Origin of the sequence: Carnobacterium funditum DSM 5970 (genome assembly GCF_000744185.1) — a bacterium.
Lineage (GTDB): Bacteria > Bacillota > Bacilli > Lactobacillales > Carnobacteriaceae > Carnobacterium_A > Carnobacterium_A funditum.
On record NZ_JQLL01000001.1, the window covers coordinates 1,384,115 to 1,441,785 of the forward strand.

A 57,671-nucleotide genomic window follows, 5' to 3' on the forward strand; every position below is an offset into this window, starting at 1 on the left:
CGTCTGCTTGTGTAAATTTTTGACGACCAGTATAGAATGGATGTGAATCAGATGTTGTTTCAACACGGATTAACGGATAAGTGTTGCCATCTTCCCACTCAACTGTTTCACTTGAATGTTTTGTAGAACCAGACAAGAATTTAAATCCTGTAGTAGTATCCATAAATACAACTTCTTTATAAGTTGGATGAATTTCTTTTTTCATGTGCTCTCGCTCCTTTGCCCTGATACATTTGCTGAACCAGAGTTCTTTTTATTTTTATTTAACAGTAGAATATTACCACGTCTATTGCCTTATTGCAATATATTCTCGATACTTTTAATCGTCCATTTCTTATCTACGTATATTGCGATTATTTTTTGGTTGGTTGAAGGTTTTCTCTGAAAAACTTTCGAAGAACTGTTGGTTATTTCCAGAATTACGCAAAGCTTTAATAAATTGATCGGTTAGTTCTAACGAATCACTTATCATTGCATGACGAAGTTTCCATATCTCATCCAGATGAATCTTGTTTAAGAGTAGCTCTTCTTTTCGTGTACTTGATTTCTTAACATCGATAGCTGGGAATATGCGACGTTCTGATAGCTCTCTTGATAAATGTAGTTCTGAATTCCCTGTCCCTTTAAATTCTTCATAGATAATGTCATCCATACGACTACCTGTTTCAACTAAAGCTGTTGCCAGAATGGTTAAACTACCGCCTTCTTCGATGTTTCTTGCTGCTCCAAAAAACTTTTTAGGACGATAGAGAGCTGCGGGATCGATACCACCACTTAAGGTTCTTCCACTTGCAGGAATAACCAGGTTATACGCACGAGCTAAACGAGTAATACTATCCATCAAGATAATAACATCTTGTTTATCTTCCACTAAACGCATGGCTCTTTCCAAAACCAATTCAGCAACACGTACATGATTTTGAGGTTGTTGATCAAAGGTCGATGAAACAACTTCACCTTTTACACTGCGTTCTATATCCGTTACTTCTTCTGGGCGTTCGTCGATTAGTAAAACAATTAGTTCAGCCTCCGGATAGTTTTCAGCAATACCGTTCGCGATTGCTTTTAATAATGTCGTTTTCCCAGCTTTTGGGGGCGCAACAATTAAACCACGCTGTCCAAATCCAACCGGCGCGACAATATCAATCATACGAGTAGAAATTTTAGCTGGCTCTGTTTCTAGCTTAATCTGACGATCAGGATAAAGTGGGGTTAATGCAGGAAAATGTGATCGCTCTTTAGCATCTTCTGGATTGCTCCCATTTACTTTACTTACATGCATCAGACCATAGTACCGTTCAGACGGCTTTGGTGGCCTAGCTTTTCCCGTCACTTTATCGCCATTACGCAATCCAAACCGCTTAATTTGAGAAGCAGAAATATAAATATCTTCTTTACTGGATGTATAATTGATGGGCCTTAAAAATCCAAAGTCTTGTTGTGCCATAACATCTAATACGCCTTCAGCCATAAAAAAGCCTTGCTTTTCTTCTTGTGCTCGTATGACCGACAAAGATAATTCTTTTTTATTCATTTGGCTATAATAAGGAATTTTCAATTCTTTAGCATAGGTATAAATTTCTTTTAACGTTTTTTCTTCTAGTTGTTCAACTGTTAATATTTCACTCATATATTTTCGACCCCTACATTATAGTTTCTTCAACTTCTATCATTTTAACGTCAGCACCCAAATCAGTCAATTTTTCAATAATATGATCATAGCCCCGCAAAATATTTTCTACACCTGTAATTGTGGTTGTTCCTTCAGCCATTAACCCCGCTATCACTAAACATGCTCCCGCTCTTAAGTCACTTGCTTCGACTTCTACCCCTTTTAACTTACAAGGTCCTTCCAGAAGTATCAAATCACCTTCTACACGTGCCCGCGCACCCATTCGAACCAATTCAGGAATGTGTTTTACACGTTTAGCATAAATCGTATCTAATATGGTTGATTCTCCTACTGTTTTCAGTATCAAAGGTGTCAGAGGTTGTTGCAAGTCGGTAGCAAACCCTGGGTAGGGAAGTGTTTTTACGTTAATGGGTTTTAATGGCAGCTGAGCTTCTTTCACGCGAATGCTATCTTCTCCGATTATCATTGGAATTCCCATTTCTTCCATTTTTGCTACTAGTCCTTCTAGATGTTCGACAATAACATTTTGGACAGTAATATCTGTACCGATCGCTCCAGCTAAAGCTAAGTAAGTTCCTGCTTCAATTCTATCGGGTATAACCGTGTGTCTACAGCCATGAAGTTCGCTAACTCCTTCGATACGAAGAGTATCTGTTCCTGCTCCACGTACCTTTGCACCCATATTATTCAACAATGTTGCTACATCAATAATTTCAGGTTCGCGAGCTGCATTCTCAATAATAGTTGTTCCTTTTGCTTTAACAGCAGCAAGCATCACATTGAGCGTTGCTCCAATAGAAACGACATCTAGATAAATACGGCTACCTTCCAAACCTTCTGTAGGCGTTCTAAGATACATGGCTCCCAACTCATTTTCAACGATTGCTCCTAATGCTCGAAATCCTTTTAAATGTTGGTCAATCGGACGAGGCCCCAAAAAACAACCGCCTGGCAAGCCAACGACTCCTTGTCCATATTTAGTTAGTAATGCACCCATGAAATAATAAGATGCCCGTAAACTCTGTATTTTCCCAGTTGGCATTGGGATAGAAATCATTTCTGTTGGGTCTATAACTAGTGTTGAACCATCAAAATCAGTTTTAACATGCATGATGTTTAAAATCTCAATTAGTGAATGCACATCTTGAATATCTGGCACTCCTTCTAAAGTAACTGGAGAATCAGCTAGAATTGAAGCTGGAATTAGAGCAACAGCACTATTTTTAGCCCCGTTGATTGTAACTGTTCCAGCAAGCTTCTTTCCTCCGTTAATAACCATTTTTTTCATTATTATACCCTCACTTTATCATTTTAACGATTTGCTACATTTTAGTTTATTTTAATTGGCACTTATTTTATATGCATACTCCTCTTACCGTTTTCTATGGTAGGGACAATTAACTTATATTCTTAAATAATTTAGATTTATTTTTAAATCTAAATTTTACTCCTGTTGCTACATATACGAAATATCCGATTTGCACCAGTTACTGTCACTATTTAGCTTCGCTATGTCGATAACCAAGTTCTCAAAATAAATTACTTTAATAAGATACAACTTTGTCTTTTTTCTTAGACACTGATTCATGTTACTATACTATTGGCTAATATACAATTATTATTGCATTTTGTAATAATCTACCTATCTAAAAAGCACAATCATTTATTGCGAAATCATAAAAAAAAAGCATACCAACAATCATTAGAGATTGTTGGTGTGCTTTTTTTTTTGACCTATTAAAGATTCAAATTAAGCTTTGTTTGATGAACCAAAGCGTTGCATAGTTGATTTAACTGTAGCAATAATTCTTTCTTTACCTGGTGCAATAACTTTACGAGGATCGTAAACTTTATCGTCAGTAGCTAATTTTTCACGAACACCTGCAGTCCAAACTTGTTGTAGCTCAGTGTTCACGTTAATTTTAGAATGTCCGTTTGCAATAGCTTTTTTGATTTGGAATTCAGGAATTCCAGATCCGCCATGCAATACTAAAGGAGCGTGCGTTAAATCAGAAATTTCTTTCATTTCGTCGAATCCTAAAACAGGTTCACCTTCGTAGTCACCATGAACAGAACCTAAAGCTGCTGCTAAAGCATCTATTTTTGCTTCTTTAACCATACGCAAGCATTCTTGAGGGTCAGCATATTGAACTCCACCAGTAACGCCATCTTCAGTTCCGCCAACTGTTCCTACTTCAGCTTCTACAGAAGCACCTTTTGAATGAGCATATTCAACAACTTTTTTAGTTGCAGTAATATTTTCATCAATTGGGAACGCTGAGTTATCAATCATTACAGATGAATAACCAGCTTCAATAGCTGTTTTACAGTTTTCAAATGAAGAACCGTGGTCTAAGTGTAATGCAACAGGAACAGTAATGTTCATTGTTTCCATTAACGCATTAGTCATTGCAGCAACAACTGATGGGCCACCCATGTATTTTCCAGCGCCTTCAGATACTCCTAAAATTACTGGAGAGTTTTCTGCTTGTGCTGCTTCTAAAACTGCTTGTGTCCACTCAAGGTTGTTGATGTTGAATTGACCTACAGCATATTTACCTTCTAATGCCTTATTTAACATATCTGTCATACTAACTAAACGACTCATATATTTTCCTCCTTAAGGAAAGGTTTTATTTGTCAAGGTCTTCCCTTGACCAACATTTTTATTATAGCAAACAAAATGAACAATTTCTATACTTAAACTACCAATTCTCACTATTAAGTAAGAAAACAAGGTAATCTTAGTGTTGGTTTTTTAATGATGCCTTAATAAATCCTGAAAATAACTTTTGTGGACGATTTGGACGTGAAAGGAATTCTGGATGGAATTGACAAGCCACATAGAATGGGTGGTCAGATAATTCAACAATCTCAACTAAACGATTATCAGGTGAAACTCCAGAGAATACCATACCCTTATCTTCCAATATTGTGCGGTACTCGTTGTTAAACTCATAACGATGACGGTGACGCTCTTGGACAACTTCTACGTTATCATAATTTTGAGCTGCAACAGAACCAGTTTTTAGCTTACAAGGGTACAAACCAAGACGCAATGTGCCCCCCATTTCTACTACATCTTTTTGATCGCTCATTAAGTCAATAATGTTATGTGGCGTTTTCGGATCTGTTTCAGTGGAGTGAGCTTTATCAAGGCCAACTACATTCCGAGCGAACTCAACGCAAGCCAATTGCATCCCTAAACAGATACCAAAGAAAGGGACCGTATTTTCGCGAGCATATTGAATCGCTGCAATTTTACCTTCTAATCCACGATCGCCAAAGCCACCAGGAACTAAAATGCCATCTGCATCTTTCAACAAATCTGCAGCATTTGAAGTGGTTACTTCATCTGCATTGATCCAATCTATTTCAATTTCTGAATCTTCTGCATAACCAGCATGATTTAAAGATTCCACTACCGACAAGTATGCGTCAGGCAATTCAACATATTTACCTACTAATGCAATTTTTGTTTTTTTAGATAAGTTCAATACTTTTTCTTCTAACTTAATCCATTCTGTCATATCAGCAGGAGGTGCATCAATTTTCAAATGATCACATACAATTTGATCCATACCTTGTTTTTGTAAATTCAAAGGAATTGAATACAACGTGTCCACATCTAATGATTCAATAACAGCTTCAGAAGCTACATCACAAAAAGAAGCTAGCTTATTTTTCATACTCTGTGAAACTGGCCGTTCACTACGCACAACCAGAATATTCGGTTGAATACCCAATCCTCTTAATTCTTTAACACTGTGTTGAGTCGGTTTTGTTTTCATTTCACCAGCGGCTCCAAGATAAGGAATTAAGGTTGTATGAATATACATTACGTTATCGGTTCCAACATCTCGCTTCATTTGACGCAAGGCTTCTAAAAAGGGTAAAGATTCAATATCTCCAACTGTTCCACCCACTTCAGTAATCACAATATCAGAATCCGTTGTTTGACCAGCACGCATTATTTTTTCTTTGATTTCATTTGTAATATGTGGGATAACTTGAACTGTTGCCCCTAGGTATTCTCCCTTACGTTCTTTGCGAATAACTTCTGAGTAAACTTTTCCAGTGGTCACATTCGAATAGCGGTTCAAATTAATATCAATAAATCTTTCGTAGTGTCCTAAGTCAAGATCTGTTTCTGCGCCATCATCTGTTACGAAAACTTCTCCATGTTGGTAAGGACTCATTGTTCCTGGATCTACATTAATATAAGGATCAAATTTTTGAATCGTTACTTTTAACCCACGGTTTTTCAACAATCTTCCCAATGAAGCTGCCGCAATGCCTTTACCTATTGAAGAAACCACTCCACCTGTTACAAAAATGTACTTTGTCATTTAATTGAACTCCTTTTTAATGAAATTGGGTAGTCAAACAAATAAAACAAAGCCCCCTATTCCGTTAAGAATAGGGAGCTGATAAATTACTTTTAGTCCTTGTCCCTTAAAAAAACGCCAAGGGAGCCCAATAAACATGATACAGCCTTAAACAATCATCGTCAAGGTTTTTGTAGCTTTTTTTATCTTTTCCAGGCATTCTTTCAAGTCATTCACACATTCTTAATAAAGTCGCTTGGATTAATACTATTTCTCATCATCCGATTCTTCTTCATCATCTTCAATAACCGTCAAATCACCTTCAACACCATCAGGCAACTCGTCTTCTTCATCTTCATCTTTATCTGCACCAATTTCAGTTAGGTCTTTTTTATATTTCCCAATATCTTCTTTGTCTTCAGCTTCAATCACAACGCCTTCGCTATCGACAAGGATTTCTTCTTCCTCTTCTTCGTCATCGTCTTCTGGATCATCGTTGCTGTAGTCAATTTCATCTTCACTTGAAACAAACGCACTTACTTTTTTACGTTTTTTACGTCTTGGCGCTTCATCTTCGTTTCCTTGAGTAACTTCTTCATCAATAAAGTCAATCGGGTACCATGAACGTAATCCCCAACGATTTTCTCCAAGCGAAATAAAGCTGCCGTTAATATTCAAATCCGTATAAAATTGTGACGTATTGCGTTTTAATTTTTCGGCACTAAATCCTAAATAGTCTTTGACTTCTTTTAATAATGTCTCAAAATCTGATATTTCGCCTTTTTGTTCTAAAATGGCATGAGCGACTTCTATCATTGATAATTCGTTTTTATTTTGTCCTTCAAATCTTTCAAATTCCACGAAAGCCACGTCCTTTCAACAGTCTATTCTTTATACTACTATATTTAGACAGTAAAAAGCAATTGTAATTTGTGTTCTCCAAGTTTTTCTTGTCCAAGGTATAAATCGTATTCTAGTTGTAATTCACCTGAAAAAGGTTGTTCTCTATAACTAATCTGTAATTCATGCGTTACTGTTTCCATCGTGATGACCCCTTGTGGAGTTTGATAGCTTGTTTTGTAACGTTCCCCTTGTTCAAATCTCATCCGAGTAGTTGTTTCTCCTCTACGGATAAGCGTGACAGCACCTGTTGCATCCAATTTAAATGTAACCGGAATTTCTATCTCATCATATGTTTCTTGGTAACGGATGTAATACGATCCGTTCATGTAAACAACTTTCCCCATTTCATTAAATACAAAACTTTCAGTAGATCCCCCTTGTGAGACAGTCGTTTTTATTTCTACTTTAGCTGGCATACCTTTACTTAAATCCATTGTCACTAGAATCAACCCTTCTATTCATATATTGATTTTCTTCCCATTCGTTAATTTAATGTCCTTTTATTTATCCATCAATTCATACGCTGCTTTCAAAATATCCTCTTCTTGAGGAATCGCAGCATGTTCCAGATTTTTTTGATAGGGAATAGGTATCGATTTCCCTCCCAGTCGTTTGATAGGTTTTTTTAACGCATAAAAAGCACTACTTTCAACTACAATACTGGCTATCTCACCACCGAACCCACTTCGTTTTACAGCCTCATGAACGATTAGAAGTCTTCCGGTCTTTTGGACAGACTTCAAAATGGTTTCTGTGTCTAAAGGGACCAATGTGCGAGGATCTATAACTTCTAAGAAGATTCCTTCTGATGCTAATTGCTTGGCAACAGCTAAGCTTTTATGAACCATGATTCCTGTTGCAACCACCGTGATATGTTGACCTTCACATTTTATATCTGCCACTCCTAAAGGAATAATATATTTTCCTTTAGGAACCTCACTAGTTGTTTGATAACATAATTTGTGTTCATAAAACATAATAGGATTATTGTCTTCAATCGCAGCATGCAACAATCCTTTAGCATCATAGGCAGTTGAAGGTTGGACAACTTTCAATCCAGGAATGTGAGCTGTCCAATTTTCCAAACTTTGAGAATGTTGAGCCGCGTGCCCGGTTCCCGATCCAGCTGCTGTTCGCATGACTAATGGTACAGAAACTTTTCCCCCATACATATAATGAATCTTTGCTGCTTGGTTTACTAGCTGATCTAAAGCAATCGTGATAAAATCGGAAAATTGAATCTCAATAATTGGCCGCATGCCTGTCATAGCTGATCCAACCGCTGCTCCCGCCAATGCACTTTCTGAAATAGGTGTGTTCCGAATCCGTTCGGCTCCGTATTTTTGGATCAGTCCTTTAGTAGCGCCAAAGCCTCCACCATAAAACGCAATGTCTTCGCCCATCAGAAATATCCGCTCATCTTTTGCCAACGCTTCGTCTAATGCTTCGTTAATTGCTGCTAAATATGTTATTTCTCGCATTTATATCCTCCTTATTCAGCATAGACATTGGTTTCCAAGTCGGCTAACGTCGCATCTTCCATTTTTTCAGCAAGCAGAGTAGCCAATTGAACTTTTTTTCTACTTTCTTCTTTCCATAGATTTAACTCTTTTTTTGAAACTAACTTTGTTGCTAACAATTGTTTTTCTGCTAATAAGATAGGATCTCTTAATTGCCATTGTTTCTCTTCTTCTTTAGAACGGTACTCTCGCTTATCTGATTTCGAATGACCTTTAGAACGATACGTTAACGCTTCAATTAATGTTGGACCTCCTCCGTTCTGTGCTTTTTCAATCGCTGCAGACGTCGCGTTAACGACTTCCAACCAATTATTGCCGTCAATTGTTTTCCCTTCAAAACCATAACTTTCTGCTCGCTTTGACAAAAAAGGGATATTGACCATTTGTTTGATAGGACTGCTCATACCGTATTGGTTATTTTCAATAAAGAAAATAACCGGCAAGCTCCAAATAGAAGCTAAGTTTAAAGACTCATGAAAACTCCCCTCGTTAGTAGAGCCGTCACCTGCATAGCACATCACAACTGCAGATTTTTTTTTCATTTGAGCAGTTAATGCAGCACCAACTGCAATTGGGTAACCCCCACCAACAATCCCATTCGATCCTAGATTTCCCGTGTCGCTATCAGCAATGTGCATACTACCGCCTTTTCCGTGATTTGTACCGCCTTTTTTCCCAAATAGCTCTGCCATCATTGCAGACATATCTGCACCTTTAGCAATCGTATTTGCATGTCCTCTATGGGTTGTCGTCATAAAATCCGTTGCTTGCAATAAATAACCACTTCCAACCGCTGTTGCTTCCTGCCCAATAGACAGATGAGTTGTGCCATGTATTTTCCCTGCTGCGAATAATTCTTCTACCTGTTCATCAAAAAAGCGAATTTGCCACATCAGTCGATACATTTCTTCAAAATCATTCATTGTTAAACCCGCTTGATTAGGTAAGCATGATTCCATTACGTTCACCACTTTTCCCTCTTTATATTTAGCGTTCTTAGTGTGTCTTAGTATAGCCTTTTTGATGCAATTGGGTCAATCCATCCAGATAGTTTCTAATCAGATTTATTTGTTTTACCCTCACTTGCCTTACTTCTATAGGAGTCTCTATTAAATTTTGTTATACTAACAGCATGAACCAATAAGAATCTTAATAAAGGAAGTAATAGAATGACTGCATTGCAAAAAAAAGACTTTTTAACGAACCAAGCTTATGCTATTTATGATGCGGCTACAATGCCTTTTAAAAATCAAACGATTTCTCATTTTGCCTTATCAGATAGTTTAACAACCATTATCGGAAAGCAACAAAAACAAGCAGCTATTCATTTTTGGAGTACGAGTGATATCGTTATTCTGGGTATGATGGATACCAAGTTGCCTCATCTTGCAGACGGATTAGCTGTTCTTAAAGCACAAAAAAAGCCGTACATCGTCCGTAATTCGGGTGGGTTAGCTGTTGCAAGTGATACTGGTGTGCTAAATTTTTCACTCATTTTCCCAGAAGAACTAACGAATCGTATCACGATTAATGAGGGCTACGACTTTATGTTTCGCTTGATTAATGACACGTTTAAAGAACACGAAAAGACAATTGAAGCTTATGAAATCTCAGATTCTTATTGTCCAGGAGACTTTGATTTGAGTATCAATGGTAAAAAAATAGCAGGGATAGCTCAACGACGGTTAAAAAATGGCGTAGCGATTATGATCTATCTAAGCGTGACTGGAGATCAAAAGCAGCGTGCTCGGATGTTACAAGATTTTTATACAGCTGGGTTACAAGAAGAGCAGGTAAAATGGCACTTTCCAAAAATAAATCCTGATGTGATGGGTACGTTAGAAGAATTGCTTGGAGTTCACTTAACTGTTCAAGATGTAAAAGAAAAAATCATTCAAACATTGCGTAATCGTCACTGTACAATTGAACCTGGTGAATACACACCAGAAGTTTTGCGTCTTTATGAAGACAACAAACAGAAAATGATTAACCGTAACTTACAGATGCTAAAAGAATATGCTCAAAAGGAGTTGTTAACATGACCCTTAATTACAATGCTGAAAAAATATTGCCTATTGAACAAGTTTTCCGCGATCCTGTTCATGACTACATCCATATCCAACATCAGCTTATTTTAGATTTAATTGATACACGCGAGTTCCAACGTCTACGTCGGATCAAACAACTAGGAACATCTTCCTTCACTTTCCATGGAGCTGAACATTCTCGCTTTACACACTCGCTAGGTGTTTATGAAATTGCTCGGAGAATTTGCGACAAGTTTGCTCGTAACTATCCTGAAAAAACTCCTGGGGATGGCGGTTGGGATGATTCAGAGCGTCTGGTTGTCTTGTGTGCTGCCTTGCTACATGATATCGGACACGGACCGTATTCTCATACTTTTGAACGTATTTTTAAAACCGATCACGAAGCTATCACCGTTGAGATAATCCTGTCTCCTGAGACCGAAATCAATCAATTATTAAAAGCGGTAGCCAGTGACTTTCCTGCTAAAGTAGCAAGCGTTATCCAAAAAACGTATCCTAACCCACAAGTCGTCCAATTGATCTCTAGTCAAATTGATGCAGATCGAATGGATTATTTGTTACGAGATGCCTATTTTACCGGTGTCAATTACGGGACGTTTGATTTAACTAGAATTTTACGTGTTATCCGCCCTTATAGTCAGGGAATTGCTTTCCAAATGTCGGGTATGCATGCAGTAGAAGACTATATTGTCAGCCGTTATCAGATGTATATGCAAATTTATTTCCATCCCGTTTCTCGAAGCATGGAAGTTATTCTTGATCACTTATTAAAACGCGCTAAGGAATTGTATCAAAATCCAGAAATGCCTGAACATTGCCAAACAGATTTATTAATTCCTTTTTTTAATCAAACCTCTACCTTGGAAGATTATTTAAAGTTGGATGATGGCGTTCTAGGTACTTATTTCACACTATGGAGAGATGAAAAAGATCCCATATTGAGTGATCTAGCTACACGTTTCCTTGACCGTAAGCCATTTAAATCAGTGCATTTCATAGATAAACAAGATCAACCTATTCTAGAAAAATTGACCGCTCTTATTCGAGAAGCTGGTTACGACACAGAGTACTATACAGCTATCAACAATAGTTATGATCTTCCTTATGATTTTTATCGTCCTAACCAACTCACTAACCGAACGCAGATTGAGCTTATGTATCCAGATGGCTCTTTTATCGAACTTTCAAAAGCTAGTGAAATCGTGTCTTCTTTAGCAGGGAAAATGCGCGGTGACGAACGGTTCTATTTTCCAAAAGAATTTTTAAAACCTAAAACCTTTAAAGAAATCACTTTATTTGAGCCTATTTACCAAGAATTCAAACGTTACATCAAAAACGATGCAATCATTCAACCCACAAAAATATTGGAGGAATAATACAAGATGACTATTGAACTAATCGCTATTGATTTAGATGGCACACTATTAACAAATGAAAAAAAAATCAGCTCAAAGGTAAAAGATACTTTAGCTAAAGCTAAAGAAAAAGGAATCAAAGTCGTTATTTGTACTGGCCGACCTTTACCAGGCGTAATGAGCTTTCTAAAAGAATTAAATTTGGAGGAAGTAGGGGATTACGCAATTACTTACAACGGCGCACTTGTCCAAGAAACTTATGACGGTAATGCTATTGCCCATCATACAATGAGTTTTGATGATTTTTTAGAAGTAGAAGCCATGAGCCAAAAAATTGGTGTTCATTGTCAAACATTAGATGAAAAAGCTATTTACACCTCTAATAAAGATATCAGTCCTTATACAGTCCGAGAATCTTCTTTGGTCAATATGCCCATTAAATACCGAAGCGTTGAAGAGATGAATCCTAATTTGGTTATCAGTAAAATGATGATGATTGATGAGCCTGATGTGTTAGATGCTGGAATTGCACAATTCCCTTCCTCTTTTTATGAAAAATACACAGTATTAAAAAGTGAGGCTTTTTATTTAGAAGTACTAAATAAAGCTGCTAGTAAAGGGCAAGCTTTAAAAGATTTATCTGATATTTTATCTATCCCTAAAGAGAACATCTTGGCTATTGGAGATAACGAAAATGATCGAGACATGTTAGTCTTTGCTGGAGTTGGAGTTGCTATGGGTAATGCCGTTGAAGGAATTAAAGCTATCAGCGATTATATCACTGATACAAATGAGTTGGATGGTGTTGCAACAGTTATTGAAAAATTAGTTTTTAATCAATAAAAAAATCCGCTTTGGAGTGTAGTGACACCCGAAGCGGATTTCTGTATTTATTTTTGGCTGAGCAATTCGCCATTTAGTGCATAATTTTCTGGTTGCATTTCATTAAGAATAACGTGTACTCTTTCACTTGGAGCCCCTGTATTTTTCACAACAGCTTCTGTTACCTCTTTGACTAAGTTAATCTTTTGTTCTAATGTGCGTCCTGCAACTAATTCAATATGGACAATTGGCATAACTATTCCTTCTTTCTTTTAAGTTTTTACTTATAACTGCTCTTATAGTAATGGGTTATTGGCTTAAAATCAATCTCTTATTTTTTAGCCAAGCGTTTCATTAGAATTCCATACATTTCTTTTGTATACTAAAATTGTACGAAAGATACTAGAAAGGAGTTTTGTTACATGTCAGAATCAAAAGTTTTGTACCAAACTACTGCTATTAATACCGGCGGACGAAATGGCGAAAGTCATTTACCAGATAAATCCTTCTCGGTTCGCGTATCTACACCCAAGAAAATGGGAGGCCCAGGACAAGGAAGTAACCCTGAACAACTTTTCGCGCTTGGTTACAGTGCGTGTTTTAATTCAGCACTAGAGCACTTTATGAAAAAAGAAAATAGTAGTGAGAAAAGTCAGGTTACTGCAACAATCGAGTTAATTTCTGACCCTACCGATAACGGTTCCAAACTAGCTGCTACTATAGAAGTAGCTATTGAAGGAAAAGAATTAGCTGAAACTAAAGAATTGGCTGATAAAGCTCATGCATTTTGCCCTTACTCAAAAGCAACTAAAGGCAACATAGCTGTTACAGTAACAGCCGTAGAATACAAAGAAGAAATATAAGAAGAACTAACTGATAAAAGAGAGAAGGATTTTAAATCCGACTCTCTTTTTCTTTACACTTTTCCTCTTCATTTCTTAGTTCTAGCAGGTCATTCTTTTCTTTTTTATCTTTTATAAACTGTTCAATCGCCCAACGATGACTGCCTCGCTTTAATTTCTTTAACGCTTCTGGTAGTGTCATCCATTCTATGCCGTTAAAGTCTTCCAAAGGTTCGCTGATCTTTTCCCAAGAATCAATAACATAAAAGTAAGCAGGGTTATGGTAATATTTTTCGCGATGAGTAGAATAAAAGTAATCTTCGCCAGCTCCTACATACTTGCCTACTTCTATCTGAAAGCCTAACTCCTCTACAGATTCTCTTTTAAGGGTCTCTTCATCTGTTTCTTGCTTTTCTTTTTCTCCTCCCGGTAATAAATATGATCCATTTGGTGGTGAAACAACAATTATTTTATCCGTTATACGGTTTAATAAGATACCATATACTCCGATTCGTATATGATAGTGTTCTGTTTTCAGCCTTTTACCAAAAGTATGTGCAATCATATCCATTCCCCCAATTTTTCAACTCTGCTAGTCTCATCTTATTCTCATTATTTTAACCGTTTACACGAAAAGAGTCAATCCTATTTTATACAGGAATAAAGGAGGCTAGAACTAGCCTCCTTTATTCCTCTTGTTCAATTTTTGCTGTTGCGCTTAGACTTCATTCAATTCGTGTTGCCTTACGCAGTGCTTTATTTTGAAGTACTCCATATAGCAAGATACAATTAATAGGTGCTAACACTAGGTTCTGGACTACACGTACTGGGAAAATAGCGTAAATGGCTTTATCTAGTATAATTGTTAGCCATAACGTGTTTAACCCTAAATTAATAAACAAAGTAACCAATAAAATCGCAAAAATAACCCGTTTAAGATTCTTAGGCTTTTTATACAGAATGATCCCATAGATAACCCCACCCAAAAAAGCAGATAAAGTAAATCCCGGAAAATATAGGGCTGCTTTTGGGAATAACATAATCCCCATAAAATCTGTAATCGCAGCAGTTGTCCCTGCAATCCAAGGTCCATAAAGCATGGCAATAATGGCTACTGGTAAAAAGCCAAAACCAATACGGACAATCGGTGTTTCAATAACTATAAACCTTGTCAATACAATATCTAATCCCATTAATAATCCTATGATTGAAATGCTTCTTGCATCAAACTTATTCTTTTCCATTTTGAAGATCTCCCTTTAAGAGCTCCACACATAATAACTATGCAGCGAATGCAGAAACAAAACCGCAAATTGCCTAAGCAATTCTTCGTCTGAGGGCAACATCCCATCCCAACAGCACTTAACGCTTCATTTCCTACTCTGATTATTTGACTAACAAGTTATTCACCTTGTTGCCACCCATGATTATAGCACGATTTCCATTTAGCCGCCAATAAAATAACCGTTTGTCATCCACATCTTTTTATCATCGTTTTATAACATAAATGTTGAATCACTCATTTAATCTGTGTTTATTTAGAACCGAGTTACCACTAAGAAAAGTGCGTTAAGGCATCACTTTTTTAGAGAACCTCACAAAACGCTAAAATAGATTAAGGAAGCCTAGCTGAGAATGGTCTTGGTTTGATATAGGTACTGAAGCACTTTTTTTCTAAGTATCTAGTAGGCACAGCTGTTATCTTGCTACCATCAATTAAAGGAGGATATAAAATGATCTCATTAGAACAAGTAAGCATCCTATCCGAAACGAAAGAACAAGTTATCTATGCAGTAAATGATGTTTCTCTAACCATAAATAAAGAACCATTTTTTAGACTTTTTGGGTATCGCGGAGCTAGTAAAAGTACGTTAGTTCGGACAATTAACTTATTATAAAGACCTACTAGCAGATCTGTAGTAGTAACTAAACAACATTTAATCTGTTTAAAGACAAAAGAGCTTAGACAAAAAATACTCCCATTAGATAGTTTTAACTATCCTTCATTTCCCGAGGCAGCTTTTATCATTTTTGAGTTCATTACATTTTCGTGCCGTTATAGCTCATCATTGTAACGCTCTTTTTGCAAGTTGATCCGCTAATTCATTGAACTCAATGCCTGTATGTGCTTTTTCTTTTTTGAATCTGATTGTAATATCTTTTGCCAAGACGTTAAACTCTTGAATATAATCTTTCGAAACGAGTTTATTGGCTTTCCACATGCCTGTTGCCCATTGTTCAATTCCCAAGTAATCGTAATGAATCAAGATTGACTTATAGTGGCGTGCTTTAGCCCACCGAATAGCTTCTAACGCGCCAATAACTTCGCCAGCAATTTGAAAACTCTCCACATAACGTTCATCACTACCGGCACGGTAAAACGTATCTAAAACCTTGCCCTCTTTTAACATCACCACACCATAGCTGTATTGCTTTTTTTTGCGAGCGAATGATCCATCTACATAAGCTTCAATGCTATCAGTAGCTGTCCAATCCACTACTTTTAACGTAGGTGGATTGATAAAATCTTTCGCTTCTTTTTCAGTCAGAAACGATTTGAATTGAGCACCGCTAAACCCTTTAATATGTGTTTGTGCTTCAGCCCAAGTCCGGTAAACTCCCGGTTTGCGGCCTTTTTTGATTGCATAATATTTACTTGACATTCCTTTACTCCTTTTCAATACGTTCAAAATTTTCTTATTTATTAACTTTAAGCAAGAATGAAAAGAATGTCAACGCAGAAATTAGAAAGACCGTTTAAATTCCCCTAAACATAAAGTCACCCATCAGTTGATTTTATTAACTGAAGTCAACTATAAATCAGTTGTTTTTTTGAAGTCAAGGAAGTACACTTAAAGGGAGGTGAACGATATGAATGGAATAAATATGCACAGACAATTAGTCAAAAAACGCAAAGAAAAGAAAGTGACACAAGCAGAAGTGGCCAAGTTTATGGGCGTATCCAAAGCATCCGTTTCCAAGTGGGAAAAAGGGAACAGTTTACCCGATATAACACTTTTACCTAAACTAGCGACGTATTACAATTTAAGTATCGATGAGTTACTCGGCTATTCTCCGCATCTTACGACACAAGGAGTTCGTGAACGCTACCAACAATTTGCTCATCGTTTTGTCCAAGAGGAATTTCAGGTGGTTTTCTTGGATGTGCAAGCTGAAGCAAAAGAATATTATGCAGATGTTTCCTATTTACTTGCATTGATTCAACTGTTGCTGAACCATGCAGATTTAGCTAGCGAGAAAGAAAGAGAGTGGATTCTTCAAGAATGCCTGCAGCTTACGCAACGTGTTCAAGATGAAGCCATACAATTGAGTCATCTGAAACAAGCAAACACCCTGCAAGCCATTATCTACATGGCACTTAACCAGCCAGACGAAACGCTGGGTTTATTGGAAGAAACGCTAGTTCCGTATGCAGGTGCAGATTTGATATATATCCAAGCATTAATGAGGAAAGGGGAATTGGAGCGTGCCGGAAAACTCACTCAAGTATTTGCATTCCAGTCGGTAATAACATTATTATCACAATTGTTGATGGCGATGCAGCAACTGCACTCTTCTCCTGAGCGTTTTAAGCAGACCTATCAAAAAGCTGATGTCTTAATACACTTGTTTCAAATGGATACTGTTGCGACAAGTAGTGTGGCAGGGATTTACCATACCGCAGCTGCTTATTATGCAGCACAATCCAATTCAACTGCCATGTATACTGCGCTCAATCGCTATGTAGAAGTGGCAATAAACTACCCGAATCCTGTAAAACTCACTGGGAATGATTTCTTTGATCAAGTAGATGAATGGTTAGAAGAATCACTAATTCTCGGACAACAAACACCTCGCGAGGCCAGTTTAGTGCGCAAATCATTCGAAGAAAGTATCACGAAATATCCAGCGTTTCAACCGTTTATACAAAACAAGCAGATGCAAAAATTGCTCCATACATTAAACAATAGAAAGGATTAATTAGTATGCCAGATATGACTATTATTCAAGAAAATTTACCGTTGCTTATCCCTTTGGTTCTCATTCAAATCGTATTGATGATTACTGCACTCCTTCATCTACTCAATCATCCGAACGTGAAACGCGGATCCAAAATAATGTGGATCCTCATTATTGTGTTAATCAACACCATTGGACCAATCGCTTATTTCCTCTTCGGGAGGAGTGAAGAATGACCCCTGCATTGGAAGTATCCCATCTCAAAAAAATGTACGGCAATCAAACTGTCTTAGAAGACGTTAGTTTTACTGTTAAACCAAATACCATTTACGGATTTTTGGGAAAAAATGGATCCGGTAAAACAACAACCATTAAATGTATATTAGGGTTGACGAACCATACGTCAGGAAAAGTCCACATAGATAATCGGCTGATTGAATATGGAAAAGAGCTTCCTTCAGGATTAGTAGGCTTTTTACCTGATGTCCCTGAGTATTATAACTATTTAACTGCGAATGAATACCTACATCTTTGTGGTGAAATAACGAACATGACAAAAAAAGAACGGCAAGCTAAAACTTCAGAATTGCTAAAATTAGTAGGACTTGAAGACGCAAAAAAAAAAATTGGTGGCTACTCAAGAGGAATGAAACAACGCTTAGGCATTGCTCAAGCACTTATTCATGATCCGCTTTTGCTTATTTGTGATGAACCCACTTCTGCATTAGATCCACTGGGACGAAAAGATGTGCTAGCCATTTTAAAAAAAGTCAGTAAGAATACCACCGTTGTATTTTCGACTCACATTTTGGCAGATGTAGAAGCGATTGCGGACGAAGTAGCTATTTTGCATGAAGGAAAAATTGCCCGTACGGGCAGCTTAGCTGAGTTGACAAAAAGCCAAGAGCAATCAACTGTTAGCGTTACTTTTCATTCTAAAGAGGAAGCAGTGGCTTTTAAAGACACACTTATTCAATTAGAAGATGAAGAAGAGATTAAAATATCAGAACGATTGGTTTCAGTAGAAACACTTAGAGGAGAAACCGTAATGTCACAATGGTTAACTTTATTCCCGCAACATCAGTGGATTCCAGAAAAAATTGAATGGCGAAAAGCCACTTTAGAAGATGTTTTTTTAGAGGTGACCAAATGATTGCTTTTGGTGCATTTTTGAAAAAAGAAAGCTTGGAGTTGATGCGTTCATACAAAGGATTTCTATTTCTGGCTTTGTTTACTTTTTTAGGTATTTTGAGCCCAGTATCAGCGGTATTTATGCCCGATTTAATTGCCGAATTTTTACCAGCAAATATTGAATTGGTTTTGCCTGAACCGGCCGCATTAGATTCTTGGGTACAATTCCACCAAAACATTACGCAAATAGGTTACGTTTTCTTAGTCATTGCGTGGAGTAATACGTTTGTGAAGGAAAAAGGGCCACTCGTATTACTTGTAACTAAAGGTTTGAAGCGTCCGGTCGTCTTCTTTTCCAAATATATTATGGCAAGTGCCGTTTGGACAGTGAGCTATCTCATTGGCGCAGCGATTACTGCGGGCTATACGTACTATTATTTTGCAGATACCTGGGAAACAGCGGGTTTATTATGGGGACTAGCTGGAGTTTATCTCTTTGGGTTATGGTTACTTGCCTTCCTCTTTCTCGGTGCTGTATTATTTGACTCCACCTTTGGCGCGCTCGCATGGACAGGAGGAGCAATGGCGATTTTATTCTTTTTAGAATTATTTGTCAAACTGGCCGAATGGAGTCCACTTCAGGTAGTTACAAGTTTCACAGAAACATACCAAGCAGGCGGAATTAATACTGAGTGGAAACAAAGCGCAATCGTTCTTGTAGTCAGCAGCATACTTTTCCTGATTGGAACCCCTTTATTCTATAAAAAGAAAGAACTTTAAACAAATTTTCCTTTTATATCGAAAAGAGTGTATCAAAAGTCGTTTAGCTTTGAAAAGATTTACAAGTTGCATCTATAAACACAGACCTGTCAATGACTAAAACTTTTTGGAGTAGAAATCATTTGCCTTTTGGAGCATGTTTTAGAGAATTTTATTCGGAGTCTGAGACAATTGTCTTAGACTCTCTTTTTTAAGTGTCAGGAAGTTGAAGTGTCATCACGTTACTTTCCTTATTCATTAAAAAACCATCAGACAGTCAGAGGTGATTTTTCAACATACTTTAATCCTAACATTTCACCATATATACTAACAGTACTCGTTTCATTTTGCAGCTTCTTTTCGGGAGTGATTAAGAACCAAATCCTTTCAGCATTTTTTCAAGAAAGGCTTTTTGATTCTTTTGCATTACCGGTTATTCGTTCTTCCTTTTTATCGTCTTCTTCTTTATCAGTCATCCTTTACATCAATAACTAAAACATCGCCAGGCTTAGCTTCTTGAATCGCTTTTAGCGCGACCAAGTTATCTCCTACAGGTATTTTAAGGTGCAAGCTCGTCCTACTATTTTATATTCTTCTTTTAAAGAACGTATGGAAGAATTTATATTGTCAGATCTTTTGTTGCATTAGATATACAACTGGTTGAAATCTCTGCAAATTAATCATTTGTTTTCCTTCTTTTAATTTTTCATTTTTTCTGTTTTTAACTGAAGACACCTGTAATAGAGAGTACAAGCTTTGCACTTAAGTCTAAAAAATAAAATAAACCATCTTATCTAACATATTAACTTGAGATGGATAAATTAATTAATTGTTAAAAATTATTTTTAATACTGTCCTATCTGAAAACTATTTTGCTAACATTTTAATGCTTGTATTGACCTTAACTAGTTTTTCTAATTTTTCTTCAACTACTTTATTTATCTCGCCCATTTTATCAACTGCACTCATATAATTTAAATGTTCCTGCGTATGCATACTTTTTTTAAATTGCATAATATTTTTTTGCATTTCAATTATTTCATTCAATATATCCAAGCTATCTCCATAGGCTTCAATAAAATCTTCCAACTCTGTTTTCACTTCAATTTCAACTTTAGTTTTCTCCACGTTACTCCTCCTATTGCAAATTTATGTTCTTAATTTCGTTTCTTGAATCTACATAAACTATTGTAACCGTATAGTCTTTCGTAAGTAAACTAATATCTTCTTTAATCAGACAAATAAATACTAAAAAACCTTTCCCTTATTATAACGGAAGATTTCTCCTTGAAAAAGCTATTTGTCCTATTCCATACATCACAAAAGCTAGGATGAAAAGAAGAATTGTTAACCAAAGGCTGCTTTCTTTCCCCATGAGGATATTTTCTGGAGAGAATAAAGTTAAGAATGTGAAATACTTTAAGAAATTGTACTGTTCGCCTTGATTAGCCAACATTTGGATTAAAAATGCCAGAACGGGAACACCAATACTCCAAGAATAGGCGGTACGTGCTTCGTTACATAGGCAAGAGATTAAAAAACCAAACCCATTGATAAATAAATGCAACCCCAATAATCCAATGTTTAAATATAAGTAGGATGAGATGTCTAATTCTCCAGGAAATGTCAGTTCTGAATAGATTAATCCAATAGTCGTGGAGGCTATTAATAACAAAATCAAACTACCAATAGCTACTGTCGTTTGAGTTCGTATTATTTTACCTCTTGATGTGGGCGTGGCTAATAGATAGGCCATAGAACCATCATCTACATATTTAACAACTAATTTATTTGATAAAATAATTGAGAATATAAGCGGAAAAACAATTAATATGAAGCCAAATAAATAGGAAGATAAATAAGCTGTTAAACTAGCTTCTGCTGCACCAACCATACCAAATGCTTGCATTATTCCTGGCATGGCTTTTTCAAAATCAGCCATAATATTCCCTAGTTCAGGATCAAACATGGAAATAATAATCGTTTCATACATAGTCAAGATAAGTGTAAATAACAATAGAAGTACCCCTATAGATTTCATTTCTTTTTTAAATAACGGCCAACTAATCATGCTGATCCTCCCCATAGAAGTGCATAAAAGAATTCTCTAAAGTTTGATGTATCATTTCCATATTTGCAATAGTATATTGGGCTAATAACCTAATCAATGGATTAACATCTCCTTGAACCATTACTTTTACTTGTGTTTGATTCAAAACTTTTGCTTGAGGTGATTCTGCTATAAAAGCTTTCAACGTTTCGTGGTTAAAAAATGTTAAAATAAAGGTTTTATTTTGACTTTCTTTTAATATTTGTACGTCTTGTGTTGCCATCAATTTACCATTTTTTATAATAACTACTCGATCACACGTTCGTTCAATTTCTTCAAAAAGATGGGATGACATTAAAATAGTCGTTCCCTTCTTTTTTTCTTCTTGGATAAGTTTAATAAACTTATTCTGCATAAGTGGGTCTAGTCCACTGGTAGGCTCATCAAGAATCAAGATATCACTTTCTTGCATAAACGCACAGATTAGTCCAATTTTTTGTTTCATTCCTTTAGACATCTTTTTTATTTTCATATCAGGATTTAACTCAAAATAAGAGCATAATTCTTTTGCTCGATTAATGTTTTTTAACCCTTTCATTTCGCTAATAAATCGGATGAATTCTAGTCCATTCATATTATTCATAAATACAGGTTCTCCTGGTAAATACCCAATATGCTTTTGAATACTCATCGCCTCTGTCTTAGGATCTTTTCCCAGTATTTTACAAGAGCCTTTATCTGGCGTAGAAAATCCCATCAGTTGTCGAATAGCCGTTGTTTTACCAGCACCATTTGGTCCTAAGAAACCTAAAACTTCTCCCTTTTTCAAATCAAAAGTTAAATCAAATACTCCACGATTACTTCCATAATCAACTGTCAGTTGGTTTACTTCAATAATATTCATAACATTTACTTGCCCCTTATCTATAAGAATACATTTTGTGATTCCATTAACTCTGTTAAAACGCTGGTAATTCATATTATGAATAATTGATTCTCTTGTTTGTATAAAATGGTTAACCCTCTTTTATAAAACGTACTTTTTATTTTTTCACTAGCGAACACAACTGTGCGTGTTTTATGTAAATCAATCTATATACTTTTCGAATAAATCGGAATCATTTATAATCGCTATTTTATCCTCTTTGACTGGCGAACATTTCTTATTCAATCATACTATCATAATTCAAATTAAATTTATATTCTATTTTTTCTTCTATAACAAAGGATGCATTTTTTTGTATTTATCTTTAGTCTTCCTTATGGTACCATGATTCTTTGTAAATGAACTCTAATACTAATAATGATATGCTTTTTAAAAGAAGGAAGGTATTTATGCAAAATTATAAAAATGACTGGTTTGGTAATATCAGAGGTGATATTTTAGCTGGAGTTGTTGTCTGTTTAGCTTTATTCCCTGAAGTTATTGGCTTTATGTTAGTTGCAGGTGTAGAGCCAATTGTTGGTGTCTATGCAACCTTTTTTATTACAGCTATTGCTGCGTTCTTCGGAGGAAGAACAGGGTTGATTTCTGCAGCTGCTGGTTCCGTTGCTTTAGTACTCGCAAATTTGGTTGCAGAACACGGGGTTAACTATCTTTTCGCTGCAACAATTTTAGCTGGACTTATACAAGTAGTTTTAGGCCTATTTAAAGTAGGTATTTTGATGCGGTATATCCCAAAACCTGTTATGCTTGGATTTGTAAATGGTTTAGGTATTATGATGTTTCTATCTCAATTAGACCATTTTAAAGGATCGACAGTTTTAATCCTATTGGGGGTTATTGGAGTTGCTATTATTTTTCTAGCACCCAAATTGACAAAAAGGATTCCCGCACCTATTATTTCAATCGTAGTCATTACGACACTAGTATTAAGTTTAAACTTAGATGTTCAACTGTTGGGTGACCTAGGAAAAATCTCTAGCGAATTACCTCGTTTTGGAATTCCAAAAGTCCCCATGAACTTAGAAACGCTAATAATTATTTTCCCAACTTCTCTTTCAGTTGCTATTGTTGGATTAGTTGAATCTTTATTAACTGCTCAATTAGTCGATGAGTTAACAAAAACACCAAGTGATAAGAATCGCGAATCCTTAAGTCAGGGTTTAGGGAATCTAGCTTCGGGATTTTTTGGCGGAATTGCTGGTTGTGGAATGATCGGTCAAACTATTATTAACACTAGTTATGGTGGAATCGGTCGTTTAGCAACTTTCTTATCTGGTTTCTTTATGTTGATGTCTGTCGTCTTATTCAATAAAATAGTCATCCAAATCCCGATTATTGCCTTGGCGGCTGTGATGGTCGTTGTAGCTTACGAAACTGTTGATTGGAGATCCGTTAAACGATTAACTATCATGCCTAAAAATGAGAGTTTTGTCATGATTATAACTATCGCTATTGTATTGGTTACACACAATCTAGCGTATGGAGTAGTCGCAGGAACTTTAATCAGTGCTATTTTTGCTGCATTTAAAATGACACATATCAGTATAGAAAAAGGTACGGATAACGACGACTATCATTACAAAGCTCACGGTCATCTTTACTTTGCATCAGCTGAAAAATTTACAGATTTTTTCATGAATGATTTTAATCATGAAGGAGAGTTAATTATTGATGTTAGTGCAATGACCTTATGGGATTCCACAGCCGTTGAAGCAATTGATAAATTAATCAGTAAACATAAAGTAACCGGAACTAGTGTAACACTTACCAATGCTAACAAACAAAGTGACGAACTCTTGAAAAAAATATCATCTCACCCCACTAAATAATTATAAAAGCTAATTATAAAAGGACAGAATACTGTAACGATAATCAAAAATTAGATTTCTAAAACCAATTTGGATTATCAGCTCATAACTTCTGGCCTTTTTTCCTCATGAATTTAACTACTCATCTCATTGATAATAGAGAAATAATTTTCAATCTTTTTTTGTTCCTTAAATCCCTTAAACCATCTGTTTTCTCAACAGTTTTCAAATAAATCATAAAAAAAAAGAAACATCAACAGTGATTATACACTATATGTAGTGTATAATCACATATGAAAAGCAATATATAGTGTTTTTAACCAGAAATAATCTAGGAGTGATTAAAATGATGACCAATGTTTCTAAAGATGAAAAAGTAAATACAAAACGATTAAATGAGGATATCCACCTTTTCCCTCAAGTTCACCCAATTACAGAGCAGATGACTTTAACTTATACAGGAGTCTCACGTCTTGTTATGTTAGATCGCTATTCTTTTAAAGATAGTTCCAAAGACACTCTTTCTGTAGGAGACTTAGTTGTTTTAACTGTCAAAAATGATCCTAGTTACCCGACTCGCGGAACAGGATTCATAAAAGAAATTGATTATGAAAATCATACGGCTCAAATTACAATAGAAGAAGAATACCGTGGGGCTATTGAACAAAATTCAGGCATAGTCACTCGCGATTTAGACTCTATTGAAAAACCATTAGAAATTTATTACGAACAAATCGCAAAACGAAATGCAACAGGTTTATCAGCAGTTGAACCCGGAGAAAAGCAAAAAGAAAGTTCTTACCAACTTTTTTATAATGAATTAATGAATTTAAATTTTATTCCTGCCGGTCGAGTTTTATATGGTGCCGGTTCGGATACCGAGGTAACCTATTTTAATTGTTATGTTATGCCTTTTATTCCTGATTCACGTGGTGGCATTTCGGATCACCGCAAAAAAATTATGGAAATCATGAGTCGCGGAGGCGGAGTTGGCACAAATGGTTCTACATTACGCCCTCGTAATACATTGGTTCGAGGTGTAAATGGCAAATCTTCAGGTTCGGTTTCTTGGTTAAATGATATTGCTCAACTGACTCATCTAGTTGAACAAGGTGGCAGCCGCCGTGGTGCTCAAATGATTATGTTGACCGATTGGCATCCCGATATCATTGAGTTTATTATTTCTAAAATGCAAAACCCACGGATACTTCGTTATTTAATTGAACATACAACAGATGCTCAAATCAAGAAAATGGCTTCTGAAAAACTAAAATTTACGCCTTTCACTGAACGTGAATCTGCAATGTACCAAAATATCTTGAATTATAAAAACATCCCTGGTACCGGTGGTTTTGATGCAGCTTCCTTACAAGAAATTGAAAATAAAATCAAAACTGGCGGAACTTATGGTGTTCATGATCCCGACTTTTTATCAGGTGCCAATATTTCTATTTGCTTAACAGATGACTTCATGCAAGCGGTCGATAATGATGAAGATTATGCCTTGCGCTTTCCTGCTGTTGAATCTTATAATCAAACAGAAATGGCAAATTATGATACTCATTGGACAGAGGTTGGGGATGTTCGTGAGTGGGAAGCTAGCGGTCATGCTGTTAGGACTTATCGAACAATCAAAGCACGAGAACTTTGGAAGCTGATTAACATTTGTGCAACTTATTCTGCTGAACCTGGTATCTTCTTTATCGATAATGCTAACGAAATGACAAATGCAAAAGCTTATGGCCAAAAAGTAGTCGCAACGAATCCATGCGGAGAACAGCCATTGGCTCCCTATTCTGTTTGTAATTTAGCTGCCATTAATTTAGCTGAAATGGTAAATAAAGATAGCGGTGCAATCAACTTTAATAAATTAAAACAAACTATTAAAACTGGTGTACGAATGCAAGACAATGTCATTGATGCTACTCCTTATTTTTTAGAAGAGAACGAAAAGCAAGCGTTAGGCGAACGTCGTGTTGGTCTTGGCATTATGGGATTAGCTGATTTACTCATTTACGCTGGCAAAGAATACGGTTCTACTGCTGGAAATAAGTTAGTTAATCAACTATTCGAAACTATTGCTGTTACAGCTTACGAAATGTCCATTGAATTAGCCAAAGAGAAAGGAAGTTTTCCCTTCTTGATTGGTAAAACAAATGAAGAAACCGCTCAATTACGTGAAAACTTCATTAATACCGGTTATATGAAAAAAATGCCCGAATCTATTCGTCAAGCTATTTTAACCTATGGTATCCGTAACTCTCATTTGCTTACAGTTGCTCCAACAGGGTCAACTGGTACGATGGTTGGAGTATCAACCGGTCTAGAGCCTTACTTCTCTTTTAGTTATTTTAGAAGCGGACGGTTAGGAAAATTTATTGAAGTAAAAGCAGATATCGTTCAAGATTATTTAAAGCACCACCCTGAAGCAGATGAAAATCATCTACCTAGCCAATTCATATCCTCTATGGATTTAGAACCTGAGGCGCATGTTGATGTTCAATGCATCATTCAAAGATGGGTAGACAGTTCGATTTCTAAAACAGTTAATGCCCCTCGTGGTTATGGCGTAGAACAAGTCCAAAGTATCTATGAGCGTTTATACAAAAACGGGGCTAAAGGAGGAACTGTTTATGTTGATGGTAGTCGTGATTCCCAAGTATTGACACTACATGCCGAAGAAAATAATCGGGATATTGATACAGATTACTCTGAAAATACTGTTCACTCTACCTCAAGCATATCAGAAACCACTATTGGTAATGAAGTAGGCAACACTTGTCCTATCTGTCGGCAAGGAATTATTGAAAGTTTAGGTGGCTGTAATACTTGCACCAACTGTAATGCTCAATTAAAATGCGGCTTATAAATAGAATAGTAAAAAAATAGCCTCTATTGAAAATAAAAATTTTCTACAGAAAATTTTTATAACGTGGCTAATGATTCCAAAGTGTTAGTTAGTGACTTCTTGATTCAGGCTCCTGATTTACCTACAACGTTTCAAAAAGTAGAGCTTTTGCTATTTCAAGTGCTGTTAAAACTCGAAATGCTCTCGAACACTATAAAGAACTTGTCAGAGAAGATAAAAAAGTATTTTAAATGATACGGTTACTGATTTCAAAAAGATTCAGGAGAACTATCTAGACATCGTAGAAATGCTAAATTAAGTTAATGTCTTCTACAGAAATAACATTCTCCTTCAAAGCATTAATAATGCTTTGGAGGAGAATGTTATTTATCATTCTCTATTTAATATTGAGCGTCCAGCATGGTGATGTATTTTCCTCCAATCGACTAAGCCTTCACCTAGACCACGTAATAAAATCTCTCCTGTTCCCATATTAGTAGCTAAAGGAATTTCATAAACATCACTTAAACGTAGTAGAGCACTGACGTCTGGTTCATGAGGTTGTGCTGTTAATGGATCTCTCAAAAAAATCACCATATCTATTTTATCATCTGAAATATAAGCTCCAATTTGTTGATCTCCACCTAATGGTCCTGACTTAAACCGGTGGACATCTAGATCAGTCGCATCAATAATTCTTTTGCCTGTTGTTCCGGTAGCATAAAGAGAATGTTCTTTTAAAATATCTTGATAAGATGAAATTAGTTTGACCATTTCGTCTTTTTTCTTATCGTGAGCAATCAATGCAATATTCAATCTTATTCCTCCTTTTTCATTCTAACCTTACACTAATAATAACATGGAAAGAATGAAATCGCATATTTTACACTAACCTAACCTAACTAAGAAACAAAAAAGTAAGCTCAATTTAACTATAGCAATAAATAGTTAGCTTGAGCCAATTAGTATATTTAAGCATTGTAAGCACACTATGATGAATTTAGTTTTGTTCTACAATGAATTGTTTTACGCTATCGTCAAGTTCATTTACAATTTGATTCATTTCAGTTGTGGAATCTACTATATTTCCACTCTTTTTATACCACCTTTAGCTAGTTAAGCTCCTTCTTAATTGAGAGGCTTGTGAATCTCGGTGCAACGCTCTTTCAGATAAGCACGTTAGTGAGTTAGCGATAAAAAATCGGTAACTTGTCCATTCTTTTTCTGGGTGAAAATAAGAAATATCCCAGACTTATCCATTTCGGCACTAAAATGGACGAATGGGAAAGAAATTTTTAAAAAATTTTGTTTTCTTGAATAAAAACCGATAATCTAACTAGTACGATAAACATAGTTCTGTAAAAGATCCTATGACTGCTTCAGGGTATAAAAAATTTAAATTTCTCCTCTCTTTTTCAATTCTTAACAAAAAAAGTCATGTTTATTCATACATTCTTCATACTTCGTCAGTATAGTAAGGACATACCAATAACAACCACCTTTTTTATATTTTCATTTTACCTAATACTCCTCCAAAGTATAGGTACTACTCCTTTTAGCCACTTGTTTTAAAAACAAGTGGCTTTTTGTTGTGTATCTTTTATCTTTATATTTTCTGATTGAAAGTAAAAAAATTTGAATCTAAGAGATACCGTTAGATTGATTAGGTGTTTATTCTTGAACCTCTGTTTTTCTTACGATACACTTGTATTAATAAATAATAGAAAGAGGGAATCGAAGCATGGGGAAAAAAATTGCAGTAGTAATAACGAACTTATTTGAAGATAGCGAGTTTACCTCACCGAAAGAAGCACTGACAAAAGCAGGTCATGAAATCACCACTATTGAAAAAAAAGCAGGAATTCAAGTAGTGGGCGCTAAAGAACATGCCATTGTTACGATTGACAAAAGTATTGATGATGTTTCTCCGGCAGATTTTGATGCTTTATTGATTCCAGGTGGATTCTCTCCTGATCAACTACGTGCAGATGAGCGATTCCTGACTTTTGTTAAAGGGTTTGTACAGGTTAATAAACCAATCTTTGCTATTTGTCACGGCCCTCAACTTCTAATTAATGCCGAAGTTGTTAAAGGCAAAAAAATGACTTCTGTTAAACAAGTCGGTGTAGATTTAAAAAATGCCGGAGCTTTGTATGAAGACAGCGAAGTCGTTAAGGACGATAGTGGTCTGATCACGAGTAGAACTCCTGAAGACTTACCTGCTTTTAACAAAGCCATTTTAGAAGCTTTATCTTAAACTATTCAATTAAAGTTATTGAAGACAAGTTAATCATCAAAAGGCTCTTACAGGAAAAAAATCTGTGAGAGCCTTTTTGTTTGAAGCAAATAAAAATTACTTAATAATAGAATAACTACCAGTCAGCGTCGTTATTTTCTACTATTCCTTTACATGCATAATGAGAGGATAGTTTTTTCAATCGAAAACTGTTAGAATTGTAGGCAATTGAAGTTTAGTTAATTTTTTTAAAATGACTATATTCTGAAAGAAAGAATGGATGGGTGTAATGAATAAAACAGCAAGACAAACTTTAGCAACATGTGAACGCGTTGTCATAAAAGTTGGCACTAGCACGATTATGTATCCTAATGGAACGGTTAATTTACAAAAACTAGATAAATTATCTTTTGTTCTAAGTGATTTAAGAAATCAAGGTAAAGAAGTGATATTAGTTTCCTCAGGAGCCGTTGGCGTTGGGCTTCACCGATTAAAATTACAACAATCTCCTAGATCTATTCCTGAACAACAAGCTGTTGCCTCAGTTGGACAAAGTGAGCTAATGAGTTTATATAGTACTTTTTTCTTCAACTATGGTCAAATTATTGGACAAGTCCTAATGACTAGAGATATTATTATTTTTCCAGAAAGTCGTTTGAACGCTATTAATACTTTTGAACAACTACTCAAACAAAAAGTTATTCCTATTGTGAATGAAAATGATACCGTTGCTGTTGATGAATTAGATCATGCTACTAAATTTGGCGATAATGACCAATTATCAGCTATCGTAGCAGAAATCACTCAAGCTGATTTATTGATTATGTTATCAGACATAGATGGGTTTTATGATCGTAATCCTAATGAAGATGATCAGGCTAATTTGTTCCATGAAGTTAATTGTATCACTCCAGAATTATACTCACTTGCAGGCGGTGTAGGTTCGAAATTCGGAACAGGTGGTATGGTTTCAAAATTAAAAGCAGCTGAACATGTTTTAAAACAATCCAGTAAAATGGTTCTAGCGAACGGTGCAAATCCAACAGATATTTTTAAAATTATTGCCGGTGAAGAAATTGGTACACTTTTTACCCCTGCACACGACTAACCCATAGAGAGGAATCTTAATTTATATGAAAACATTAATAAAATTTGGCGAAGATGCTAAAAAAGCTAGTCGCTATCTAGCACTAGCTTCAACAAAAGAAAAAAATAATGCCTTAAGAATGATGAGCCTAGCAATCTTAAATAATATTGACGAGATTCTATCAGCCAATCAAAAAGACTTAGCCGCCGCTAAAAAAAATAATATTCCAGAAACGCTTTTAGATCGATTAATTTTGAATGTAGATCGTCTTCAAGAAATGGCAGACGGTCTGAATCAAATTGCTGATTTACCGGATCCTATTGGAGTAGTTGATGGTATGTGGAAAAACGAAGCCGGTTTAACTATCGGAAAACAAAGTGTTCCTCTTGGAGTAATCGGTATCATTTATGAATCTCGCCCAAATGTGACTACAGATGCAGGAGGTTTATGCTTTAAATCAGGTAACGCGGTTATCTTAAGAGGCGGAAAAGAAGCTATCTACTCTAATAAAGCGTTGATTAAAATTCTTCAATCTACTTTAGCAACTACTGGCTTCCCCACAGCTTGTCTTCAATTAGTCGAAGATACTTCTAGAGAAACGGCTCGTGAGATGATGCGTTTAAATCGTTATCTGGATGTTTTGATTCCTCGTGGAGGAGCACGCTTAATTCAAACCGTAATGGAAACGGCCACTGTTCCTGTTATCGAAACCGGAACAGGCAATTGCCATGTTTATATCGATAAAGATGCACAATTAAAAATGGCAACAGATATTATCGTTAATGCAAAATGTTCTCGCCCTTCCGTTTGTAATGCTGCAGAGACTTTGTTGATTCATGAAGACGTTGCTGTTGAATTTTTGCCTATTATTGAAAAAGCTTTAGCTGAATACACTGTTGAATTAAGAGCAGATAAAAAAGCTTTTCAATTGTTAGAAAAATCTATCCTAGCAACAAAAGAAGATTGGGAAACAGAGTTTCTTGACTTTATTTTAGCCGTAAAAGTTGTTTCTTCATTAGATGAGGCCATCACGCATATCAATCAATATAGCACTGGTCATTCTGAAGCCATCGTGACAGATAATTATTTTTCAGGACAACAATTCCATCGCGAAGTCGATTCTTCAACCGTTTATATCAACGCCTCGACACGTTTTACAGACGGTTTTGAATTTGGCTTTGGTGCTGAAATCGGCATTAGTACTCAAAAACTACATGCTAGAGGACCAATGGGTCTCGCTGAATTAACCTCTTCCAAATATATCGTCTTTGGAGAAGGACAGATTCGTTAATTTCTATTTTATTGAAAATTTCATCATCTATAATTTAAACCAAGGTGTCGTTAAGCTTGGTTTTTTATTTGTTTCAGATTCTACTTAAGTCATTTGAATCAGATACCCTTGAATATCTATTTTAACTCCATTTAATAAAAAATTAATCTACTTTTATTTTTTGTGTTTATGCTACACTAAGAGAGAATCTAAAGAGAAAAGGTGACTCATTATGAATAAAAAAGAATCCATTGCTATTGTCGGTGCTGGCATCGTAGGAGCAACAACTGCATTTTATCTGAGTTCTGAAGGCTACGATGTCACCATTTATGATGAGGGAACAGGGCAAGCAACATCGGCCGCTGCTGGAATTATCTGCCCTTGGCTGTCACAACGCCGCAATAAAAAATGGTATCAATTAGCCGCTGCTGGTGCAGCTTTTTACCCAACGTTGCTCCATGACTTGAACGAAGATGCGGCTGACTCTGACATTTATCGTCAAGTCGGGACACTGGTTTTTAAAAAATCTCCTGAATTATTAACCAAACTTGAAAAAATAGCTTTAAAAAGAAGAGAACTAGCACCTGAGATTGGTGAACTCGCTATCCTTTCACCTGCTGAAATTAAAACCAAGCTTCCTTTGATAGAAACAAATCAATCCGCTTTATTTGCCTCCGGTGGAGCTCGAGTTGATGGGTCATTACTGACTAGAAAGCTGTTAGATACGGCTATTTTAAATGGTGCAGAGTATTTGAACGAAAAAGCTCAGCTAATATCTTCCAATAATGGAACTTATTCTATCTCCACAACTAAAGAGACCCAACCATTTTCTGCTGTTATTTTAGCTGTAGGTGCTTGGCTGCCAGAAATTTTAGAACCTTTAGGCTTTTCTGTTGATATCCGTCCACAAAAAGGCCAATTAGTTTATTTAGAAGTAGCAAAAGAAACAAAAGATTGGCCAGTCGTTATGCCAGATGGCGAAAAAGATATTATTCCTTTTCCAAACGGACGCATCGTGGTAGGCGCTACCCACGAAAACGATGAAGGTTATGACTTAACGCTCACTGAAGAAAAACTAACTGCGATGTTAAACGAGGCTTCTAATTTTGCCCCTAGCTTAGCGAAAGCAAAAATTAAAGAAGCACGCGTTGGTACTCGTGCGTTTACTTCTGACTTTGCTCCATTTTTTGGTGAAGTTCCACAATCTCCTAAGCTTTACGTAGCCAGCGGTTTAGGTTCTTCTGGCTTAACTTCAGGGCCAATTATTGCTCGTATGTTGACTCAATTAATCATGGACAAGCCCACCGATCTGCCAATATCTGATTATCCTGTAGCTCGCTACATTAAAAAAATCGCCCGAAACAGCTAACAATTACTACCTTATAAAAGAAGCTGGGACAATACTGTCTCAGCTCCTTTTATTTTTTCCTATTCGTTTATTTAATCTTAGCAGTAAATTATTGTTTTACTGCGTAACTTAAAGGTTCGATTAAAAATTCTTCTTTGTCTTCGACATAGACACGGTGCCAAACCATAAACGTCAGCATCACCCATATTTTACGGGAATGATCAATTTTACCCACTCGATGTTTGTTTAATAAATCTACTACGTATTTTTTATTCAATAAATGGTCTGTTTGAGAATCATTAATAATCTTCAAAGCCCAGTCATACATTTCATCTTTTAACCAATGACGAATAGGAACTGGGAACCCAAGTTTTTTACGATATAAAACGTTATCTGGGACTATCCCTTCAACAGCTTTTCTTAAAATATATTTTGTCGTCCCATTGGCAATCCTCAGATTAGCTGGGATTTGCTGAGCAACCTTAAATACTTCTTTATCCAGGAAAGGTGTTCTTAATTCCAAAGCATGAGCCATCGTTGTTCTATCTGCGTTCGATAATAGATCACCGCTTAACCATGTATTGATGTCAATCAACTGCATTCTATCTATAGGGCTGTATCCAATTGTCTGCTGATACAAGGTCTCTGTTACTGCTTTATAAGGATAGTTGAGATTATAATTTGTTAAGATTTTTTTCTTTTCTACTTCATCAAATATCTTAGCATTGCCTACGTAACGTTTTTCTAAAGAGGTTGTTCCTCTTAAAAGAAAACTTTTACCCTTCACCCCTTCTGGCATTAATCTAGCTAAGTAGTTGATCGCGTAATTCGTTACACGACCTGTATTAGCAAATAGTCTTAAAGAATGTGGTTCATTATAAATGCCGTACCCACCAAATAGTTCATCTGCACCTTCGCCTGATAAAGCAACTTTCACATGTTTTCGAGCTAACTTTGATAGAAAGAATTGAGGTACAGCTGCTGGATCAGCTAAAGGGTCATCCATATGCCATACAAATTTAGGGAATTCATCCATAAACTCTTGGGCGGTAATGGTGTAACTAAAATTTTCTACTTTCAATTCTTCTGCCGTTTCTTCGGCTAAGTTTATTTCATTATACCCTTCTCGTTCAAAGCCAACGGATAAGGTTTTTAATTTTGGATTAAACTCCTTAGCTATCGCAACAATAATGGATGAGTCAATCCCACCTGATAGAAAAGAGCCTACCGTCACATCTGAACGCATATGCTTTTCAATCGAATCATATAGACTATTTTTTATTTTTTCAGCAAATATCGTTTCAGTATTCTTTACTGGTCTAAAATCAGCCTGCCAGTACTTTGTAATAATCATTTCTTCATTTTCTTTTTTAGTGATATAGTGTCCTGGTGGTAATTCTTTAATTGTTTTATGCAAGGTGTTTGAACTAGGTACATACTGAAAGGTTAAATAATTTTGTAGAGCAACTTGGTCTAGTTCCTTATTACCAATCACGCTTAAAATAGCTTTTTTTTCAGAAGATACATAAAGTCCTTCATCTTCAATTGCGTAATAGAAGGGTTTAATACCAAATTGATCACGTGCTCCAAAAAATGTTTTTTCTTGTTTATCCCAGATAACAAAAGCAAACATGCCACGTAGTTTAGCTGTTATCTTTTCTTTGTACTCTGCATAAGTAGCTAATATGACTTCTGTATCACTATCTGTCTGGAAGGTATAGCCTTTAATAACTAATTCATCTCTTAACTCTATGTAATTATATACCTCACCGTTGAAAATAATCCAATACCGTTCTTCTTCATAAGATAATGGTTGATGGCCATTTTCAATATCAATGATACTTAAACGCCGAAACCCTAGTGAAATAGATTCATCAACGTAGTAGCCTTCTTCATCTGGACCTCTATGCACAATAGATTGGTTCATCTTTTGAACAAGCTTTTTTTGATTTCTAACTAATTGTTCTTTTTCATTCGATACATATCCAACAAATCCACACATTCTAATTTCCCTCATTCCTTCAGCTCTCAAACAAAAAATTATTTTATACTGTCATTTACATTCATTATTTTTAAGTTGAATCAAATTTACTATCCTACATAGTTCAATTTACAGGAAGTTCTTTTTAATTTCAATATAAAATGACAAATCAGCCACATTTATGTCTAAATCGTTGCAATTATTACTTTTTGTTATTATTTTATAAGAAAAAAAGCACTATTTAGCACAAAGTAGTTTTGGACAGATAACTGTGTATGAGGAAATTATTTTTAAAATCGTTAAAGATAAAAAAAGAACACTCTCTAATTCTTTAGAGTGTTCCGTTCTTATCGTCATCGTTTATCTTATTTTGTGTAGACGTTATATTCTCCGGTCAATGGATCCATCTTCATTAATGTTTCTGTTAATAGATCATACTTAAACATACCAACCATATTCGATATTTCTACCCCATCCACCTCATGAGCATAGCGAACTTCTACTTGATAGGTTTTTTCATCCTCTTTTGAGCTATAAAATTGATTGTCTTTTGCAGAAATACCCGTCATAGTTACAATTTTTTCTAATACCATGATTCGTTCTTCTTCGACTGACATTACGGGTACTTCGTTTGATGGTTCTGAACTGTTGCTTGAGCTTTCTGATGAAACCTCTGATGGTTCTGGCGAAACTGTTTCTACAGTTTCCATTGCGATATTTTCAGTTGTTTCTTTTTTAGCTAACCATGTTTTAATATCATCATCACTAGCCTTTTTAATGTCTTGGCCCGTTGCATCTCTGAAATCAGTTGCTGCTAATTCAGAAACTCTTTCCGTTTTATATTCTGAGTTTTCAAGAAGTGTCGCTGTTTTATCAGATTTAGCTTTCTCGGCTTGTGCAGTATTAATCTTTGTTTTCAATTCAGTTGCTTGGCTTTTTAACTCAGGGTAGTCAGATAACTCATTTGCTAACACATTTTCAATAGTGCCGGCTGCTTCATCTAATTTATCATTTTCAAATTGTGCTAAGCTAGCTTTGTACACTGTACGGTAGCCATCTTCAGCAGGTTGTGTTTGGTTAGATGAATCTACTTCTATTACACTGGAACTCGTTGATGATTCCATTGATGTATTATTTGTCGTTTCACCGCAGGCACTTAATACAAATAGACTAGTTGTCGCTATAAAAAAAATCGTTAATTTTTTAGTCATCTTTTAATTCCTCCTTTAAACATTTCTCTTCTTCATTATACCTTAAATTCTGCATCTTCCTACTGCTTTATTAAATATTTGTATAACCTCTTTGTTTCAACTATACTTACCTACAATAACTATATGAAGGGATGATCCTCATAAAAAACTTCCTAACTGAGTTTAAAGAGTTTGCCTTCAGAGGAAATGTTCTTGACCTAGCAGCCGGCATTGTTAATGGTGCTGCTTTTACAACAATTATTACTTCTTTGGTAGAAAACATTAGTATACTAGTAGTTGGTATACTAACTGGCGGTCATGATATTTCAGCATTATCCGTTACCATAGGATCCGCTAAGCTAGCATATGGATTTTTTTACAAGCTATTATTAACTTTTTAATTATGACTTTTTAATTACTGTACTTGTTGTTTTTATATTTATAAAAATGATTAATACCGCTGTTGCTAAGTTTAAACAAGAAGAAGGAATTGAAAAAACAGAAGTTAAAATTCCGGCCGCTGAACAATATTTGAAAGATATACGTAATTTGTTAGCTAAGGAAAGAATTCCTACTGATTTACCTTAAACACAAAAAAACTCTGAAGGAAAACTCCTTCAGAGTTTTTTTGGTCACTTTATTCTACTTGATAATCAGGGTTTTGATAGTTTTCTTTCTTCAAGCCTTTAATACTCATCATAATGACAAAACTAAACAGGTACAGTGCTGATAAAAATAACATAACGGCTAGTAAATTGTAATTATCTAAAATAACCCCAATTATTACAGAGGAAAAGCCTCCAACTGCTCGCCCAACGTTCAAAATAACATTATTAGCTGTCGAACGAATATGGGTTGGGTAAAGTCTTCCAACAATCGCCCCATAACCCGCAAACATCCCGTTAGCAAAGAATCCTACAACGGCTCCGCCTAACAATAAGGTCCACTCACTCGTTGCTGTTACAAAAAGAAAAACTGAGGCAGCAGAAGCTAATAGGAATAACCCGTATGCTGTTCTAGCACCTAATTTATCTAAAAGTCTACCAAACAACAGCATCCCAATACTCATTCCAATAATCGTAGAAATCATCCAGATAGATGAACCAGATACGGATAAACCTAAACTTTTTTGTAAAATAGATGGCAGCCAGTTCATTAGTCCAAAGTAGCCTGCAATTTGAACAGTAGCCATCAACATTAGCGATATAGTCAGTTTTGCCAATTTTGCTGTTTTAAATAACTCTTTAATTGAGATAGAAGGTCCATTTTTTTCTAGTTTTGTTTGTTTCCATTCATCTGTTTCATCTAGATGTTTACGTACTAAGATGGCCATAACGACAGGAAACAATCCAAATAAAAACAAGGTATTCCAGCCCAATGTCGGAATAATTAATGCTGCTAGAATGGCTGCTAAGATTGAACCCATTTGACCAGAAATTGTTACAATAGAAGTCATAGCGCCCATTTTCTTCCTAGAGAAAACTTCAGCAACCAACGCCATCCCTATTCCATATTCCCCACCAGCCCCTATACCCGCTAAAAACCGGAAAATATAGATTAAATAGATGTCATTTGCAAAGTACATCGCTGCAGTGGCAAACGCAAAAATATACACTGTATAACTAAACATCTTAACTCGGCCATGTTTATCTGCCAACACCCCAAATAAAACGCCCCCTAATAACATCCCTAGATTTGTTATCGTAGAGATCAGTCCTGCTGCCGCACTCGTTAGCTGCAATTGAGCAGTAATAGAAGATAGTGAAAAGGAAAGAAACATAATATCCATATTCTCTAATCCGTATCCTACTGCTGATGAAGCTAAAACTTTCTTTTGGTAGCCTGACATGGTTTGATTACCAGTTGCCGTTTGTTGTTCCATATTTTATTTTCCTCCTAAAACGAATGATCTCTGTCATTCATTATTTTATGGTATTAATAGTAGTATACGGACTATTCTATTTTTGAGCAACCCTTTTTGTGTCATTGTTTTAAAAAAACACCATGACAAAAGCCACGATGTTTCATTCTTTATTAGATACTATGAAAAATAGCATAAATTTCTTGCTTTTTACTCTCTCTCACTTTAGCTACCAGTTTAATGGCTTCCTTACTCGTAATTTCTTTTTCTTCCATTAAAAGATTTACGTGTTCTATTACCGATAAACTTTCCCACGAAGTATCTGGTTTCGCCATTAAAGAACCTTCACTATTTCCTTCGATAATTAAGCAAAATTCTCCCCTGATTTCTGAATTCGCGGCCCACTCGACCATCTCTTCTATCGTTCCACGGATAAATTCTTCGTAACGCTTAGTTAATTCGCGACAACAAACCATCTTCCGTTCTGGTCCAAATACAGTTAACATGTTTTTTAACACTTCTTTTAACCTGTGGGGCGATTCATACAAAATTAGTGTTTCGGGTCTGCAATTTAACTCTTCCAACTCATTTAGTTGCTCTTTTTTCTTCCGCGGCAAGAAACCATAAAAGTAAAAAGGCTGTGGTGCAATTCCTGATGCAATCAAAGCTGTTAATCCAGCATTTGCTCCTGGTAACGGAACAACTGGAATATCAGCTTCGATACAAGCAAGAACTAACTCATGTCCAGGATCACTAATAGACGGCATACCTGCATCACTAACTTGAGCGACTGCATCTCCTGCTAATAATTTTTCAATCAATTGATGGATTCGTTCTTTTGTATTGTGTTCGTGAAAACTGAGTTGAGGCGTCTTTATTTCAAAATGATTTAATAATTTCTGGGTGTTTCGTGTATCTTCTGAAGCGATTAAATCAACTTCTTTGAGTAATCTAATGCCACGAATAGTCATATCTTCTAGATTACCAATAGGTGTTGGAATGAGATACAGTATTCCTCTAACTTCTTTTTCAAAACTCTTTTGGCTTTTCAATTGGTTCCGCCTCCTTTACGTTTATTAAGTTGTTGTTTATTATACAAGATTGACTTAAATCTACCGGGAATTTAATTCCCTTTACTCGTAAAAATTGTTCTTTTTTTTTGCGAGACTGTTTTTTAAAAGCATATTCTGCTTTAGTGGCTTCGCTGCGTGTTTTAAACTCTTCTGCATAAATCATTTTAACCGGACGACGCGTGATTGGCTTCGTGTATTTAGCCCCTTCACCGGTATTGTGTTCTTTTTCTCTTCGAACTAAATCAGTTGTGTACCCGCCATAGAAACTTTCGTCTTTACAATATAAAACATAAAAATAACTAACTATTTTTCCCATATAGCATCTCTTCCACTTCAGGCAAATATTGATTGTCTTGACTGTAGACAATTAAAGGTGGCAAAATACGAAAGCCATTATCCTTTCCATCTTTGATCCCTTCAATCAACAATGTATTCGCTTCTTTATTCTCTTTAGGGTAAACAAATCTTATTTTTTTAGGTGCTAATCGATGTCTTTTCATTGCATCCAGTATCTCAAGTAGTCGGTCAGGACGATGCACAAAGTAAGCTTTCCCATTCATCTTCAACATTCCACTCGTTACTTTCATTAGTTCATCTAAATTTGTATGCAATTCATGTCTAGCAATCGCCAAATGAGAATTAGGATTTTTAATACTCGTGCCTTCGTTAGCAAAATAAGGCGGGTTACATGTAACAATATCAATGGAATCCTTCTTTACCCACTTTAGCGCTTCATTTATATTTCCTTCAACAACTGACAACTGGTCTTCCAGATAATTCATTTGAATACTGCGTTCTGCCATATTCACCAAACGTGGCTGAAGCTCAATCCCCACAATAGAGCTTTTGGTTTTCTTACTCAATAATAGACCGACAACTCCGTTTCCTGCACACAGGTCTACAATTTTTGCTCTGTTATGTTTGGGTACTTGAGCAAATTCTCCTAGTAATACAGCATCCAAAGAAAACGAAAAAACAGATGGGCTTTGAATAATTTTTAATTCATGACGGATGAGTTGATCTATTCGCTCGTCTTCTTGTAACCATTCTTCCATGCATGACACTCCTTTATTGATGTTAATCATCCTCCATTATAGCATAAAATAAACCAACAGCTGAGCTATTGGCTTATTTTATACTATAGATATAAGTTAAATGGTTACTATGATTTTACCAATATTTTCATTAGATTCCATGTAACGGTGAGCTTTTTCAACTTCTTCTAAAGAAAATATAGTATCAATAACGGGTTTTATCGTACCCAATTCTAGATAAGGCATAACCACCTTTATAAACTCTTGAGTAAGTTTAGCTTTATAAGCATCGCTACGAGGCGTCAATAATGTTCCTTTCAACGTCACTCGTTTAGTTAATAGTTCCAATAGATTTACTTCTTTTACAATTGATCCACCTAAGGTACCAATCAAAATCAAACGGCTGTCTTTTTTTAAACTTTCTATATTTTTCTCCCAATACGAAGCACCGACAAAATCAAGAATCAAATCTACTCCTTCTTGGTTGGTACAAGCTAAAACTTTTTCTGAAAAATCTTCTTCTTTATAATTAATCGTTTCACTTGCTCCTAGGTTTTCACAAACCGTTAATTTCTCTTTCGATCCAGCTGTTGTAATAACACGAGCTCCAATAATATGCTTGGCTATTTGAATAGCAGCAGTCCCTACACCACTAGCACCTGCATGAATTAAAACTGTTTCTTCTGGCTTAAGTTCTCCTAGCCAACACAACGTTTGGTAAGCCGTCAAAAATACTTCAGGAATGGCAGCACCACAATCGAAACCAATATTTTCAGGTAACAGTATTGCACGATCTACCGGTAAAACAGCATATTGGGCGTAACCGCCTTGATTAACTAATCCTGCTACTCTAGTTCCTGGTTTAAATCGCTTATCTGTTCCTGGATTTTCCACAACTATCCCAGAAACTTCAACACCTAATATTGGATAAGGAGCCTTTAATAACGTATTGGCTCGTGTCAGTAAATCTGTACGGTTTAACGCTGCTGCTCTAACCTCTATCAGTAATTCAGTAGACTTTGGAATAGGCTTTTCTCTTTGTTCGATGATTAATTGAGATGAGTCTCCAGGACGCACGATGCTGACTGCTTTCATCATGATTAACCCTTCCTTTCTTGAATAAAAGGTGGTAAAAAGAAAGAGCTTCTTTTTACCACCTTTTATTTAACTATCTTACAAATTAAATTAGTTCGCTTGCTTCTTTCAATTCGAATGTTGCTTCTGAATGAGCTTTAAGGAACGTGTCAGATTCAGAATCATTCTTAAGAGTAATTTCCTCTATCGTTTCATCTGAATGAATCATTGTAAAAATAAAACTTGTGGAATTTTTTTGCCGGGTCAAAAATTCTTGTAACTCAATACTTGTCATTTTATTAAATTGATGCATGACGAATTCCACCTTTCTTAAATTTAAGTTCTTTATTAATTTCAATATACCATTCAAAGTAAAAGATTTCTAATAATACACTCCAACAGAATTTGATTTATTTGAACATGCCAAATAATTTCTAGTATAAAATTCACTAGTATAAAGACTGGAATACTAACTGAATTTTGAACTGCGCAGGTAAAAGTTTGCGCTTTTAATTAAACAGTCATAAATTTATCTGTATTTTTCTTTGTTAATGGAATGGCTAACAGGACTAATAGAACCGTTTTTGAATAAACACCAATAAATACAGATACACTCAATACAATATCCGCTACTACATAAAATGCTTTGAATAAAACTAATGCTCTAGGTTTTCCAATATTGTACCTGCAATATGCAACGAGATGACAGCTATAAATAAAACGATTAAAGGAACTAGTTGAAAATGAAGATAGTTCTTTTTAGTCTATGGCTAACTGTTCAACTAGTTATTATTTTTTCCCTTCGGTTGTTATTAGATATTTTTGAAAATAAAAAAAGATAATTTCGATTAACTGAACCGAAATCATCTTTATAAATAAATAGTATTTTATTTATCTGTAGTCCATTCAACCGTTACACTCATCTTTATCTTCTTTCACCATAGATGACATCTAAACAAAAAGCACATGGCTCATCGTTCATCCGACGCGAACCATAAAAAACATTGCAGACGTGAAAACCATCTTCATACAACTTTTCTAAATTCAAACGTGATTTGCTCATCTCCGGCTCCACAATTTCCTCATTTGAACGTTGCAACTTTTCAAGATCATTTAATCGATCTCTTAGATGCTGATTTTCGATTTGCAGAGTGGCATTTTCTTCGACGAGTGCTTCAACCTCACTTCTTAAATCAGAAATTTGATGTAAAGTAGCATCCGTATCTTTTTCCAACTTCGTAAAGCTATCATATAAAGTTTTTTTATCCATTCCTTATCACCCACTCTTTACTATGATATTTGTCCCATTTTTTATTTTTTAATCTTTTGCCAATAACAAGGTTAATTGTTCAAAAACACCTTGTGCATTTACATTACTTTCTAATTTTTTTCGGCTTTGCAAAATAATTTCAATCGCTCGGGACAAATCTTTACCGTTAAATTGTGTTGCTAATTCCCCTATTTGCTCTTCATGCTGTGGATAAGCTAAGATATCTATTACTTTATAATGTGTCTTTAGCACATCACGATAGGCCAATAACAGCAAATCAATTAAAAGTAAATACTGATTTCTCTCTTTAAAATGAGACATGATATCCGTTTGGACAAAAACAAAACTTTCATCTTTCTTATTTGTGATTTGAACAAACCATTTAAACCCTATTTTTGCAGCTTCGTTAAACCATTCATCCTGATTCATCAAAATAGCCGTCTCTAAACTATTCGTTAACTGTACGAGTAAAGCAGATTGATGATTTTTGGTTTCTTTTTTATCTAACTCAGTTAATAATTGTTGTTTAGATAAATTACGAAAATGAATTAGTTGGCAACGAGATAAGATTGTTGGTAAAAGTCGTTGCTTAGCTGTCGTCAATAAGAAAGCTACCGCTTTACCATTAGGTTCTTCTAAAAATTTTAATAAGCTATTAGCCGCTCCAGCAGTCATTTTCTCAGCATCTTCTATAATAAATACTTTTTGCTGACCTTCAACTCCACTTTTTGAAAACTCTGCTTTTAATTGTCTAACCTGTTCTACTTTGATCGATAAACCATCAGGAGCAATTTCTATCACATCTGGATGAACCTGTTTCAACACACGCAAGCAAGAAGTGCACTCTTGGCAAGGTAAACCATCAACTAGATTTTGACAAAAAAGCGAGGCTGCCACCCATAATGCCATATCTTTTTTCCCAGTTCCAGAAACACCTTCAAAAAGGTAGGCATGAGTCAATTGGTTTTTTTCCATCGTTTTTTGTAGCTGTTTATAAATAATAGGTTGAATACTTCTCAAATTATTTTCTATTTTTATCACGACCTATAATTAAAATTGTTCAAAACGTTCAACAGGCATCACGAATACAGTTGCACCACCTACTTGAACTTCTACAGGGTAAGGCATATTCGTTTCCATCGAAACATCTAAACTAACAGGTGGTGTCATGAATTGCTCTCTTGACTGACAAGTTTCGCGAATAATAGTTAACACTTCATCCACACGCTCATCCGCAACGCCAATGATAAACGTTGTATTCCCAGCTCTTAAAAAGCCACCAGTAGTAGAAGATTTTGTCGCTGGTATTCCAGAATCAACAAATTCATTGGATAAACGATTGCTGTCTTTGTCTTGAATGATAGCTATAATTAATTTCATATTGGTCGACCTCTTTCATTTTTTATAGTTGTCTGAAATACTCTAACACAATCACATAACAATCTGATATCACTTTTTCTAGTTCTTGATTCGCATTTACAAGCACCATTCGAGTTGGATTTTTTTCCACTAAGTCCAAATAGGCTGAGCGAACAGATTGATGAAATGTTAAATCTTCTTGATCTAATCGGTCAAATTGACGAATATCTTTATTCTTATTGATACGTTCTAGTCCTATATGTGCTTCTACATCTAAATAAAGGGTTATATCCGGCGAAAGACCTTCTGTTGCGAATTGATTGATGGCAGCAATCTGCTCTATACCAATTCCTCTAGCAACCCCTTGATAAGCCAAAGAACTATCAACAAAGCGATCACAAACCACTATTTTTTCTTCGTTTAAAGCAGGAATAATTTTTTCAACCAAATGTTGCCTTCTAGCTGCCGCATATAGTAAAGCCTCTGTTCGTACATCCATTTCAGTATGTTCAGGATTTAATATTAATTCCCGAATTTTTTCGGCGATTTTACTACCTCCAGGCTCTCTTGTAGCCACTATTGCTTGAGCTAAGCTTTCTTCTAACTTAGGCAATAAAGAATGGATGACACTTGTTTTTCCTGAACCATCTGGGCCTTCGATTGTAATAAATATTCCCTTCAATGCACAAAACTCCTTTAATTCTTACTTTTAATCCTTATCTATTATTATACTGCATATAGAAGAAACAGTCTAATACCATTTACATCCACTCTTTTTATGAAATAATAAATTCAACTACTCTATTTGCTACCCAAATTACTACCCAAAGAAATTACGTTACATTTGATTAAACGATTAATTACAATCCTTTTACTTTAAAACCCATTTATTAAATTTCAGAATCAATCATCTGAAATCAAATAAATGGGTTCGCTTGTTCATTCTTTCCTATCAGACGATTTAACTCTTTGTTGTATCTCCCTTTATCTTTCGTTTGCGTGCTTCTTTAAATAAGTAGAAATATTTAATTTCAGCTAATTTGGTTTGAGCAAAGAGCAATCCATCTTTTTCATATACAGATTGTTCAATTTTTTTTGCATATTCCCAGTCCTGCTTTGTTTGTTTCATCAGATTAAATAACTCTTTATCGTATTGATTGCGCAAACTAATTTTTTTTTTGAACAGCACGAGCATACTCCTTTTTTTATCAGATGTTTTTACTTTACTTATTTCATTCTATTTCACGACGTCCTTCAACAGCTTTAAGCAATGTAATTTCATCCGCATATTCAATATCACTACCTACTGAAAGTCCATGAGCCAAACGAGTTACTTTTATTCCAGCCGGCCGTATTAATCGTGACAAATACATCGCTGTTGCTTCGCCCTCAGCTGTTGCATTCGTTGCAATAATAACCTCATTAACTTCTTCAGATTGTAATCGTCTAATTAGACTTGGGATATTAATGTCTTCCGGTCCAGTTCCTTCAATCGGTGATAATACTCCATGCAAAACATGGTACAACCCATGATATTCTCGCATTCTTTCTAAAGATATAACGTCTTTAGGATCTTCAACCACTAATACAATACTTCTGTCACGGGACTTATCTTGACAGATAGGACAAGGGTCTTCTTGTGTAATGTGCCCACAAATGGAACAATAGTTTAAGTCACGTTTGGCACTAATTAATGCCTTAGCAAAATCTGTCACATCATCTTCTTTCATATTGATGGTGAAAAAAGCTAATCGAGCTGCTGTCTTAGCACCAATTCCGGGAAGTTTCATATAACTGTCCATTAATTTAGTTATCGGTTCAGGATACAAATAAACTCCATTCCTTTCTTTAAAAAATAGCAGATAATTAAAATAAAAAGAGTGAAAAAAACGGGACCCATCTTGGAATCCCATTTTTAGTGTTTAATTACAGGTATTAGTCAAATTATCCCTTCATTACGTTTTACATACCTGGGATATTTTTAGTATATTTCCCCATTGTTGCTTCTGTTTCAGCTTCTATTTTTGCCAACGCATCATTGGTAGCTAAAACAATTAAATCTTCTAGAATTTCAATATCTTCTGAGTCTACTGCTTCTGGTTTGATTGAAATTCCTTTCATTTTACGGTCTCCAGTTAATATTACACTAACTAAGTCTCCACTGGCTGTTCCTATGAATTCTTTTTCATTCAAAGCTTCTTGCGTTTCCCCCATTTCTTTTTGCATTTTTTGCATTTGTTTCATCATACCTTGCATATCGCCCATTCCACGCATGTTATCTCTCCCTTTCCATTCCTATTATTTATTTAATCATTTTTTACTTCAACCATCTTTTCTCCAAATAGAGTCATGGCCTCAGTGACTATCTTATCATCCTCTTCAGAAGGTGGCACAAAATCCTCTAAACTATCCCATTCAGAAGTATCCACAGCCTCTAGTTGCTTTTTAACAGGTGCAAATGCTTTCTCCTTCTGTTCAATGGTTTGATCGGGCTTTGTAACTTGTCCAACTGTTTCATGCTCTACTAGTTTCTCATTTGAAGGCTGACTTTTAAGTTGTTTAACATATTGTCCCCTAATAATTGGCCACTGTTCACCTGGCACACATATCACTTGCGGTCCATATCCTACAAGTTTTCCCAAAAACTGTTTAACGGCTTCCATTAACTCACTGTCATTCGTTGCTTTTTGACATAAGATATCGTAATCAAATGAAACAATTAATCCGCTCGGACCCGCAGCAACCGGTGTTGAAGCTTTTAACATCGCTCGCTGAGTAACAGATAGCATATTTAACAAATCAGGCCAAACATTTTTCAACTGTGTCAAATTTTCCCTAGTTGCTTCTTTTAAGACACTATAGATAGCAGTTGTGTTCGGCGTAAATTGATTATTACCAGCCTTTTTAGATGCTGGTTTCGTTTTTTTAGTACCTGTTTTCGAGCTACCATTTACCATTAAAGATTGCATTTGTTTTTTCATTTGTAAGAGTTCATTTTCTAACTCAGTTATTTTTGGGTTATCGAATGTTGTCGGTATTTCTTCTTGTTTGGATTCTTGTTGTTTTGATGAAACTGTAAAGTTTGAATGAATAGCTTCCAACTGAGTCAACCTGACCGTAGCTACTTCTAAATATACATCGGGGTGATTAGTGAAACGTAGTTCTGTTTGTGTTCCATTCAGAATCACAATCATTTGATACAGTGAATCGGCTGAAATAGTGTCACTTAATGCCTTAAATGCCGTATCAACTTTAGCGCCATCTAGTAGTTCATTCATTTGAGGAGCTTGTTGATAAACTAGTAGGTCGCGACTGAATAGAATCAAGTCTTCCACAAAACGCGCAGCATCTTTTCCATCAGCTAAGATTTCTTGTAGTAAGGAAAGTCCTTTTTTTGTATCATGGGTTACAATTGCTTCAAAATAGTCCAACATTAATTCTTGAGTTAAGCTCCCGGTAACACTCATTACATCTTCAACCGTTACCTTATCATCTCCATAAGAAATGGCTTGGTCCAAAATGCTTAAAGCATCACGCATTCCACCTCCTGCTGATCGTGCAACAATGGGCAAAGCAGCTTCTTCAAACTCAAGCTTTTCTTGATTTAAAATATAACGCATCCGGTCACAGATATCTCGCGTATTAATTCGTTTAAAATCAAATCGTTGTGTTCTAGATATGATGGTTAAAGGAATCTTGTGCGGCTCTGTCGTTGCTAAGATAAAGACAACATTTTTTGGCGGCTCTTCCAACGTTTTCAATAATGCATTAAACGCTCCACTTGAAAGCATGTGGACTTCATCAATAATATAAATTTTGTAATCCGCACTAGTAGCTGCATATTTCGCTTTATCACGGATATCACGAATTTCTTCGACACCATTATTACTAGCTGCATCAATTTCAATGACGTCATTTAATTGACCATTTGTGATGGCTATACAGGTCTCACACTCATTACAGGGTTCTCCATCTTTTAAAAAATGACAGTTAATGGCTTTAGCAAATATCTTAGCTCCACTTGTTTTTCCTGTTCCACGAGGGCCCGTAAAGAGATAGGCATGGCTTGTTTTTTCTTGCATCAAGGCATTTCTCAATGTTTGTGTGATGGCTTTTTGCCCGGCAATATCTTGGAACCTTTGAGGGCGCCATACGCGATAAAGTGCTTGATAAGTCAATGCTTCTCTCCCCTTCTTAACCCTGTAGTTGCTACTTTGTATTATACGTTATTTGACTAGAAAATTAAACCTCGATCTTCTTTGTCAACGAACTTCGTTAGCTAGTAAACTTTAGTTTACTAATTAATGTTTATTTCTTTCAGGCAACAAAAAAAGTTTTTGATTTTAAAAATCAAAAACTTTTTTTATTCTACTATGTACGTACAGCACATGGACAAGCAAACTTAGTGCTGCTTCCTTCCGGATCTGACACGATTCGTAAGTTCTCCATTGCCATACGGCCTTGCGGCATCTCTTATTATAACGCAAAGTGTAAATAAAAGCTAGTCCTTTTTAACCAATTTCAAATTGAGTGCTTCTTTCTTTCTTTTTATCTTAATTCTATTAAGATTTCCCATCTAATTTTTTTATCTGTATTTTATGTCGTACGATAAGATACTGTTAGAAATATGGAATACAATATATCTGTTTTATTGACAAGTTAAGTGTACTACTCGTGTAATACAGACACGAAGTCTCCTTGAGCGACTTTTTTTAACGCTAGTGTATTAATCGAGTAGTACAACAAGATGTAGGAGGTTGCTATGAATATTCATTTTAACAAGCGAGACCCAATTTATTTACAAGTTGTCCGATACTTTAAACAAGAAATTGCTGTTGCTCACTTAAAACCAGGTCAAAAAATTCCTTCAAGACGAGAACTTACAAGTCAATTAAACATCAAACCTAATACTGCTCAAAAAGCTTATAAAGAAATGGAAAACCTTGGATTGATTTACACTGAAGGCAATTCACCTGGTAAAATCACTGAAAATACTATTGTGTTGAAAAAGGTTCGTGAGGAATTGATTGATGAAGCCACAGATAATTTCATCACAGCCATTAAACCCATTAACGTTCCACTAGATGAAATTGTTGGTTTAGTCAAAAAAAATATACTGAAAATCAAAAAGACAAGGAGGATACAAATGATTGAAGTGAAAAATGTCATTAAAACATTCGGCAAGAAAAAAATTTAAAAGGCCTATCCTTTACCGCTGAAAAAGGGCAAATTACTTGTTTGATTGGAATTAATGGTGCTGGTAAAACAACCATTTTAAATGCGATTATGAATCTAACTCCTCTCAATAGCGGTGAAATATTAATAGATGGTAGACAATTGACTAAAGAAAGTTATCAAACCATTGCGTTTATTCCTGATACCATTGCAATGCTTTCACAGATGACCATTAAACAGGCCGTGAATTTCATGAAAAATTTTTATCTAACTTGGAACCAAAAACGAGCAGATGAATTATTAGAGTTCTTTCAGTTAGCCAAAGAAGAAAAAATTGCTAATCTTTCAAAAGGGAATACTGCTGAAATTAATTTATTGCTTGGTTTAGCTTTAGATGTTGACTACTTATTAATGGACGAGCCTTTTTCAGGAATTGATATTTTTAGCCGTGAACAAATCACCAATATTTTTACCAGCCACCTTATCGAAGACCGTGGTGTACTGATCACAACCCATGAAATAAATGATATCGAGCACCTGATTGATAAAGTTATTTTAATCGATGACGGTATCGTTGTGAAAGATTTTAAAGCTGAAGATATGCGTGAACAAAAACAGAAATCAATTATCGATGTCATGCGGGAGGTTTATATAAAATGAAAAACTATCTAAAACTAGTTCATTTTGAACTGAATCGATTTATAAACATATATGTGGCGTTAACCGTTATAATCCTTATTTCTCAATTTACAGGAATCATTTTACGATCTCAAAATTATGTATCTACTGTCAAGCGGACGCTTCAAGAGGGTTCTATATCCATAGAACAATATTTTGTTGATCATTCTCCATTTACAATGATTGACATGACAAACAGTGGCTGGTTCATACTTTTTATTGTCTTCAGTATTGCTGCTTTAATTTTTTATAGTTTTCTTATTTGGTATCGTGATTGGTTTGGGAAAAATGCTTTTATCTATCGCCTTTTAACGTTACCAACCAATCGTATCTATCTGTTTTTTTCTAAGTTGACCCTTATTCTTTTAACGGTGTTAGGCTTAGTAGCTACTCAATTAATTTTACTTCCAATTGAATCTGCTCTGTTCACTCAACTTTTACCTGACTATTTGAGATACAATCTTTCAACCCAAACGATTATTTCTTCTTCACAATTTTTAATTGTTTTATTTCCTAATTCGTTTATTCTTATCGCTTTACAGATGATAAAATCAATTTATATACGACATCTTTAAGCAATTTAGGTGATTCGTCTAAAAAACCAATAGATTTATCCGTTTCTCAAGACTCGATAGAATGGCACAGCATAAAAAATGATAACCTTTATTTAGTTTCTGCAACTAAGCAATCTCCACTTAAAAAACAACTCTTAATTTATGATATAGTTAACGAAAAATTAATTTACGAAGGTTCCATTGAACCTATTTCTAATAATACTCAAACTAAGAAAAATGGCTTAATTATTAATTATGGTTTAATGGAATAAAAAAAAAGAAGCCGTTGGGCTTCTTTTTTTATTTAGTTAACGGTCTCCATTAAAAATAGAGTTTTTTACAATTACATAGTTTACTTTACGAAGTGCTTCAATATCCTTACCGCCTGCATAAGAAATAGAAGATTGTAAGTCTTGTTTCATCTCTAACAATGTGTTTGAAATATCCCCTTTAGGTGCCACCATTATCTTTTTGCCTTCAACATTTTTATGTTCCCCTTTTTGAAACTCAGAAGCACTTCCATAATATTCTTTGTACATTTTCCCATCTATTTCAAGTGCTTCACCTGGAGACTGATCATGCCCTGAAAAAACAGAACCTATCATCACCATTGTCGCCCCAAAACGAATAGATTTAGCAATATCACCGTTATCTCGAATTCCGCCATCAGCAATTATCGGTTTACGAGCAGCTGTTGAACACCAGCGAAGTGCAGCTAACTGCCATCCACCTGTTCCAAAGCCTGTTTTCAACTTAGTAATGCAAACTTTCCCTGGACCGATACCCACTTTTGTAGCATCCGCTCCTGCATTTTCTAATTCACGCACAGCTTCTGGTGTTCCAACATTTCCAGCAATTAGAAAGGTATTTGGCAAATGTTTTTTGATGTGTTGAATCATATTAATTACTAAATCAGAGTGACCATGTGCGATATCAATCGTGATGTATTCAGGGATTACATTTTCTTCAGCTAACGCCTTAATGAAGTCATACTCTGTTGCTTTTACCCCGACACTGATAGAAGCGTACAATTCTTTTTTATGCATATCGATTATAAATGGGCGACGTTTTTCTTCTTCAAACCGATGCATCACATAAAAATAATCATTCTCAGCGAACCAGATAGCTAATTCTTCATCAATTACTGTCTGCATGTTAGCCGCAACAACTGGTAATTTAAACGTGCGATTACCCAATTTCACACTTGTGTCACATTCTGTTCTACTCTGCACAATACTTTTATTCGGAATCAGTTGGATGTCTTCATAATCAAAAACTTTCATTAGCTTGAAAACCTCTTTCTCTTCTTTATTGTCTGCTTATTCTATATTATCAGTGATTTTTATACCCACAAACGAACATTAGCTTAATTCTCTTCGAAAATAGTTCGCTCACTAACCAATTTACCGCATTTCTTTTTATTTGTCAAAGTCTATTCTACTTTTCCGCGTTTTTTAAAACATGTTTTATAGGAAAAACACCATTCTTATCTTTTAAACACGAATAATATGTTTGCCCAAGTATAAAAGATACGTTTTTTAATCAAAAAAAAAGCTCCCCTACTCTCAGTGACATTCAACCGAAAATAGCAGAACCTTTCTATACTAAACACTTGATTTTTTTCATAAGCAAACTATTAAACTCTCGTAAAACCGGCTAATGTTTCCTCATCTAAACCAACCAAACTATCTAAATTAGCTCCGATAGACATACCGATTGTCCATTGGTACGATTCTGAAATTTGACCATAATAGAGATAAACGCCATGTTCTCCGACCGCCATGCTAGCTCGATAAACGCCTGCAGAGTCATAACTTTCTCCATCATCCCTATAGGATAAAATAAATTTCTCTTCAGTGAAGTTGATACCGTCACTAGACGTACTGTATCTAATTGCACCTCGTACACCTATATTTGTATCATTATCATTGTTCAATAAGTAATACGTATCATCAAACTTTTGAACACTTGGGTGCCAAGTATGAACATTCTGTCCAGCAGTATTAATTTTAACAACTTCACTCCAATTCTTGCCGTCTAAACTTTCTGCATAGTGAACTTCCCAATCACGATTGAACCACATTTTATATTTGCCCTCTTCATAGATAACGGAAGGTGAGATATACTGTAAGAAGTTATTAGAGGAGGCCGAAATCATTAGTTCAGGCATCGTCCAATTTAATGCATCTGTTGTTTTGATACGGTATAACGTTTCTGTAATAGTAGCATTTTGAACTTGGCGATACCAAAGCTCTAATTCATTTGTTGTATTATTGTAAACCAGATGTGTATCTGAATTATAGGCATTTTCAATTTCAATCGGTACTAATGGATTTAAAATATTTTCAGGAACTACCCAATTAATTCCATCGTGACTAGCCACAACACTTGGGTTTTCTTTCTGATCATCTCCATATGGATAAGGCGTAAAACCCATCCAATATTTATAGCCATTCCAATTGTTTTCAAATTGAATAACTGAAGGGTGTGTTGCTTGATTTGTGCGTCCCGCCCAATCACTTCCATCATCATAAACAGTCGGAAGAGGTAAGAATATTTGAGAATTGGGTCCATTTTCGGCTATTACTCCTACGATGAATTTTACAGCTGCTACTTGACCTGTGTCGACTTCAACCATAATAGTCACTCTTCCATCTCTGATTGTTGTAATTACTCCTGTAGCTGGATCAACCATTGCGATGTCCGGATTCTGAGACCACCAGTATTCCCATTTCGGTTTTAGTGCATTACCTGGATTATAAACTACCTCTAAGCGGTCTATCGTTTCACCAACTTCCAAATTTGTTCTAGAAGAATCAATGCTAATAGATTCAAGAGGTTCCTCCGCTGGAGTTGATGAATCACTTACCGCCAGCAGTGCTCCTGCTTCTTGTCCTGTATCGACTTCAACCATAATCATTGTCGTTCCTGCTCGATACGTTGTAATCATACCTGTTCCTGCATCAACTGTTGCGATATCCGGATTTGTGGACCACCAATATTCCCATTTAGGTATTAGTGCATTACCTGGATTATAAACTACCTCTAAGCGGTCTATCGTTTCACCAATAGATGAGGCAGTTGTCGGTGGCGTAACACTAATAGATTCAAGAAGTTCCTCCGCTGGAGTTGATGAATCACTTACCGCCAGCAGTGCTCCTGCTTCTTGTCCTGTATCGACTTCAACCATAATCATTGTCGTTCCTGCTCGATAGGTTGTAATCATACCTGTTCCTGCATCAACTGTTGCGATATCCGGATTTGTGGACCACCAATATTCCCATTTAGGTATTAGTGCATTACCTGGATTATAAACTACCTCTAAGCGGTCTATCGTTTCACCAATAGATGAGGCAGTTGTCGGTGGCGTAACACTGATGGATTCAAGAAGTTCCTCCGCTGGAGTTGATGAATCACTTACCGCCAGCAGTGCTCCTGCTTCTTGTCCTGTATCGACTTCAACCATAATCATTGTCGTTCCTGCTCGATAGGTTGTAATCATACCTGTTCCTGCATCAACTGTAGCGATATTCGGATTTGTGGACCACCAATATTCCCATTTAGGTATTAGTGCATTACCTGGATTATAAACTACCTCTAAGCGACCTATCGTTTCACCAATAGATGAAGCAGTTGTCGGTGGCGTAACACTGATGGAATCTAATATAATAGTTTCGGGGGTACCTACTGTGAGTGTGTCTTGTGGTGTTTTTTGTGCTATTTCTTGTGGTGTGCCTTGTGGTATTTCTTGTGATGTGTCTTGTGGTATTTCTTGTGATGTGTCTTGTGGTATTTCTTGTGATGTGTCTTGTGGTATTTCTTGTGATGTGTCTTGTGGTATTTCTTGTGATGTGTCTTGTGGTATTTCTTGTGGTGTTTTTTGTGGTATTTCTTGTGATGTGTCTTGTGGTATTTCTTGTGATGTGTCTTGTGGTATTTCTTGTGGTGTTTTTTGTGCTATTTCTTGTGATGTGTCTTGTGGTATTTCTTGTGGTGTTTTTTGTGCTATTTCTTGTGATGTGTCTTGTGGTATTTCTTGTGATGTGTCTTGTGGTATTTCTTGTGATGTGTCTTGTGGTATTTCTTGTGATGTGTCTTGTGGTATTTCTTGTGATGTTTTTTGTGCTATTTCTTGTGATGTTTTTTGTGCTATTTCTTGTGATGTTTTTTGTGCTATTTCTTGTGATGTGTCTTGTGGTATTTCTTGTGATGTGTCTTGTGGTATTTCTTGTGATGTGTCTTGTGGTATTACTGAAAGTTGATCATCTTTTCTTATCTCTTCTAATAAAAATTCTTTTGGCTCTTCTGTCTCTTCAGCTGATACTTCAGATATATCTATATTCACTAGCATAATACCAACTAACGGAAAAATCCAAATTGCTCGTTTAATCATAGTTTCGCCTTCTTTCTTAATTATCAAAAAATCATTAAAAAACAACGGATTTTAAATCTTTAACTTAATCTTTCTAATCAGCATCTTAACCTCAGCCCTCCTCTACTAATAAAATGTCAATTTAAATTTTCATTAGAAATCGTTTGGTATAAATTTAAATTCGCTTCATCTACTCCTACCAAATTATTTAAATCTGGACCAATAGAAAGACCGATTGTCCACTGATAAGCACTAGAAACTTGACCATAATATAAATACACCCCTTGTTCTCCAATAGTCATACTTGCTCTATATACCCCAGTTGAATCATAACTCAAGCCATTTGCAGTAAAACCCAAAATGAATTGTTCTTTAGTGAAGTGGATACCATCATTGGACGTACTATAATATATTTTTCCACCAGCACCTGTATTCGTATTATTGTCATTATTTAATAAGTAATAAGTCTCATCTATTTTACAAACATGCGGATGCCATGAGTGAATAGGATTATTTTCACTATCGACTGGGATGGGATCACTCCATTTTTTTCCATCTGAGCTTTCTAAGTAATAGATATACCAATCACGCATGATCCACATTTTGTATTTTTTTTCTTCATAAATAATAGAAGGAGAAACATACTGCAATAAATTTTTTGAATCGACTATCAGTTTTTCTGGAGCTGTCCACTGGATGGTATCACTTGATCTAACACGATAAAGAATTTCTTTTTTTTGCCTATTGTTCACATAGCGATACCATAATTCTAATTCGTCAGTGTCATTGTTGTATAATAAGTGGCTATCAGAAAGATACGTATCAAAAAGATATGCAGGTATAGTCTTATTAGAAACGATAGGATTTGATACATTAGGAGGTACCATCCAATTAATACCATCATGACTAGCAACTAAACTAGGGTTCTCTTTTTTATTATTTCCGTATGGATATGGGGTAAATGTCATCCAATACTTATAGCCCTTCCATTTATCCTTAAATTGAATAACTGATGGATGTGTTGTTTGATTCGTTCTGCCAGTCCAGTTTGTTCCATCATTATAAGGTGTAGGGATTGTTAGAAATGTTTTTGAATTTGATTCAGGAAAATTGTCATTGAGTTTGATGCGTTTTGGGAGAGGATGCTTCGTAGCTTTCTTAACTAGTTTTGATAGGCTTATTAGAGATAAAGCAACAAAACTTAAACTTGCAGTAAGAGAGATTATTGGCTTCATCATCTTTGACGGTGTAATGTCGTCATGAATAATGATCAATTTATCTCGGACATTCGGGGATAACTTAGTTACTTTTCTTGAAATGTTCCTTATTTTCACTAATGAAACAGTTATTAAAAAGAACAAACCTAGCAATTGATGCCTAAATTTTTTAGCCATCTTCTACCTCCTTTTTATTCCGTTACTTATCATCCATCGGTTTAAAAAATGTCTTAGCTTTCAATTAACCTTATTATGCTTGTTATTTTAGCTGTTTTCAACTAAAACGCTACCAAATGTACACGTTTAGACTGATTATCCCTTCATAAAAAAGACACATTTACTTATCAGTCCCATTAATTCGATCAGGTTCTACGTGAACGTCAATATCGATTATACCATAGGAGTCTTTTAGAACTCGTTCTACATTTTCTGTAATTTGATGACCTTGAAGCACGGTCAAAGTAGCATCAACCAAAATCGTCACATCCACATAAATATTCGCTCCGTACTTTCGTGCCTTAATATCTTCAACTGAAAGGACATTTGGTATACTTAAAATACTGGTTTTATATCTTTTCAAGTCTTCTGTATTAAACCCATCAGAAAGAGAGAACACACTATCTCGAAAAATCTCTACACCCGTTTTGATAATAATAACCGCTACAATAATGGCCATCGCGCCGTCCATCCAAACGTAACCTAGCATTGAACCGATAATAGCTATCGTTGTTCCTAAACTTGTCAGCGCATCACTGAAATTATCTTTTGCAACCGCTTTTAATCCATCACTATTAATTTTTTTTGCAAGAGTTACGTTATAAAAATAAACTCCCAGCATAATAATGGCACCTATAAATCCTATCAGCCCAGTAATTTTTTCAGGCGCGACATTTTCTCCTTCAATAATGCGATTAAAGCTAGAATAAAAAACTTGAATCCCTACTAATAACATAACAAAAGAAGTAACCAAACTTGCAATTGTTTCTGCTTTCCAATGTCCATAAGGGTGGTCATCATCTGCTGGCCTTCTAGCTAACTTTAGTCCAACTAAAACAGCTACAGAAGAGAAAACATCTGTTAAATTATTTAACCCGTCTGCTCTCAAGGCGACAGATTGATACGTAATACCAACAAATATTTTAGTCAAAGAGAGAACAATGTACGCTACAATACTTACTATCGCTCCTTTTTCAGCTCTTTTTAATTCTTCATAACGTTCTTGCATCCCAATTTGCCCCTCTTTAACTTATTTGATAGTTATTTTTTAATTTATTTCATTTTATTTTATGCTCTTTATAAAAGAAAGATAATAGAATCATTCTTTCAACTTAAATATGTAAACACCTATTTTTGAAACATGAATTGTATTTTATCACTTTATTTCTTTTGGTACAGGATATGTTTAATTTTGACTAATGATTTATATAAACGAATTAAAAGATGATACACATAAACAGCGGCCTGGTTTTTATGTTAAAATAATAGCAGTTTACTATGTTCTAAAGAATGGAGTGTTACTTATGAAAGTTGGATTTATCGGAATAGGAAATATGGCTAGTGCCATTATCAAAGGAATCATTGAAAAAAATTACATGAATAGTGAAGACATATATCTATATAGTAGAACAAAAGAAAAATTAGTTGTTTTCGCAGCCGAAACAAAAACGACTATCTGCTCCTCAAATGAAGAGTTGATTGCTAACGTAGACATTGTTGTGCTGGCTGTTAAACCTAATGTGCTTGCTGAAATACTACCTAACTTAAGTTCAGCTATTGAAAAACACCATCCTCTATTAGTCTCCATAGCTGCCGGGACATCCCTTCAAAAATTAACTAATTTAATTGGAGTAAAATCTACAAATTCTATCATTCGAGTGATGCCAAATCTGAATTCGGTTATAGGTGAAGGTATGACTGCTGTTTGTGGAAATAGTTTTTC

The 57,671-nt window shown here is 35.5% G+C and carries 58 protein-coding genes, 1 other RNA gene and 1 riboswitch (2 of these 60 running past the window's edge); of the genes, 21 read left to right on the forward strand and 38 right to left on the reverse strand.

Features of this window, described 5'->3' with window-relative positions:
• The 9 genes from BR44_RS06425 to BR44_RS06465 all read right to left on the reverse strand — a co-directional run.
• Positions 1–205, reverse strand: the 5' portion of a protein-coding gene (locus tag BR44_RS06425) for a type B 50S ribosomal protein L31 (protein WP_034551350.1). It extends 62 nt beyond the left edge of the window; 205 of the gene's 267 nt are visible here — the first part of the coding sequence; its start codon is at positions 203–205; its stop codon lies off the left edge, out of view.
• Between the two features lie 129 nt (positions 206–334).
• Positions 335–1,630 (reverse strand): transcription termination factor Rho, encoded by a 1,296-nt coding sequence (gene rho, locus BR44_RS06430; protein ID WP_034551351.1) that lies wholly within the window; start codon positions 1,628–1,630, stop codon positions 335–337.
• A 13-nt stretch (positions 1,631–1,643) separates the two neighbouring features.
• The gene (locus BR44_RS06435) at positions 1,644–2,921 is read right to left on the reverse strand and encodes a UDP-N-acetylglucosamine 1-carboxyvinyltransferase (protein WP_034551353.1); all 1,278 of its coding nucleotides are present in this window, start codon (positions 2,919–2,921) and stop codon (positions 1,644–1,646) included.
• A 462-nt stretch (positions 2,922–3,383) separates the two neighbouring features.
• Complete coding sequence (fba, locus tag BR44_RS06440) at positions 3,384–4,241, reverse strand: class II fructose-1,6-bisphosphate aldolase (RefSeq protein WP_034551355.1); 858 nt, start codon at positions 4,239–4,241, stop codon at positions 3,384–3,386.
• 136 nt (positions 4,242–4,377) lie between these two features.
• On the reverse strand, positions 4,378–5,982 hold the full coding sequence (locus BR44_RS06445) for a CTP synthase (RefSeq protein WP_034551357.1): 1,605 nt from the start codon (positions 5,980–5,982) through the stop codon (positions 4,378–4,380).
• Between the two features lie 246 nt (positions 5,983–6,228).
• The gene (rpoE, locus tag BR44_RS06450; protein ID WP_034551359.1) at positions 6,229–6,822 is read right to left on the reverse strand and encodes a DNA-directed RNA polymerase subunit delta; all 594 of its coding nucleotides are present in this window, start codon (positions 6,820–6,822) and stop codon (positions 6,229–6,231) included.
• Between the two features lie 44 nt (positions 6,823–6,866).
• Complete coding sequence (locus tag BR44_RS06455; RefSeq protein ID WP_034553048.1) at positions 6,867–7,298, reverse strand: YwiB family protein; 432 nt, start codon at positions 7,296–7,298, stop codon at positions 6,867–6,869.
• Positions 7,299–7,364: 66 nt separating this feature from the next.
• A complete protein-coding gene (locus BR44_RS06460; protein ID WP_034551361.1) occupies positions 7,365–8,345 on the reverse strand; it encodes an alpha-ketoacid dehydrogenase subunit beta in 981 nt (326 codons plus the stop codon).
• 11 nt (positions 8,346–8,356) lie between these two features.
• The gene (locus BR44_RS06465) at positions 8,357–9,343 is read right to left on the reverse strand and encodes a thiamine pyrophosphate-dependent dehydrogenase E1 component subunit alpha (protein WP_034553051.1); all 987 of its coding nucleotides are present in this window, start codon (positions 9,341–9,343) and stop codon (positions 8,357–8,359) included.
• 210 nt (positions 9,344–9,553) lie between these two features.
• Here BR44_RS06465 and BR44_RS06470 point away from each other — a divergent pair, with 210 nt between their 5' ends.
• From BR44_RS06470 to yidA, 3 genes are read left to right on the forward strand one after another with little or no spacing between them, the layout of a single operon-like run.
• The gene (locus tag BR44_RS06470; RefSeq protein WP_034551363.1) at positions 9,554–10,426 is read left to right on the forward strand and encodes a lipoate--protein ligase family protein; all 873 of its coding nucleotides are present in this window, start codon (positions 9,554–9,556) and stop codon (positions 10,424–10,426) included.
• On the forward strand, positions 10,423–11,808 hold the full coding sequence (locus BR44_RS06475) for an HD domain-containing protein (RefSeq protein WP_034551365.1): 1,386 nt from the start codon (positions 10,423–10,425) through the stop codon (positions 11,806–11,808). Before BR44_RS06470 ends, BR44_RS06475 begins: the two co-directional genes overlap by 4 nt.
• A 6-nt stretch (positions 11,809–11,814) precedes the next feature.
• Positions 11,815–12,630, forward strand: coding sequence for a sugar-phosphatase (gene yidA, locus BR44_RS06480; protein WP_034551367.1), 816 nt, complete (start codon positions 11,815–11,817; stop codon positions 12,628–12,630).
• Positions 12,631–12,677: 47 nt separating this feature from the next.
• Here the strand turns inward: yidA and BR44_RS06485 are convergent, their stop codons facing one another.
• On the reverse strand, positions 12,678–12,863 hold the full coding sequence (locus BR44_RS06485) for a 2-hydroxymuconate tautomerase (protein WP_034551370.1): 186 nt from the start codon (positions 12,861–12,863) through the stop codon (positions 12,678–12,680).
• Between the two features lie 168 nt (positions 12,864–13,031).
• Here BR44_RS06485 and BR44_RS06490 point away from each other — a divergent pair, with 168 nt between their 5' ends.
• A complete protein-coding gene (locus BR44_RS06490; RefSeq protein WP_034551372.1) occupies positions 13,032–13,472 on the forward strand; it encodes an organic hydroperoxide resistance protein in 441 nt (146 codons plus the stop codon).
• Between the two features lie 31 nt (positions 13,473–13,503).
• On the opposite strand, the gene BR44_RS06495 is transcribed toward BR44_RS06490, so the two are convergent.
• Positions 13,504–14,016 (reverse strand): NUDIX hydrolase, encoded by a 513-nt coding sequence (locus tag BR44_RS06495; RefSeq protein ID WP_084676107.1) that lies wholly within the window; start codon positions 14,014–14,016, stop codon positions 13,504–13,506.
• Positions 14,017–14,176: 160 nt separating this feature from the next.
• Positions 14,177–14,695 (reverse strand): folate family ECF transporter S component, encoded by a 519-nt coding sequence (locus tag BR44_RS06500; RefSeq protein ID WP_034551375.1) that lies wholly within the window; start codon positions 14,693–14,695, stop codon positions 14,177–14,179.
• Positions 14,696–14,735: 40 nt separating this feature from the next.
• Positions 14,736–14,838: riboswitch (THF riboswitch) on the reverse strand.
• 346 nt (positions 14,839–15,184) lie between these two features.
• On the opposite strand from BR44_RS06500, the gene BR44_RS11505 reads away from it, so the two are divergent.
• Positions 15,185–15,349, forward strand: a complete 165-nt coding sequence (locus BR44_RS11505) for a hypothetical protein (RefSeq protein ID WP_156954910.1) — start codon at positions 15,185–15,187, stop codon at positions 15,347–15,349.
• A gap of 168 nt (positions 15,350–15,517) precedes the next feature.
• Here the strand turns inward: BR44_RS11505 and BR44_RS06505 are convergent, their stop codons facing one another.
• Complete coding sequence (locus BR44_RS06505) at positions 15,518–16,114, reverse strand: ribonuclease H1 domain-containing protein (protein WP_034551378.1); 597 nt, start codon at positions 16,112–16,114, stop codon at positions 15,518–15,520.
• A gap of 208 nt (positions 16,115–16,322) precedes the next feature.
• Here BR44_RS06505 and BR44_RS11130 point away from each other — a divergent pair, with 208 nt between their 5' ends.
• The 4 genes from BR44_RS11130 to BR44_RS06525 all read left to right on the forward strand — a co-directional run bounded on the left by BR44_RS11130 (position 16,323) and on the right by BR44_RS06525 (position 19,322).
• Positions 16,323–17,432, forward strand: coding sequence for a helix-turn-helix domain-containing protein (locus BR44_RS11130; RefSeq protein WP_051912584.1), 1,110 nt, complete (start codon positions 16,323–16,325; stop codon positions 17,430–17,432).
• A gap of 77 nt (positions 17,433–17,509) precedes the next feature.
• Positions 17,510–17,647: a PLD nuclease N-terminal domain-containing protein gene (locus BR44_RS06515; protein WP_245592993.1), complete on the forward strand. Its 138-nt coding sequence runs from the start codon at positions 17,510–17,512 to the stop codon at positions 17,645–17,647.
• Positions 17,644–18,564, forward strand: coding sequence for an ABC transporter ATP-binding protein (locus BR44_RS06520; RefSeq protein ID WP_034551380.1), 921 nt, complete (start codon positions 17,644–17,646; stop codon positions 18,562–18,564). Before BR44_RS06515 ends, BR44_RS06520 begins: the two co-directional genes overlap by 4 nt.
• Positions 18,561–19,322, forward strand: coding sequence for a hypothetical protein (locus BR44_RS06525; RefSeq protein WP_051912585.1), 762 nt, complete (start codon positions 18,561–18,563; stop codon positions 19,320–19,322). Before BR44_RS06520 ends, BR44_RS06525 begins: the two co-directional genes overlap by 4 nt.
• 846 nt (positions 19,323–20,168) lie before the next feature.
• On the opposite strand, the gene BR44_RS06530 is transcribed toward BR44_RS06525, so the two are convergent.
• The 3 genes from BR44_RS06530 to BR44_RS06540 all read right to left on the reverse strand — a co-directional run bounded on the left by BR44_RS06530 (position 20,169) and on the right by BR44_RS06540 (position 22,255).
• Positions 20,169–20,429: a hypothetical protein gene (locus BR44_RS06530; RefSeq protein ID WP_034551382.1), complete on the reverse strand. Its 261-nt coding sequence runs from the start codon at positions 20,427–20,429 to the stop codon at positions 20,169–20,171.
• Positions 20,430–20,568: 139 nt separating this feature from the next.
• Complete coding sequence (locus BR44_RS06535) at positions 20,569–21,372, reverse strand: ABC transporter permease subunit (RefSeq protein WP_034551384.1); 804 nt, start codon at positions 21,370–21,372, stop codon at positions 20,569–20,571.
• Positions 21,365–22,255: an ABC transporter ATP-binding protein gene (locus tag BR44_RS06540; RefSeq protein WP_034551385.1), complete on the reverse strand. Its 891-nt coding sequence runs from the start codon at positions 22,253–22,255 to the stop codon at positions 21,365–21,367. The genes BR44_RS06535 and BR44_RS06540 overlap by 8 nt, the downstream gene beginning before the upstream one ends.
• A 431-nt stretch (positions 22,256–22,686) precedes the next feature.
• Between BR44_RS06540 and BR44_RS06545 the strand changes: the two genes are divergently transcribed.
• Both BR44_RS06545 and BR44_RS06550 read left to right on the forward strand, forming a co-directional pair.
• On the forward strand, positions 22,687–24,126 hold the full coding sequence (locus BR44_RS06545) for a SulP family inorganic anion transporter (protein WP_034551386.1): 1,440 nt from the start codon (positions 22,687–22,689) through the stop codon (positions 24,124–24,126).
• Positions 24,127–24,454: 328 nt separating this feature from the next.
• Positions 24,455–26,974, forward strand: coding sequence for a vitamin B12-dependent ribonucleotide reductase (locus BR44_RS06550; RefSeq protein WP_156954999.1), 2,520 nt, complete (start codon positions 24,455–24,457; stop codon positions 26,972–26,974).
• Positions 26,975–27,343: 369 nt separating this feature from the next.
• Here BR44_RS06550 and mgsA read toward each other — a convergent pair whose 3' ends face one another.
• Positions 27,344–27,769 (reverse strand): methylglyoxal synthase, encoded by a 426-nt coding sequence (mgsA, locus tag BR44_RS06555; protein ID WP_034551388.1) that lies wholly within the window; start codon positions 27,767–27,769, stop codon positions 27,344–27,346.
• Positions 27,770–28,694: 925 nt separating this feature from the next.
• Here mgsA and BR44_RS06560 point away from each other — a divergent pair.
• The 4 genes from BR44_RS06560 (at position 28,695) to BR44_RS06575 (ending at position 32,915) form a co-directional block, all read left to right on the forward strand.
• Positions 28,695–29,210: a type 1 glutamine amidotransferase domain-containing protein gene (locus BR44_RS06560; protein ID WP_034551390.1), complete on the forward strand. Its 516-nt coding sequence runs from the start codon at positions 28,695–28,697 to the stop codon at positions 29,208–29,210.
• A gap of 259 nt (positions 29,211–29,469) precedes the next feature.
• Positions 29,470–30,297 carry a glutamate 5-kinase gene (proB, locus tag BR44_RS06565; RefSeq protein WP_425393557.1) on the forward strand — a complete coding sequence of 276 codons (828 nt, stop codon included), beginning with the start codon at positions 29,470–29,472 and terminating at the stop codon, positions 30,295–30,297.
• Positions 30,298–30,322: 25 nt separating this feature from the next.
• Positions 30,323–31,567, forward strand: coding sequence for a glutamate-5-semialdehyde dehydrogenase (locus tag BR44_RS06570; RefSeq protein ID WP_034551394.1), 1,245 nt, complete (start codon positions 30,323–30,325; stop codon positions 31,565–31,567).
• Between the two features lie 211 nt (positions 31,568–31,778).
• On the forward strand, positions 31,779–32,915 hold the full coding sequence (locus BR44_RS06575) for an NAD(P)/FAD-dependent oxidoreductase (protein ID WP_034551396.1): 1,137 nt from the start codon (positions 31,779–31,781) through the stop codon (positions 32,913–32,915).
• 88 nt (positions 32,916–33,003) lie between these two features.
• Here BR44_RS06575 and asnB read toward each other — a convergent pair whose 3' ends face one another.
• Both asnB and BR44_RS06585 read right to left on the reverse strand, forming a co-directional pair.
• A complete protein-coding gene (gene asnB / locus BR44_RS06580; RefSeq protein WP_034551398.1) occupies positions 33,004–34,896 on the reverse strand; it encodes an asparagine synthase (glutamine-hydrolyzing) in 1,893 nt (630 codons plus the stop codon).
• Positions 34,897–35,240: 344 nt separating this feature from the next.
• Positions 35,241–36,086 carry a hypothetical protein gene (locus tag BR44_RS06585; RefSeq protein WP_034551400.1) on the reverse strand — a complete coding sequence of 282 codons (846 nt, stop codon included), beginning with the start codon at positions 36,084–36,086 and terminating at the stop codon, positions 35,241–35,243.
• A 131-nt stretch (positions 36,087–36,217) separates the two neighbouring features.
• Between BR44_RS06585 and BR44_RS11890 the strand changes: the two genes are divergently transcribed.
• Together BR44_RS11890 and BR44_RS11895 are read left to right on the forward strand one after the other, a co-directional pair.
• Positions 36,218–36,466: an MscL family protein gene (locus BR44_RS11890; protein ID WP_245592932.1), complete on the forward strand. Its 249-nt coding sequence runs from the start codon at positions 36,218–36,220 to the stop codon at positions 36,464–36,466.
• A gap of 46 nt (positions 36,467–36,512) precedes the next feature.
• Positions 36,513–36,653, forward strand: a complete 141-nt coding sequence (locus BR44_RS11895; RefSeq protein WP_245592933.1) for a hypothetical protein — start codon at positions 36,513–36,515, stop codon at positions 36,651–36,653.
• Between the two features lie 49 nt (positions 36,654–36,702).
• Here BR44_RS11895 and BR44_RS06595 read toward each other — a convergent pair whose 3' ends face one another.
• From BR44_RS06595 to ffs, 15 genes are all read right to left on the reverse strand, one after another.
• Positions 36,703–37,947 (reverse strand): MFS transporter, encoded by a 1,245-nt coding sequence (locus BR44_RS06595; protein ID WP_034551401.1) that lies wholly within the window; start codon positions 37,945–37,947, stop codon positions 36,703–36,705.
• A gap of 152 nt (positions 37,948–38,099) precedes the next feature.
• On the reverse strand, positions 38,100–38,978 hold the full coding sequence (gene rsmI / locus BR44_RS06600; protein ID WP_034551404.1) for a 16S rRNA (cytidine(1402)-2'-O)-methyltransferase: 879 nt from the start codon (positions 38,976–38,978) through the stop codon (positions 38,100–38,102).
• Complete coding sequence (locus BR44_RS06605) at positions 38,956–39,315, reverse strand: GIY-YIG nuclease family protein (RefSeq protein WP_034551407.1); 360 nt, start codon at positions 39,313–39,315, stop codon at positions 38,956–38,958. Before BR44_RS06605 ends, rsmI begins: the two co-directional genes overlap by 23 nt.
• Complete coding sequence (locus BR44_RS06610; protein ID WP_034551408.1) at positions 39,299–40,054, reverse strand: tRNA1(Val) (adenine(37)-N6)-methyltransferase; 756 nt, start codon at positions 40,052–40,054, stop codon at positions 39,299–39,301. The genes BR44_RS06605 and BR44_RS06610 overlap by 17 nt, the downstream gene beginning before the upstream one ends.
• A gap of 96 nt (positions 40,055–40,150) precedes the next feature.
• Positions 40,151–41,128, reverse strand: coding sequence for an NAD(P)H-quinone oxidoreductase (locus BR44_RS06615; protein WP_034553064.1), 978 nt, complete (start codon positions 41,126–41,128; stop codon positions 40,151–40,153).
• An 85-nt stretch (positions 41,129–41,213) separates the two neighbouring features.
• Positions 41,214–41,420 carry a hypothetical protein gene (locus BR44_RS06620; protein WP_034551409.1) on the reverse strand — a complete coding sequence of 69 codons (207 nt, stop codon included), beginning with the start codon at positions 41,418–41,420 and terminating at the stop codon, positions 41,214–41,216.
• A gap of 612 nt (positions 41,421–42,032) precedes the next feature.
• Positions 42,033–42,377, reverse strand: a complete 345-nt coding sequence (locus BR44_RS06625) for a DNA replication initiation control protein YabA (protein ID WP_034551411.1) — start codon at positions 42,375–42,377, stop codon at positions 42,033–42,035.
• 48 nt (positions 42,378–42,425) lie between these two features.
• Positions 42,426–43,418 (reverse strand): DNA polymerase III subunit delta', encoded by a 993-nt coding sequence (gene holB, locus BR44_RS06630; RefSeq protein WP_245592934.1) that lies wholly within the window; start codon positions 43,416–43,418, stop codon positions 42,426–42,428.
• Positions 43,419–43,427: 9 nt separating this feature from the next.
• Positions 43,428–43,757 carry a cyclic-di-AMP receptor gene (locus tag BR44_RS06635; protein ID WP_034551412.1) on the reverse strand — a complete coding sequence of 110 codons (330 nt, stop codon included), beginning with the start codon at positions 43,755–43,757 and terminating at the stop codon, positions 43,428–43,430.
• A gap of 22 nt (positions 43,758–43,779) precedes the next feature.
• A complete protein-coding gene (gene tmk, locus BR44_RS06640) occupies positions 43,780–44,418 on the reverse strand; it encodes a dTMP kinase (protein ID WP_034551415.1) in 639 nt (212 codons plus the stop codon).
• A gap of 279 nt (positions 44,419–44,697) precedes the next feature.
• Positions 44,698–44,931 carry a YaaL family protein gene (locus tag BR44_RS06645; RefSeq protein WP_034551417.1) on the reverse strand — a complete coding sequence of 78 codons (234 nt, stop codon included), beginning with the start codon at positions 44,929–44,931 and terminating at the stop codon, positions 44,698–44,700.
• Positions 44,932–44,968: 37 nt separating this feature from the next.
• On the reverse strand, positions 44,969–45,565 hold the full coding sequence (recR, locus tag BR44_RS06650; protein WP_281173133.1) for a recombination mediator RecR: 597 nt from the start codon (positions 45,563–45,565) through the stop codon (positions 44,969–44,971).
• A 133-nt stretch (positions 45,566–45,698) separates the two neighbouring features.
• Positions 45,699–46,010, reverse strand: coding sequence for a YbaB/EbfC family nucleoid-associated protein (locus BR44_RS06655; protein WP_034551419.1), 312 nt, complete (start codon positions 46,008–46,010; stop codon positions 45,699–45,701).
• Between the two features lie 32 nt (positions 46,011–46,042).
• The gene (gene dnaX, locus BR44_RS06660; protein WP_034551421.1) at positions 46,043–47,914 is read right to left on the reverse strand and encodes a DNA polymerase III subunit gamma/tau; all 1,872 of its coding nucleotides are present in this window, start codon (positions 47,912–47,914) and stop codon (positions 46,043–46,045) included.
• A gap of 195 nt (positions 47,915–48,109) precedes the next feature.
• An RNA gene (gene ffs / locus BR44_RS11305) (signal recognition particle sRNA small type) lies at positions 48,110–48,196 on the reverse strand.
• Positions 48,197–48,498: 302 nt separating this feature from the next.
• On the opposite strand from ffs, the gene BR44_RS06665 reads away from it, so the two are divergent.
• From BR44_RS06665 to BR44_RS06675, 3 genes are read left to right on the forward strand one after another with little or no spacing between them, the layout of a single operon-like run.
• Positions 48,499–48,933: a GntR family transcriptional regulator gene (locus BR44_RS06665; RefSeq protein ID WP_245592935.1), complete on the forward strand. Its 435-nt coding sequence runs from the start codon at positions 48,499–48,501 to the stop codon at positions 48,931–48,933.
• Positions 48,934–48,974: 41 nt separating this feature from the next.
• Positions 48,975–49,571, forward strand: coding sequence for an ATP-binding cassette domain-containing protein (locus BR44_RS06670; RefSeq protein WP_245592936.1), 597 nt, complete (start codon positions 48,975–48,977; stop codon positions 49,569–49,571).
• Positions 49,568–50,164, forward strand: coding sequence for a hypothetical protein (locus BR44_RS06675; protein WP_051912588.1), 597 nt, complete (start codon positions 49,568–49,570; stop codon positions 50,162–50,164). Before BR44_RS06670 ends, BR44_RS06675 begins: the two co-directional genes overlap by 4 nt.
• 287 nt (positions 50,165–50,451) lie before the next feature.
• Here the strand turns inward: BR44_RS06675 and guaC are convergent, their stop codons facing one another.
• The 4 genes from guaC to BR44_RS06695 all read right to left on the reverse strand — a co-directional run bounded on the left by guaC (position 50,452) and on the right by BR44_RS06695 (position 56,957).
• Complete coding sequence (gene guaC / locus BR44_RS06680; RefSeq protein ID WP_034551424.1) at positions 50,452–51,426, reverse strand: GMP reductase; 975 nt, start codon at positions 51,424–51,426, stop codon at positions 50,452–50,454.
• Positions 51,427–51,779: 353 nt separating this feature from the next.
• Positions 51,780–54,536, reverse strand: coding sequence for an Ig-like domain-containing protein (locus tag BR44_RS06685; protein WP_034551426.1), 2,757 nt, complete (start codon positions 54,534–54,536; stop codon positions 51,780–51,782).
• Between the two features lie 116 nt (positions 54,537–54,652).
• Positions 54,653–55,909: a hypothetical protein gene (locus BR44_RS06690; RefSeq protein ID WP_034551429.1), complete on the reverse strand. Its 1,257-nt coding sequence runs from the start codon at positions 55,907–55,909 to the stop codon at positions 54,653–54,655.
• Between the two features lie 160 nt (positions 55,910–56,069).
• Entirely contained in the window at positions 56,070–56,957 is an 888-nt protein-coding gene (locus BR44_RS06695; RefSeq protein ID WP_034551432.1) for a cation diffusion facilitator family transporter, read from the reverse strand.
• 295 nt (positions 56,958–57,252) lie between these two features.
• Between BR44_RS06695 and proC the strand changes: the two genes are divergently transcribed.
• On the forward strand, positions 57,253–57,671 hold the 5' portion of the coding sequence (gene proC / locus BR44_RS06700) for a pyrroline-5-carboxylate reductase (RefSeq protein WP_034551434.1). 394 nt of this gene lie beyond the right edge of the window; 419 of the gene's 813 nt are visible here — the first part of the coding sequence; it begins with the start codon at positions 57,253–57,255; the stop codon falls past the right edge of the window.

Excerpts from the sequence above, each read along its gene's own strand:
- BR44_RS06455 (WP_034553048.1), bottom strand. The coding sequence starts at position 7,298 with ATGGATTTAAGTAAAGGTATGCCAGCTAAAGTAGAAATAAAAACGACT.
- BR44_RS11890 (WP_245592932.1), top strand. The coding sequence starts at position 36,218 with ATGATCCTCATAAAAAACTTCCTAACTGAGTTTAAAGAGTTTGCCTTC.
- BR44_RS06500 (WP_034551375.1), bottom strand. The coding sequence starts at position 14,695 with ATGGAAAAGAATAAGTTTGATGCAAGAAGCATTTCAATCATAGGATTA.
- BR44_RS06575 (WP_034551396.1), top strand. The coding sequence starts at position 31,779 with ATGAATAAAAAAGAATCCATTGCTATTGTCGGTGCTGGCATCGTAGGA.
- BR44_RS06550 (WP_156954999.1), top strand. The coding sequence starts at position 24,455 with ATGACCAATGTTTCTAAAGATGAAAAAGTAAATACAAAACGATTAAAT.
- BR44_RS06470 (WP_034551363.1), top strand. The coding sequence starts at position 9,554 with ATGACTGCATTGCAAAAAAAAGACTTTTTAACGAACCAAGCTTATGCT.
- proB (WP_425393557.1), top strand. The coding sequence starts at position 29,470 with ATGGGTGTAATGAATAAAACAGCAAGACAAACTTTAGCAACATGTGAA.
- guaC (WP_034551424.1), bottom strand. The coding sequence starts at position 51,426 with ATGAAAGTTTTTGATTATGAAGACATCCAACTGATTCCGAATAAAAGT.
- rho (WP_034551351.1), bottom strand. The coding sequence starts at position 1,630 with ATGAGTGAAATATTAACAGTTGAACAACTAGAAGAAAAAACGTTAAAA.
- BR44_RS06615 (WP_034553064.1), bottom strand. The coding sequence starts at position 41,128 with ATGAAAGCAGTCAGCATCGTGCGTCCTGGAGACTCATCTCAATTAATC.
- BR44_RS06675 (WP_051912588.1), top strand. The coding sequence starts at position 49,568 with ATGAAAAACTATCTAAAACTAGTTCATTTTGAACTGAATCGATTTATA.
- fba (WP_034551355.1), bottom strand. The coding sequence starts at position 4,241 with ATGAGTCGTTTAGTTAGTATGACAGATATGTTAAATAAGGCATTAGAA.
- BR44_RS06585 (WP_034551400.1), bottom strand. The coding sequence starts at position 36,086 with ATGACTAAAAAATTAACGATTTTTTTTATAGCGACAACTAGTCTATTT.
- BR44_RS06485 (WP_034551370.1), bottom strand. The coding sequence starts at position 12,863 with ATGCCAATTGTCCATATTGAATTAGTTGCAGGACGCACATTAGAACAA.
- yidA (WP_034551367.1), top strand. The coding sequence starts at position 11,815 with ATGACTATTGAACTAATCGCTATTGATTTAGATGGCACACTATTAACA.
- BR44_RS06490 (WP_034551372.1), top strand. The coding sequence starts at position 13,032 with ATGTCAGAATCAAAAGTTTTGTACCAAACTACTGCTATTAATACCGGC.
- BR44_RS06465 (WP_034553051.1), bottom strand. The coding sequence starts at position 9,343 with ATGGAATCATGCTTACCTAATCAAGCGGGTTTAACAATGAATGATTTT.
- BR44_RS06475 (WP_034551365.1), top strand. The coding sequence starts at position 10,423 with ATGACCCTTAATTACAATGCTGAAAAAATATTGCCTATTGAACAAGTT.
- BR44_RS06505 (WP_034551378.1), bottom strand. The coding sequence starts at position 16,114 with ATGTCAAGTAAATATTATGCAATCAAAAAAGGCCGCAAACCGGGAGTT.
- BR44_RS06525 (WP_051912585.1), top strand. The coding sequence starts at position 18,561 with ATGATTGCTTTTGGTGCATTTTTGAAAAAAGAAAGCTTGGAGTTGATG.
- BR44_RS11895 (WP_245592933.1), top strand. The coding sequence starts at position 36,513 with ATGATTAATACCGCTGTTGCTAAGTTTAAACAAGAAGAAGGAATTGAA.
- BR44_RS06620 (WP_034551409.1), bottom strand. The coding sequence starts at position 41,420 with ATGCATCAATTTAATAAAATGACAAGTATTGAGTTACAAGAATTTTTG.
- BR44_RS06690 (WP_034551429.1), bottom strand. The coding sequence starts at position 55,909 with ATGGCTAAAAAATTTAGGCATCAATTGCTAGGTTTGTTCTTTTTAATA.
- BR44_RS06445 (WP_034551357.1), bottom strand. The coding sequence starts at position 5,982 with ATGACAAAGTACATTTTTGTAACAGGTGGAGTGGTTTCTTCAATAGGT.
- BR44_RS11130 (WP_051912584.1), top strand. The coding sequence starts at position 16,323 with ATGAATGGAATAAATATGCACAGACAATTAGTCAAAAAACGCAAAGAA.
- BR44_RS06645 (WP_034551417.1), bottom strand. The coding sequence starts at position 44,931 with ATGCTCGTGCTGTTCAAAAAAAAAATTAGTTTGCGCAATCAATACGAT.
- BR44_RS06595 (WP_034551401.1), bottom strand. The coding sequence starts at position 37,947 with ATGGAACAACAAACGGCAACTGGTAATCAAACCATGTCAGGCTACCAA.
- BR44_RS06535 (WP_034551384.1), bottom strand. The coding sequence starts at position 21,372 with ATGATTAGTTGGCCGTTATTTAAAAAAGAAATGAAATCTATAGGGGTA.
- BR44_RS06540 (WP_034551385.1), bottom strand. The coding sequence starts at position 22,255 with ATGAATATTATTGAAGTAAACCAACTGACAGTTGATTATGGAAGTAAT.
- BR44_RS06435 (WP_034551353.1), bottom strand. The coding sequence starts at position 2,921 with ATGAAAAAAATGGTTATTAACGGAGGAAAGAAGCTTGCTGGAACAGTT.
- BR44_RS06685 (WP_034551426.1), bottom strand. The coding sequence starts at position 54,536 with ATGATTAAACGAGCAATTTGGATTTTTCCGTTAGTTGGTATTATGCTA.
- BR44_RS06635 (WP_034551412.1), bottom strand. The coding sequence starts at position 43,757 with ATGAAATTAATTATAGCTATCATTCAAGACAAAGACAGCAATCGTTTA.
- asnB (WP_034551398.1), bottom strand. The coding sequence starts at position 34,896 with ATGTGTGGATTTGTTGGATATGTATCGAATGAAAAAGAACAATTAGTT.
- BR44_RS06665 (WP_245592935.1), top strand. The coding sequence starts at position 48,499 with ATGAATATTCATTTTAACAAGCGAGACCCAATTTATTTACAAGTTGTC.
- BR44_RS06655 (WP_034551419.1), bottom strand. The coding sequence starts at position 46,010 with ATGCGTGGAATGGGCGATATGCAAGGTATGATGAAACAAATGCAAAAA.
- BR44_RS06605 (WP_034551407.1), bottom strand. The coding sequence starts at position 39,315 with ATGGGAAAAATAGTTAGTTATTTTTATGTTTTATATTGTAAAGACGAA.
- BR44_RS06460 (WP_034551361.1), bottom strand. The coding sequence starts at position 8,345 with ATGCGAGAAATAACATATTTAGCAGCAATTAACGAAGCATTAGACGAA.
- BR44_RS06515 (WP_245592993.1), top strand. The coding sequence starts at position 17,510 with ATGATTACTGCACTCCTTCATCTACTCAATCATCCGAACGTGAAACGC.
- BR44_RS06560 (WP_034551390.1), top strand. The coding sequence starts at position 28,695 with ATGGGGAAAAAAATTGCAGTAGTAATAACGAACTTATTTGAAGATAGC.
- BR44_RS06610 (WP_034551408.1), bottom strand. The coding sequence starts at position 40,054 with ATGGAAGAATGGTTACAAGAAGACGAGCGAATAGATCAACTCATCCGT.
- BR44_RS06545 (WP_034551386.1), top strand. The coding sequence starts at position 22,687 with ATGCAAAATTATAAAAATGACTGGTTTGGTAATATCAGAGGTGATATT.
- BR44_RS06570 (WP_034551394.1), top strand. The coding sequence starts at position 30,323 with ATGAAAACATTAATAAAATTTGGCGAAGATGCTAAAAAAGCTAGTCGC.
- BR44_RS11505 (WP_156954910.1), top strand. The coding sequence starts at position 15,185 with ATGATCTCATTAGAACAAGTAAGCATCCTATCCGAAACGAAAGAACAA.
- BR44_RS06495 (WP_084676107.1), bottom strand. The coding sequence starts at position 14,016 with ATGATTGCACATACTTTTGGTAAAAGGCTGAAAACAGAACACTATCAT.
- BR44_RS06625 (WP_034551411.1), bottom strand. The coding sequence starts at position 42,377 with ATGGATAAAAAAACTTTATATGATAGCTTTACGAAGTTGGAAAAAGAT.
- BR44_RS06520 (WP_034551380.1), top strand. The coding sequence starts at position 17,644 with ATGACCCCTGCATTGGAAGTATCCCATCTCAAAAAAATGTACGGCAAT.
- BR44_RS06695 (WP_034551432.1), bottom strand. The coding sequence starts at position 56,957 with ATGCAAGAACGTTATGAAGAATTAAAAAGAGCTGAAAAAGGAGCGATA.